Annotated in this window: 47 protein-coding genes (2 of these 47 cut by a window edge); 26 read left to right on the top strand and 21 right to left on the bottom strand. The window is 71.0% G+C overall.

The features are described 5' to 3' along the window. From ACWEVS_RS04955 to ACWEVS_RS04930, 6 genes are all read left to right on the top strand, one after another. Positions 1 to 150: the 3' portion of an FAD-dependent monooxygenase gene (locus ACWEVS_RS04955; protein WP_452549980.1), read on the top strand. Its footprint begins 1,032 nt before the window's first position; only the last 150 of its 1,182 coding nucleotides appear in the window; its start codon lies off the left edge, out of view; its stop codon occupies positions 148 to 150. A 62-nt stretch (positions 151 to 212) separates the two neighbouring features. Beyond that, a complete protein-coding gene (locus tag ACWEVS_RS04950) occupies positions 213 to 734 on the top strand; it encodes an RNA polymerase sigma factor (RefSeq protein WP_354920417.1) in 522 nt (173 codons plus the stop codon). Further along, on the top strand, positions 731 to 1,882 hold the full coding sequence (locus ACWEVS_RS04945; protein ID WP_452549978.1) for a CU044_5270 family protein: 1,152 nt from the start codon (positions 731 to 733) through the stop codon (positions 1,880 to 1,882). The genes ACWEVS_RS04950 and ACWEVS_RS04945 overlap by 4 nt, the downstream gene beginning before the upstream one ends. 180 nt (positions 1,883 to 2,062) lie before the next feature. After that, the gene (locus ACWEVS_RS04940; protein WP_449915632.1) at positions 2,063 to 2,518 is read left to right on the top strand and encodes a carboxymuconolactone decarboxylase family protein; all 456 of its coding nucleotides are present in this window, start codon (positions 2,063 to 2,065) and stop codon (positions 2,516 to 2,518) included. Positions 2,519 to 2,622: 104 nt separating this feature from the next. Continuing rightward, the gene (locus tag ACWEVS_RS04935) at positions 2,623 to 3,546 is read left to right on the top strand and encodes an alpha/beta fold hydrolase (protein ID WP_452549976.1); all 924 of its coding nucleotides are present in this window, start codon (positions 2,623 to 2,625) and stop codon (positions 3,544 to 3,546) included. 398 nt (positions 3,547 to 3,944) lie between these two features. After that, positions 3,945 to 4,970 carry a PrsW family intramembrane metalloprotease gene (locus ACWEVS_RS04930; protein ID WP_452413040.1) on the top strand — a complete coding sequence of 342 codons (1,026 nt, stop codon included), beginning with the start codon at positions 3,945 to 3,947 and terminating at the stop codon, positions 4,968 to 4,970. Between the two features lie 108 nt (positions 4,971 to 5,078). On the opposite strand, the gene ACWEVS_RS04925 is transcribed toward ACWEVS_RS04930, so the two are convergent. Continuing rightward, complete coding sequence (locus ACWEVS_RS04925; RefSeq protein ID WP_452413039.1) at positions 5,079 to 6,158, bottom strand: hypothetical protein; 1,080 nt, start codon at positions 6,156 to 6,158, stop codon at positions 5,079 to 5,081. A gap of 87 nt (positions 6,159 to 6,245) precedes the next feature. Between ACWEVS_RS04925 and ACWEVS_RS04920 the strand changes: the two genes are divergently transcribed. Both ACWEVS_RS04920 and ACWEVS_RS04915 read left to right on the top strand, forming a co-directional pair. Beyond that, on the top strand, positions 6,246 to 7,721 hold the full coding sequence (locus ACWEVS_RS04920; RefSeq protein ID WP_452549974.1) for a histidine kinase: 1,476 nt from the start codon (positions 6,246 to 6,248) through the stop codon (positions 7,719 to 7,721). Beyond that, positions 7,718 to 8,716, top strand: a complete 999-nt coding sequence (locus ACWEVS_RS04915) for a response regulator (protein ID WP_452549973.1) — start codon at positions 7,718 to 7,720, stop codon at positions 8,714 to 8,716. The genes ACWEVS_RS04920 and ACWEVS_RS04915 overlap by 4 nt, the downstream gene beginning before the upstream one ends. Here ACWEVS_RS04915 and ACWEVS_RS04910 read toward each other — a convergent pair. From ACWEVS_RS04910 to wecB, 3 genes are all read right to left on the bottom strand, one after another. Beyond that, positions 8,683 to 9,270: a hypothetical protein gene (locus tag ACWEVS_RS04910; protein WP_452549971.1), complete on the bottom strand. Its 588-nt coding sequence runs from the start codon at positions 9,268 to 9,270 to the stop codon at positions 8,683 to 8,685. The genes ACWEVS_RS04915 and ACWEVS_RS04910 overlap by 34 nt on opposite strands. A gap of 953 nt (positions 9,271 to 10,223) precedes the next feature. After that, positions 10,224 to 12,254 (bottom strand): glycosyltransferase family protein, encoded by a 2,031-nt coding sequence (locus tag ACWEVS_RS04905; protein WP_452413035.1) that lies wholly within the window; start codon positions 12,252 to 12,254, stop codon positions 10,224 to 10,226. A gap of 43 nt (positions 12,255 to 12,297) precedes the next feature. Then, positions 12,298 to 13,425, bottom strand: coding sequence for a non-hydrolyzing UDP-N-acetylglucosamine 2-epimerase (wecB, locus tag ACWEVS_RS04900; protein WP_354920387.1), 1,128 nt, complete (start codon positions 13,423 to 13,425; stop codon positions 12,298 to 12,300). A gap of 56 nt (positions 13,426 to 13,481) precedes the next feature. On the opposite strand from wecB, the gene ACWEVS_RS04895 reads away from it, so the two are divergent. The 6 genes from ACWEVS_RS04895 to hisC all read left to right on the top strand — a co-directional run bounded on the left by ACWEVS_RS04895 (position 13,482) and on the right by hisC (position 21,320). Then, positions 13,482 to 15,134: a glycosyltransferase family 4 protein gene (locus ACWEVS_RS04895; RefSeq protein ID WP_452549970.1), complete on the top strand. Its 1,653-nt coding sequence runs from the start codon at positions 13,482 to 13,484 to the stop codon at positions 15,132 to 15,134. Positions 15,135 to 15,237: 103 nt separating this feature from the next. Beyond that, complete coding sequence (locus ACWEVS_RS04890) at positions 15,238 to 16,500, top strand: nucleotide sugar dehydrogenase (RefSeq protein WP_449915610.1); 1,263 nt, start codon at positions 15,238 to 15,240, stop codon at positions 16,498 to 16,500. A gap of 19 nt (positions 16,501 to 16,519) precedes the next feature. Then, on the top strand, positions 16,520 to 17,608 hold the full coding sequence (locus ACWEVS_RS04885) for a glycosyltransferase (protein ID WP_449915609.1): 1,089 nt from the start codon (positions 16,520 to 16,522) through the stop codon (positions 17,606 to 17,608). 42 nt (positions 17,609 to 17,650) lie between these two features. After that, complete coding sequence (locus ACWEVS_RS04880; RefSeq protein ID WP_452549968.1) at positions 17,651 to 19,423, top strand: DUF4434 domain-containing protein; 1,773 nt, start codon at positions 17,651 to 17,653, stop codon at positions 19,421 to 19,423. Positions 19,424 to 19,433: 10 nt separating this feature from the next. Further along, the gene (locus ACWEVS_RS04875) at positions 19,434 to 20,099 is read left to right on the top strand and encodes an NUDIX hydrolase (RefSeq protein WP_354920373.1); all 666 of its coding nucleotides are present in this window, start codon (positions 19,434 to 19,436) and stop codon (positions 20,097 to 20,099) included. Positions 20,100 to 20,252: 153 nt separating this feature from the next. Beyond that, positions 20,253 to 21,320 (top strand): histidinol-phosphate transaminase, encoded by a 1,068-nt coding sequence (hisC, locus tag ACWEVS_RS04870; RefSeq protein WP_449915604.1) that lies wholly within the window; start codon positions 20,253 to 20,255, stop codon positions 21,318 to 21,320. A gap of 114 nt (positions 21,321 to 21,434) precedes the next feature. Here hisC and ACWEVS_RS04865 read toward each other — a convergent pair whose 3' ends face one another. The 5 genes from ACWEVS_RS04865 to purD form a co-directional block, all read right to left on the bottom strand. Beyond that, on the bottom strand, positions 21,435 to 22,403 hold the full coding sequence (locus ACWEVS_RS04865) for an EamA family transporter (protein WP_452549967.1): 969 nt from the start codon (positions 22,401 to 22,403) through the stop codon (positions 21,435 to 21,437). Positions 22,404 to 22,792: 389 nt separating this feature from the next. Further along, positions 22,793 to 24,082: a transcriptional regulator gene (locus tag ACWEVS_RS04860; RefSeq protein ID WP_354920364.1), complete on the bottom strand. Its 1,290-nt coding sequence runs from the start codon at positions 24,080 to 24,082 to the stop codon at positions 22,793 to 22,795. A gap of 164 nt (positions 24,083 to 24,246) precedes the next feature. Further along, a complete protein-coding gene (murA, locus tag ACWEVS_RS04855; protein ID WP_354920361.1) occupies positions 24,247 to 25,515 on the bottom strand; it encodes a UDP-N-acetylglucosamine 1-carboxyvinyltransferase in 1,269 nt (422 codons plus the stop codon). Between the two features lie 102 nt (positions 25,516 to 25,617). Further along, positions 25,618 to 26,454: a phosphoribosylaminoimidazolesuccinocarboxamide synthase gene (locus ACWEVS_RS04850; RefSeq protein WP_452549965.1), complete on the bottom strand. Its 837-nt coding sequence runs from the start codon at positions 26,452 to 26,454 to the stop codon at positions 25,618 to 25,620. After that, positions 26,451 to 27,671, bottom strand: a complete 1,221-nt coding sequence (purD, locus tag ACWEVS_RS04845) for a phosphoribosylamine--glycine ligase (RefSeq protein ID WP_452549963.1) — start codon at positions 27,669 to 27,671, stop codon at positions 26,451 to 26,453. Before purD ends, ACWEVS_RS04850 begins: the two co-directional genes overlap by 4 nt. A gap of 493 nt (positions 27,672 to 28,164) precedes the next feature. Here purD and corA point away from each other — a divergent pair, with 493 nt between their 5' ends. Continuing rightward, on the top strand, positions 28,165 to 29,232 hold the full coding sequence (gene corA, locus ACWEVS_RS04840; protein ID WP_449915598.1) for a magnesium/cobalt transporter CorA: 1,068 nt from the start codon (positions 28,165 to 28,167) through the stop codon (positions 29,230 to 29,232). A 56-nt stretch (positions 29,233 to 29,288) separates the two neighbouring features. Here the strand turns inward: corA and ACWEVS_RS04835 are convergent, their stop codons facing one another. From ACWEVS_RS04835 to ACWEVS_RS04820, 4 genes are all read right to left on the bottom strand, one after another. Beyond that, positions 29,289 to 30,194 carry a glycerophosphodiester phosphodiesterase family protein gene (locus ACWEVS_RS04835; RefSeq protein WP_449915596.1) on the bottom strand — a complete coding sequence of 302 codons (906 nt, stop codon included), beginning with the start codon at positions 30,192 to 30,194 and terminating at the stop codon, positions 29,289 to 29,291. A gap of 236 nt (positions 30,195 to 30,430) precedes the next feature. Beyond that, positions 30,431 to 31,714, bottom strand: a complete 1,284-nt coding sequence (locus ACWEVS_RS04830) for an adenylosuccinate synthase (protein WP_354920346.1) — start codon at positions 31,712 to 31,714, stop codon at positions 30,431 to 30,433. Positions 31,715 to 31,810: 96 nt separating this feature from the next. Next, entirely contained in the window at positions 31,811 to 32,221 is a 411-nt protein-coding gene (locus ACWEVS_RS04825) for a DUF3151 domain-containing protein (RefSeq protein ID WP_354920343.1), read from the bottom strand. Positions 32,222 to 32,342: 121 nt separating this feature from the next. Continuing rightward, positions 32,343 to 33,329, bottom strand: coding sequence for an aldo/keto reductase (locus tag ACWEVS_RS04820; protein ID WP_452549961.1), 987 nt, complete (start codon positions 33,327 to 33,329; stop codon positions 32,343 to 32,345). 169 nt (positions 33,330 to 33,498) lie between these two features. Here ACWEVS_RS04820 and ACWEVS_RS04815 point away from each other — a divergent pair, with 169 nt between their 5' ends. After that, entirely contained in the window at positions 33,499 to 33,900 is a 402-nt protein-coding gene (locus tag ACWEVS_RS04815) for an NUDIX hydrolase (RefSeq protein ID WP_452549959.1), read from the top strand. A gap of 232 nt (positions 33,901 to 34,132) precedes the next feature. Next, positions 34,133 to 35,299: a PheS-related mystery ligase SrmL gene (gene srmL / locus ACWEVS_RS04810; protein ID WP_452549956.1), complete on the top strand. Its 1,167-nt coding sequence runs from the start codon at positions 34,133 to 34,135 to the stop codon at positions 35,297 to 35,299. Positions 35,300 to 35,638: 339 nt separating this feature from the next. Here the strand turns inward: srmL and fbaA are convergent, their stop codons facing one another. Further along, positions 35,639 to 36,649 (bottom strand): class II fructose-bisphosphate aldolase, encoded by a 1,011-nt coding sequence (gene fbaA / locus ACWEVS_RS04805; protein WP_354920334.1) that lies wholly within the window; start codon positions 36,647 to 36,649, stop codon positions 35,639 to 35,641. Between the two features lie 115 nt (positions 36,650 to 36,764). Here fbaA and ACWEVS_RS04800 point away from each other — a divergent pair, with 115 nt between their 5' ends. Further along, positions 36,765 to 37,460 (top strand): DedA family protein, encoded by a 696-nt coding sequence (locus tag ACWEVS_RS04800; RefSeq protein WP_449915588.1) that lies wholly within the window; start codon positions 36,765 to 36,767, stop codon positions 37,458 to 37,460. Positions 37,461 to 37,503: 43 nt separating this feature from the next. Next, positions 37,504 to 37,944 (top strand): hypothetical protein, encoded by a 441-nt coding sequence (locus tag ACWEVS_RS04795; protein ID WP_452549954.1) that lies wholly within the window; start codon positions 37,504 to 37,506, stop codon positions 37,942 to 37,944. A 22-nt stretch (positions 37,945 to 37,966) separates the two neighbouring features. Here the strand turns inward: ACWEVS_RS04795 and ACWEVS_RS04790 are convergent, their stop codons facing one another. Together ACWEVS_RS04790 and ACWEVS_RS04785 are read right to left on the bottom strand one after the other, a co-directional pair. Continuing rightward, entirely contained in the window at positions 37,967 to 38,506 is a 540-nt protein-coding gene (locus ACWEVS_RS04790) for an orotate phosphoribosyltransferase (RefSeq protein ID WP_452549952.1), read from the bottom strand. After that, positions 38,503 to 39,132, bottom strand: a complete 630-nt coding sequence (locus ACWEVS_RS04785; protein ID WP_449915583.1) for a hypothetical protein — start codon at positions 39,130 to 39,132, stop codon at positions 38,503 to 38,505. Before ACWEVS_RS04785 ends, ACWEVS_RS04790 begins: the two co-directional genes overlap by 4 nt. Positions 39,133 to 39,304: 172 nt before the next feature. Here ACWEVS_RS04785 and ACWEVS_RS04780 point away from each other — a divergent pair, with 172 nt between their 5' ends. The 5 genes from ACWEVS_RS04780 to ACWEVS_RS04760 all read left to right on the top strand — a co-directional run bounded on the left by ACWEVS_RS04780 (position 39,305) and on the right by ACWEVS_RS04760 (position 45,868). Then, a complete protein-coding gene (locus tag ACWEVS_RS04780) occupies positions 39,305 to 41,647 on the top strand; it encodes a sigma-70 family RNA polymerase sigma factor (RefSeq protein ID WP_452549950.1) in 2,343 nt (780 codons plus the stop codon). A gap of 173 nt (positions 41,648 to 41,820) precedes the next feature. Further along, positions 41,821 to 43,161, top strand: a complete 1,341-nt coding sequence (locus tag ACWEVS_RS04775) for an NYN domain-containing protein (protein ID WP_452550213.1) — start codon at positions 41,821 to 41,823, stop codon at positions 43,159 to 43,161. A gap of 87 nt (positions 43,162 to 43,248) precedes the next feature. Continuing rightward, complete coding sequence (locus ACWEVS_RS04770; RefSeq protein WP_449915577.1) at positions 43,249 to 43,584, top strand: PadR family transcriptional regulator; 336 nt, start codon at positions 43,249 to 43,251, stop codon at positions 43,582 to 43,584. After that, on the top strand, positions 43,581 to 44,531 hold the full coding sequence (locus tag ACWEVS_RS04765) for a permease prefix domain 1-containing protein (protein ID WP_452549948.1): 951 nt from the start codon (positions 43,581 to 43,583) through the stop codon (positions 44,529 to 44,531). The genes ACWEVS_RS04770 and ACWEVS_RS04765 overlap by 4 nt, the downstream gene beginning before the upstream one ends. 371 nt (positions 44,532 to 44,902) lie before the next feature. Continuing rightward, complete coding sequence (locus ACWEVS_RS04760) at positions 44,903 to 45,868, top strand: NAD(P)-dependent alcohol dehydrogenase (RefSeq protein WP_452549946.1); 966 nt, start codon at positions 44,903 to 44,905, stop codon at positions 45,866 to 45,868. Positions 45,869 to 45,908: 40 nt separating this feature from the next. On the opposite strand, the gene ACWEVS_RS04755 is transcribed toward ACWEVS_RS04760, so the two are convergent. Both ACWEVS_RS04755 and ACWEVS_RS04750 read right to left on the bottom strand, forming a co-directional pair. Next, on the bottom strand, positions 45,909 to 46,541 hold the full coding sequence (locus ACWEVS_RS04755) for a response regulator (RefSeq protein WP_354920307.1): 633 nt from the start codon (positions 46,539 to 46,541) through the stop codon (positions 45,909 to 45,911). A gap of 3 nt (positions 46,542 to 46,544) precedes the next feature. Beyond that, a complete protein-coding gene (locus tag ACWEVS_RS04750) occupies positions 46,545 to 50,711 on the bottom strand; it encodes a HAMP domain-containing protein (protein ID WP_449915572.1) in 4,167 nt (1,388 codons plus the stop codon). A 120-nt stretch (positions 50,712 to 50,831) separates the two neighbouring features. On the opposite strand from ACWEVS_RS04750, the gene ACWEVS_RS04745 reads away from it, so the two are divergent. Next, complete coding sequence (locus ACWEVS_RS04745) at positions 50,832 to 52,364, top strand: PP2C family protein-serine/threonine phosphatase (protein ID WP_452413021.1); 1,533 nt, start codon at positions 50,832 to 50,834, stop codon at positions 52,362 to 52,364. On the opposite strand, the gene ACWEVS_RS04740 is transcribed toward ACWEVS_RS04745, so the two are convergent. The 3 genes from ACWEVS_RS04740 to ACWEVS_RS04730 form a co-directional block, all read right to left on the bottom strand. Beyond that, a complete protein-coding gene (locus ACWEVS_RS04740; protein ID WP_452413020.1) occupies positions 52,361 to 53,863 on the bottom strand; it encodes an APC family permease in 1,503 nt (500 codons plus the stop codon). The genes ACWEVS_RS04745 and ACWEVS_RS04740 overlap by 4 nt on opposite strands. Before the next feature lie 83 nt (positions 53,864 to 53,946). Then, positions 53,947 to 55,722: a prolyl oligopeptidase family serine peptidase gene (locus tag ACWEVS_RS04735; RefSeq protein ID WP_452413019.1), complete on the bottom strand. Its 1,776-nt coding sequence runs from the start codon at positions 55,720 to 55,722 to the stop codon at positions 53,947 to 53,949. A gap of 120 nt (positions 55,723 to 55,842) precedes the next feature. Continuing rightward, positions 55,843 to 56,967, bottom strand: coding sequence for a putative RNA methyltransferase (locus ACWEVS_RS04730; RefSeq protein ID WP_452549945.1), 1,125 nt, complete (start codon positions 56,965 to 56,967; stop codon positions 55,843 to 55,845). 90 nt (positions 56,968 to 57,057) lie between these two features. Here ACWEVS_RS04730 and ACWEVS_RS04725 point away from each other — a divergent pair, with 90 nt between their 5' ends. Continuing rightward, on the top strand, positions 57,058 to 57,671 hold the 5' portion of the coding sequence (locus tag ACWEVS_RS04725) for a hypothetical protein (protein ID WP_452549944.1). 805 nt of this gene lie beyond the right edge of the window; only the first 614 of its 1,419 coding nucleotides appear in the window; the start codon lies at positions 57,058 to 57,060; its stop codon lies beyond the right edge, outside the window.

Raw genomic sequence — 57,671 nt, 5'->3', positions numbered from 1 at the left:
GACGGGGCGGGCGGGTTCTTCGCGCCCAGGAACGTGCGCCGCCGCAACCGCGTCTACAAGATCCTGAGCTCGGGTCTCCTCGTCGGCCTCCTCGACCGGATGACCACCAAGGCCGCCAACTCCATCAGGCTCAAGGACTATGCCGTGTAACCATCGCGCCTCCCGGACCACTTCTCCGTGTCAGCACACCCGAGACATGAGGGAGTTGGGCGGTGACGGATGAGCGAGAACGGTTCACCACCATCTACGACGAATGCCGGCAGCGCGTGTGGGCCTACGTGGTCACCAGAGCGGGGCGGCAGGTCGCCGACGAGGTGGTGAGCGAGACCTTCGCCATCGCCTGGCGCAAGCTCGACCAGGTGCCGGGCAACGCGCTGCCGTACCTGCTGGGGATCGCCAAGAACGTCCTGCGCGACACCATCAGGGACGAGGCCAGGCGCGAAGGGCTCGCCCGCGAGCTGCGCGAATGGGTCGCGGGCGACGTGGCCGACCAGGTGGCCGAGCGGCTCGGAGTCCTCAGGGCCATGGCCGGGCTCACCCAGGAGGAGCGCGAACTGCTCATCCTGGTCGCCTGGCAGGGACTGTCCACCCGCGACGCCGCCAAGGTCGTCGGCTGCTCGGTGCCCGCCTTCAAGGTCCGTCTCCACCGCGCGCGCAGGCGCCTGCGACGCGAGCTGGAACAGCCCCCCGCACCCGCCGTGTCCCGGCTCGGCCTCAAGGAGGAGTGGTCATGAACCCGATCGAGGAACTGCGCGCCGCCCGGCCCGCCCACCTCGGCGACGTCCCCACCGACGAGCGGACCAGGCGGTCCGAACTCGCCTACGCCATGTCGCACGACCGGCCCACCAGACGCCGCCGCAAGCCCCGCCTGGCATGGGGGCTCGGCCTGGCGGGCGCCGCCGCGGGCGTCACCGCCGTCGCCGTCCTGGCCACGAGCACCGGGGCTGGTACGGCTCCGCGCCCGCCGTCGGCCGCCATCGGGTCCGGCACCCCGGCCTCCAGCACTCCCGCCTCCAGCGCCCCTGTGAGGCTGTCCGCCCAGCAGGTGCTCCTGGTCGCCGCCACCAGCGCCGAGCGGCGGCCGCCGGCCTCGGGCCGGTTCTGGCACACCGAGACGTTCGCCAGGGGCCTGGTCACGACCTCCGACGGCTACACGATGGCCTCGGAGCAGCGCAGCGAGATGTGGGTCGGCAAGAACGGTCAGTGGTCCCGTGACCAGTACCTCGGCGCCGAGCCCGCCACGCCTGACGACAGGGCGAAGTGGGAAGCCGCCGGATCCCCCGCCGAGGTCCGGATCTCCATGCCGGGCAAGGGCACGAGGGACAGGCGGTTCCCGCTCGCGGCCGGCAAGCCGTACAGCGGCCACCACTCCGGCAAGGAGGTGTTCTGGCTGGGACGCAACGTCACCCTCGACGACCTGGCCGGGCTCCCGGACGACGAGGCGGGGCTGAAGGCCTGGCTGCTGCGCAACTACGAGGGCAAGGACACCGAGTCCGACCGGCCCATGGCCGAGGACGCGTGGCTGTTCCAGGTCACCGCGGGGCTCATCACCGACATGCCGGTCAGCGCCAAGGTGCGCGGTGCCGCCTTCCGCATGCTCGCCGCGCTGCCGTCCGTGACCGCCGTCGGCCAGGTCACCGACGGGCAGGGCCGATCGGGTACGGCGATCGCCATCGAGACCGAGTCCCGGGTCAGCGCGCGGGACGCCGATCACGGGATCCTGCAGGACCGGCTGATCATCGACGAGGCGGCAGGGGTGGCGCTCGCCAGGGAGAGCGTCGTGGTGAAGCCGGGTGGCATGCAGGCCGGCCTGGCGCCCGGCACCGTCTGGAACACCGCCACGGTGGTGCGCGCCGAGTGGACGGACTCCCGCACGTCCTGACGCGGGACAGGATGGCGGCTTGCGGGCCACCGCGCCGTCAGCGTCGTCGCTCATCCGGAACCCGTCCCGTCCCGCTGTCACATTTCTCCGCCGGGGGTGGTCATGGAAGTGACGGCCCCCGCGCGGCCCCCGCACCGCGGACCGTCACCGATGACCATACGATGACGGAGGAGAACGATCATGGAAGCACGTATGAGCCACCCGGCGTCGACGGTTCCCGGCGCGATGAAGGCCCTGCTGAGCGTGGGCGCGACCCTTGATCAGACCGGCCTGTCGAAGCAGCTCGTCGAGCTCGTCAACCTGCGCGCCAGCCAGATCAACGGCTGCAGCGTCTGCGTCGACATGCACGCCCGCGCGTTGAAGAAGGCCGGCGAGAGCGACGAGCGGCTCTGGTCGGTGGCCGGGTGGCGGGACGCCCCCTACTTCACCGACGCCGAGCGGGCCGCCCTGGCGCTCGCCGAGGCCGTCACCCGGCTCAGCGACCGGCCGGAGGCGGTGTCCGACGAGATCTACGCCGATGCCGCCAAGCACTACGACGAGCCGCAGCTCGCGGCTCTCATCCTGGCGATCGCCACGGTCAACCTGTGGAACAGGCTCAACGCCGCCACCCGCCAGGTGGCGGGCGCCTGGGGCTGATCGTCCCGGCGACGGTCCATGGCGGGGCGTGCCGTACGGTGCCCTGTTCCTGTCGGTGGCCCGTTTCCGGCGGTGTCCCGTTCCTGTCGTTCTGTCGGTGGCCCGTGCGAGCATCTGGTGTGCTCGTCTCTCCCGCGTTCGTCACGGTCAGCGAGGGCCACCGGCTGGCCGTTCGGCGCAGCGGCCACGGTGGCGTGCCGCTGCTTCTCCTGCACGGTTTCCCCTGCACCAGCCTCATCTGGTCGCACACCATGGAGCCGCTGGCCGCGGCGGGGTTCGACGTCGCCGCGCCCGACCTGCGCGGCTACGGCGACTCCGACTTCGCCCCCGACGGCTTCTACGATTTCGCGGCGTTCAACGCCGACCTGGTCGGGCTGCTCGACGCGTTCGGCTGGGAGCGGGTCGTCGTCGCCGGCCACGATCTCGGTGCGATGGTGGCCATCGACCTGGCCAACCGGCATCCCGGCCGGGTCGACCGCCTGGTGGTGCTCGACGACTCCATGCCCGACCTGCCCGACGCGTTCGCCGCGGCGGGCATCCCGCCCGGCACACCGAAGCCGGCGATCTACGACTACCAGCGCCGGCAGGGCCTGCACGCCGACGAGCTCGTCGCCGAGCTGGACACCCCCGAACGCCGCCGGCGCTACATCGCCGAGTTCTTCGGGCACCGGATGTGGTGCCCGCCCGGCGCGTTCTCCGAGGCCGATCTGGCCGTGCTGACCGAGCCGTACGCCGACGCCGACCGGCTGCGCGCCGCCTTCGCCGACTACGAGGTGGTGATGGGCACCCGCGCCATGTCGGCCCCCGAGCTCATCGACCGGCCGGTCCAGCAGCAGACGCTGGTGCTCGTCGGTCCCGACCAGGTGACGCTCGGCGATCACGTCGCCGAGCGGTGCGCCATCGCCTTCCCGCAGGTCGTCGGCCCGTTCTGGGTGCCGGGGGCCGGTCACTTCATGCCCTGGGAGAAGCCCACCGTGGTCGCCCGCGCCATCCGCGCGTTCTGCGGGGACCTGCTGGCCGTTCGCTGAGGCGGTGGCGCGCCCTGGCAAGCCAGTTAAAAGGGATGTGCAACCACAAACCGCTAGAAAACGGATGAAACGCCCGACGGGGGGTGTGGCGCATCCCGTGCCTCGCCCCGCTCCCCGCCGGACCGACATCCGCAGGCGAGGCCACCACCATGACGACCCAGACCCGACAGCTGCCGAGGCCGCGGCCGGAGCCGCGCCCGGATCCCCGCCCGAAGCCGTGTCCGGATCTGTGCCTGGATCCGCGTTCGGAGCCCTGCCCGGATCAGTGTTCGGAGCCGTGCCTGGATCAGTGCCTGGATCAGTGCCTGGATCAGTGTCCGGAGCCGTGCCAGGATCCGTGTTCGGAGCCGCCGCCGTCTGGGCAGGGCAGGAGCCGGGACAGGAGCATGGTCGCCGTCATGGTGATCTCCGTGCTGTGCGCCGTCGGCTACCTCGGCTCGCTGGTCCCGTCGTACGGCGCGACCGTCGCCGACCTGGCCCTGGGGCTCGCGGCCGGGCTGGCACCGCTGCCCGTCCTGCTCGGCGTCGTGCTCGCGATCGACCAGCTGGCGCAGAAACCGCGGCTGCACCTGGCCTTCGCCTTCGCGTGGGGCGCGGGGACCGCGCTGGTGGCGAGCGTCGTCGTGACGGGATGGCTCGCCCCCGACGGCCGGGCGGTCCTGACCCCGGCGGTCGAGGAGGTGGCCAAGGGGGCCGTGCTCGGGTGGCTGCTGTGGCGGCGCAAGGGCGCGATCACCACGCTGACCGACGGCATCGTCTACGCCGCCATGGCCGGGCTGGGGTTCGCGACCGTGGAGAGCGCCGGCCACCACCTCGCCGTGTTCGCGCGGGGCGGGCAGGGCGACCTGCTGCACGCGTTCGTTCAGCACGGGCTCGGGTCGGGGATCGCCCACCCCCTGTGGAGCGCGCTGCTCGGGCTGGGCGTCGGCTACGCGGCCGTCTCGCGGAGCCGGACGAGCGTCCTGATCGTCCCCTTGTACGGCGCGGCCGCCGTCCTTCTCCACAGCCTGTGGAACCACGCGATCCTCTCCGCCCCGACCGGACACGCCCCCGTCGCCGGCGAGAGGGCGGTCTCCGTAGCGTGCGCCGCGGCCGTCATCGTCCTGGCCGGCGCGATCACCGCCGAGCACCGCGGGCTGGTCGCCGCGATCGGCCGCCACCTGCCCCGCTACCAGCCGACGGGCCTGGTCACGCCGCGCGACATCGCCATGCTCTCCTCCCCGCACGGCCGCTGGCAGGCCCTCCACCACGCCCGGCGGCTCGGCGCCGGGCCCGCGATGGCCGCCTACCAGCGGGCCGCCACCGAGCTGGTCCTCCTGAGCCGCCAGGCCGAGCGCGGCGCCGCGCCACCCGGTGACCAGGTGGCGGAACGGCTGGCGGCCATGTCCCAGGCCCGCGCCGCGCTGCGCGCAGCGGCACTGTGAGGGAGCGTTTGCGACCAGGGGTGCTGTGAGGAAGCGTTGCGCTGGGGTGTTCCGGATGGGTGGCTGCACTCCTGTTCCTGCGGTTGCCGGGGCGTATCGGGTGGGCGGCTATGCCGCTGCTCGGGTGGGGGCTGTGCCGGTGCTTGACCGGCGGCGCAGCCAGTAGGCGAGGACCGCGGCGCCCAGCAGCGCCCCCCACAGCGGGTACGGCCACAGCAGCAGCGCGAGCGGCTGCCCCCGCAGGACCGCGTCGATCACGAGGCCCGGCGAGGCAAGGAAGCAGACCCCCGTGATCAGGCCACCGGCGATGACGGGCAGCCGTACCGGAACCGGACGCCCGTGGTAGATCGGTACCCAGCGCGGGAACACCTCGCCCCACCTGCTGATCAGCCCCAGCGTCAGCACGGCGCCGATCAGTCCGGCGAAGGCGAGCAGCAGGCCCTGCATCCGGAGGGCCGCGTCCATGTTCGGCCCGGTGACGTCGGAGTCGGTCGCCCAGGGCGTCAGCCAGGTCAGCCGGTAGAGCGTGTACGGCAGCGGGCACAGCGCCGCCCCGATCGTGACGACGCGCCCCCACCGGGCGACCGACTCGGGCCTCGTCCACCGCGGCGGCTCCGCCGGCCGGAAGGACCTCACCGCGATCATCGCCCACACCGCCCACGCGGCGGCGTTGGCCAGCGTCCAGGCGAGCCGCCCGCCGTAGGAGGCGAAACTTCCGGCGACGTTGCCCAGGTAGGTCGCCACCGTGGTCATCGCGCCCGCCCCGGTGAGCACGTCGGCGACCACCAGGGCGGCCAGCGCGGCCAGGCCCGCCACGCCGTACGGCTTGCCGCGCAGGCCGGCCATGACCACGACGCCGAGCATGGCGACGGGCCCCAGCACCGCCAGGCTGTACGCGAAGAGGGACATGATGCCGGCGTCGGACATCACCACGCCGAAGAAGAGCAACTGCGCGACCGCCCCCACGCGCACCACCGGCCGCGGCCCGAAGATCGTCACCAGCCCCGCGAGCCCGGCGGCGACGGTCATCGGACCGGCCACCCCGTGCTCGATGAGGTGTGACAGCGACACCTTGACGCGGTCTCCGGCGCCGAACGGGTAGCTCGCCGGAGTCGTCCACCACAGAATCCCGACAGCGGTCACCGCCAGTGACAGCGCCGCGCCCAGGAGGCGATCCCTTCTCGTCATGCCGCTCACGCTAGGAACGCCCGTACCGGCACACCTCCCCCTGACGAGGGAGGCCACGCCACGCCGCGTCGGCTAGCGTCGCTCCACGTGAGAGGCCGTATCGCCCGCGCTGTCGGAGCGGGCACCTACCAGCTGCTGGGCGCCGCGCTGCTGACTCCCGTGGCCGTGGCGCTCGGCATAGTGATCATGACCGAGGTGACGCCGGGACGCGTCCTGGCGCTGTGGGCGGCGTGCCTGCCCGCCTCGGTGCTGCTCGCCGCGGTGCCGCTGACGCGGCGCATCGAGGTGGCCGCGCTGTCGGAACTGCTCGGCGTCGAGGTGCCCGAGCGGGCCGACCGCCTCTACCTCCTCGCCTTGACGAGCCTGCACCTGTACGGCGGCGCCACGCTCAGCGCGGGCGTCCTGCTGCTGGCACCCGGGCTGGTCAAGCTCGGCGACCTGGGGCTCTGGACCGCGGATCCCGGCGCGATGGCCCCGATACCCCTCCTGGCCGCCGCCACGCTGGCCGCGCTGGTCGCCGCCGGGTTCGCCCAGCGGTGGGCGGCGCGCCGCCTCCTGCACGCCGAGCCGTCCCGCACGATCGAGGAGCTCGGCCGGCGCGAGAGCCTCGCCCTGGAACTGCACGACTCGGTCGGCCACGCCCTCAGCGTCGTCCTGGTCCAGGCCATGGCCGCCCAGGCATCGCTGCAGCGCAGGCAGACGGACGTCGCCACCGCCGGCCAGTCGCTCGAGCACCTGATGGCCACCGCGCGCGACGCCCAGCAGGACCTCGACGTGCTGCTCGGGGTGCTCGACGACGGCGACGCCGGGCAGGGGCCCACGCTGGACGCGCTCGGCACGCTCACCCGTGGTGTGGACGTGCGGGCGAGCGTCGACCGTCTCGACCGGGTGCCGGGGGCGACCTCCCGCGCGGCCTACGCGATCACCAGGGAGGCGCTCACGAACGCCCTCCGCCACGGGTACGGGCCGATCACCCTCGACATCGCCGTCACCGACACCCTGGTGCTGACCGTGGAGAACGCGACATCGGCTCCTACGGCCGCCACGGCTTTCCGCGGCACTGCGACCCCTCCAGGCATCCTGGAGGTGCCAGGCATCCCGGATGTGCCAGGCATCCCGGATGTGCCAGGCATCCCGGATGTGCCAGGCATCCCGGATGTGCCAGGCATCCCGGAAGTGCCGGGTATCCCGGAGGCGCCGGGTATCCCGGAGGTACCGGGCACCCCTGACGCGCTGGGCATCCCTGACGTGGCGGTCATCCCGGAGGTGGCGGTCATCCCGGAGGTGGCGGTCATCCCGGAGGTGGCGGTCATCCCGGACGTCTCGGGCGTCTCCGGTGCGCCGGGCGCGCCTGGCGTGGTGGGTTCGCGGGGGGTGTCCGGTGCGTCGGGCGGGTTGGGGGCGTCGGATCCACCAGGTGCGCCGGAGGTGCCAGGGGCCTCCGGCAGGGCCGGGCGTGGCCTGACCGGTATGCGGATGCGGGCCCGCCTCGTCGGCGGCACCTGTACCCATCAGAAGGAGGTGGACGGCACGTGGCGCATCCAGGCGACGCTGCCGCTGTGATCAGGGTCGTCCTGGCCGACGACGAGAAGCTGATCCGCTCGGGATGGGCCGCGATGCTCTCCCTCCACGACGACATCGCGGTCGTCGGCGAGGCGTCCGACGGTCGCGAGGCCGTCGAGGCAGGTCTCGGCGCGGACGTCGTCCTCATGGACGTCCGCATGCCCCGCATGGACGGCCTCGCCGCCACCCAGGAGCTGGCCCGACGCTCGCCCGCGACCCGGGTCGTGGTGGTCACGACGTTCGAGAACGACCAGCTGGTCTGGGGCGCCCTGCGCGCCGGCGCGGCCGGCTACGTGCTCAAACGCGCCCCGGCGAGCGAGCTGGTGGACGCCGTCCGGCTGGTCCACTCCCGCGACGCGGTGCTCTTCCCCGACGCGCTGCGCCGCATCGCCGCCCACCATCTCGGTACGGCAGGCTCCCCTACACCCGGACGCGTTCCGGGCCAGGGGACCAGCGGCCCGGCCATGAGGGAGCCGGCGGGACCTGACCTGCGACCACCCGGCCAGACGGGACGCGACCTGGGGCGGGCCGGTCAGGCGGGGCGCGGCCAGGGACCGGCCGGTCACACGGGGCGCGATCTGGGGCGGGCCGTGGAGGCGGGACGTGACCTGGGGAGGGCTGGTGAGGCGGGGCGCGGTCGTGATGGGAATCGCCGGTCAGGACTGGGCGGGCGTGCGGGCGATCGGCTGCCGGGGCGTGGATGGTGGCGCGGTTCGGCGGGGAGCGCCGGGGCGACGTGGCGGGTGCCGGTGGAGCTGACCCCGCGCGAGCTGGACGTCCTGCGGCAGATCGCCCACGGCCAGAACAACGCCGAGATCGCGGCCGCGCTGTACGTGTCGAAGGAGACGGTCAAGACGCACGTCCGCAACGTCCTGGACAAGCTCGGCGCCCGCGACCGCACCCAGGCGGCGGTCCTCGCCTACGAGCTCGGTCTCGTCTTCGCGGGCGCCGAGGCGTGGGATCAGCCGAGCGGCCCCTTCTCCTCCAGGGTGTAGCCGCCCTTGATCACCGGTGAGTCGGGCGCCGGCGCCATGCACCTGGTCAGGAGCGGCTCTCCCTCCGCCGTCGCCCCGGCCAGCCCGATCATGCTGGGGCCCGCGCCCTTCGGGGCGACGTAGAAGCTCACCCCCATGCGCACGCGCCGTTTCAGCAGGTCCTCCCAGGGCCCGCCGGGAGTCACCCGGACGAGCGTGCCCGTCACGGTGGCGACGGGGCCGCCGGTGGTCAGGCAGTCGACCTTGACCTCACCCCAGTTGACCTGGCGCGGCTTTCCCGGCTCCTTGACCGCGTGGTAGATGCGGAACGTCCCCCACGCCCGGGTCGGGAAGGCGGGGCTGGCGGCGGTGAACTCACCGTGCGCGTCAACCGTGACCCGGATGTCGTTGCCGGGGGCGGGGAAGTGCATGCGCGCCCATCCCTTGATGCCGGCGGTGGTCGTGGCGACACGGATGCTCCCGGCTGATGCCGCCGCCGCGCTCGCCGTGCCGGTGGCGGTCGTCGTGGCGGCCAGCGCCACGACGGCGACGAGTCGAGCAGCCGTCTTGATCACGATGATCTCTCCGATCTGGTGGAGTGGACAGCATGGACTGACACCACGACTGTCGCGGACGGCGCCGCCTCGCACCTCCCTCGCCCGAGGGAGTCCACCGACGGGAGCCCGAGGGAGTCCCCAAGGTGAGCCCGAGGGAGATCGCCAAGGTGGGTCTGAGGGAGTCCCCAAGGTGAGTCTGAGGGAGTCCCCAAGGTGAGCCCGAGGGGGACCACCAAGGTGAGCCTGAGGGAGTCCACGCCACCGTTGGTCGAGATCGAGGTGGCAGTCCCACAGCACCAGCGGCGTCCCGTTGACGGTGCTGCCACGGTCGGCCGGCCCCACGCACCGTCCTGCCGATCGACGCGAGGGTGAGAACGCGAGTCTGACCCTCGCGGTCAGCCCGGGAGACGGCCGCCTGTCGTACGGTCGAGGAAGACGGGTGAGGGGAGATCGACGTGGTCCCAGGCTGCGGCAACTGCGATTGCTACGTGGAAGAACGAGTCCTGTTCAGGCCGCCGGACGAGCGCTGACCGATCGTGCTGGAGGGGCTCGCTCGGCGACGGGGCCCCTCTACCACCCGCTGATGCGACGTCAAGCGTGCGGTGCGCGCCCACGCCGAGCCGTACGATGCGCGTCCACGCCGAGTCGTACGATGCGCGTCCACGCCGAGTCGTACGATGCGCGTCCACGCCGAGTCGTACGGCCCGCGTCCACGCCGAGTCGTACGGCCCGCGTCCACGCCGAGTCGTACGGCCCGCGTCCACGGCCCGCGTCCACGCCGAGCCGTACAGCCCGCGTCCACGCCGAGCCGTACGATGCGCGCCCACGCCGAGCCGTACGATGCGCGCCCACGCCGAGCCGTACGCCCAGCGTGACGTCCCCGGACGTGCGTCGGCCGCGTGGAGCGGCCGAGGTCGACGGCGTGGGCGTTTCCCGACGTGGCGGCTCCTGCCGTCGGGCGCTCGTGCGGGTCAGAGCATGACGTGGGATTCCGGGTGGCCCACGAAGGAGAACTGGGCGACCCGGTTCAGCTTGATGTCGTCGGCCTGCCACGTGTGCATCGCCGAGTCGGCGCTGCGCCAGTACACGAAGTTGAACCGGTCGGCCGAGTAGATCTTGACCTTGTCCTCCTTCAGCCGCCGCACCAGGTGGGTGTCCTCGCCGCGGGTGATGTCCGCGAAACCGTACGAGCGGAACATGTCGGCCTTGCCGAGGAACGTGCCGCCCTGCACCAGCCACGTGTAGCGGTGTTCGAGGCCGGGCAGGCGCAGCATGGTCGTGTTGGTGCCCTCGAAGTAGGTGTAGTGGGCGCCCTTGCCGACGAGTTCGGCGTCGGAGTAGTCGAAGGCCCGCACCAGGTCGGACAGGTAGTGCTCGCCGTACAGGTTGTCGTCGTCCATCTTGGCGACGAGTTCGCCGTCGGCGGCGGCGATGCCCAGGTTCATGCACGCGCCCAGGGACATGTCGGCGGCGGCGGGCAGGACGACGACGTCGGAGATGCCCGCCATGCGGGCCTTGTCGGCGACGACGACGGGGTCGATGTCGAGGCCGTGCAGGACCATGACCAACTGGAGCGGCCGGTGGCGCTGCCGGGCGACGGAGCTGATGGCGTGTTCGATCTGCGCGGCGCGGTTGGTCGGCAGGACGACGGAGATGGCGCGCGAGCGCGACTCGACCGGGTGGCCCATGAGGCCGAGGATCTGGTCGACGCGGTGGGAGAACAGGTGCTTGTCGAAGACCTCGCGCATGGCGAGGTGGCCCATGCGGGCGCGCAGCTCGGGGCTGTTGATCAGGTGGAGCACCTGGTTGAAGGACTCGATGGGCTCGCGGGCGATGGGGATGAGCGGGCCGAAGGTCTCCTCGATGGCGCGGGACCAGCCGGAGACGACGGGGGTGGCGCACGCGGACAGTTCGAAGACGCGGCGCGCGCACATGGTGGGCGACTCGAGCACCGAGTTGACGTTGAGGAAGACCTTGTACATCCGGTAGGCCGCGAGCATCTGGTCGTAGGGGAGCTCGCCCACGATGTGCGGCCGGTACTTCTCGGGCCAGGCGTACTTGTCGTCGACGGAGCCGTTGCGCGCGAAGATGTGCAGGCCGAGCTCCCTGATCGGGTCGATCACGGTCTCCATCTGCTCGCGGCGCTCGGGGTGCTTGTCGCGGAAGTACATGCCCGCGAAGACCACGTCGTGCAGGCGTCCCTGCTTCTGCTGGATGGGGTTGTGCACGCGGGGCTGGGCGGCGAACTGCAGGACGTCCACCCGGTCATGTCCCAGAACTTCACGATATTTCGGGATCATGTCGCCGTCGCAGGTGAACACGTAGTCGAACAGCTTCGCCGTGTCGATGAAGAAGTCGAAGTTGGGCGGGTCCTCCTTGTTCCAGAAGACCGTGGGGATGCCCTCGGCGCGGCACCACGCGACCAGGTCCCGCAGCTCCTGCTTGGGCGCGTTGGTGCCGGTCATCTGGTACCGCCAGCGGCCCTGGTTGCCGTGCCAGGCCGACTCGCAGAACAGCAGGTCGGGCCGCTTCTCGGCGAAGATCTCCGGCCAGTCGCGCAGGCCGAACTCGATCTGGTCCCACTCGTAGCGGAAGGCCATCCTGGAGAAGTCGTCCAGGATGACGGCGACCTTCAGGTCGGGCCGGTTGATCGGCCCGGTGGGCCACTTGACCGTCGGCACCTCGACCAGCGGCGGGCGCTTGCCCGCCGCCTCGGTGACCGTCGAGACCGGTGTCGGCGCGGCGGGCGCCTTCTCGTTCGAGCGCACCGCCGCCACGACCTTGCCCGGGTTCTTGGACGTCAGCGCCTCGCCCAGCTTGAACGCGCGCTTGGTCTGCGTGGCCTGCAGCTTCCAGGTGGCGTACTCGGCGCGGGCCTCGGCGATCTCCAGCCGCCGCCGCAGCTCCTTGATCTCCTCTTCGTATCTCTCGACGAGCTTGCGCTCCTCAGGGAGCCAGTTGATCGGCCCGAGTCGCTGGAAGGTCGGCTCTTCTGAAGACATCCGCTCGTCCTCACTAAGTCAAAGGAGGTCTGTCATGGTACGGCTACTGCCGCCCGTTTCGTGAGGCCGGTGAGAGGTTCTCCCCCTTCAGCCACGACGCGATGACCCGCGCGATCCTCGGCCCCGCGGCGCCGTCCCACAGCACGGGCAGTTCCCCGGCCGGGGTCGTGGCCCCGTCGGACAGCGCCTTGGACGCGGCGGCGGCCAGCGCCGCGGGGGTGACGAGCCTGTTGGTGCCGTGGGTGACGGTGATCGGCCGCTCGGTGTTGGGCCTGACGGTGAGGCACGGCACGCCGAGCATCGTGGTCTCTTCCTGCACGCCGCCCGAGTCGGTCACGACCAGCGCGGCGCCCCGCACGAGCGAGAGGAAGTCGACGTATCCGAGCGGGTCGACGACCTTGACGTCGGGCCCGTCGACCAGGCCGACCGCGGCGAGCTGGGCGCGCCCGCGCGGGTGCATCGGCACGACCAGCGGGACCTGCGCGGCGACCTCGAGGACGGCGGAGACGAGCTCGCGGGCGGCCTCGGGCGTGTCCACGTTCGCCGGGCGGTGCAGCGTGGCCACGGCATAGCGAGAAGGTATACCGAGCCGTTCGACGACGGGCGCGGGGTCGAGCGAGGGGAGCGCGGCGAAGAGGCTGTCGATCATCGGGTTGCCGACCAGATGCGTCCTGGCGGCGGGCACGCCCTCGGCGGCCAGGTACGACAGCGCTTCGGGCGAGGTGGCGAACAGCAGGTCCGACAGCGAGTCGGTGACGATCCTGTTGACCTCCTCGGGCATCCCGCGGTCGAAGGAGCGCAGGCCCGCCTCGACGTGGGCGGTGGCGACGCCGAGCTTGGCGCAGACGAGGATGGCGGCCAGCGTGGAGTTGACGTCCCCGTAGACGATCACGAGGTCGGGCTCCTGCGCCAGGAAGACCTCCTCGAGGCCGACGAGGAGGGCCGCGGTCTGCTTGGCGTGCGTTCCCGATCCGACTCCGAGGTTCGCGACGGGTGCGGGGAGTCCGAGGTCGGCGAAGAAGACGTCCGACATCAGCGCGTCGTAGTGCTGACCGGTGTGGATGATGCCCTGCCGCACGCCCAGCTCGTCGAGTCCGCGGACCACGGGGGCGGCCTTCACGAAGTTGGGACGGGCGCCGAGGACATGGAGGACCAGGGGGTTCTCCCTCATCTACCTCGCCTTTCATAGCGGAAGGGGAAAAACGTTGCCTATGGTACGGTCACCGCGTGGTATCCGACGCCAGACCAAAGGTTTCCGCCAAGTCGGCCAGGGCCGGAGTCGGTGGACTTCTCAAGGGCTTCATCCAGCATCCGGTCATCGTTTCCCGCGTCGTCGTCGCGAAGGTGAAATCCGACCCCGTCCGGGTCGCCCAAGCCGCCGCCGACGCGCTCCCGCCGAGGCTGCGCCCCGTCGTGGGCCGGGTCGCCTGGCCGGCCGCCCGCAAGGTACGGCGTGCCGTCCGCAAGGTCGGCATGCGCGTGGTCAAGGCGCCGTGGAACGAGGCCAAGGCGCACTGGGACGCCGGACGCGTCACCGAGGCGGCCGAGGTCCTCGAGCCGCACGCCAAGTACCCCTTCGTGAAGCGCAGGGCCGCCTACTACCGGGGCGAGCTGGCCGCGATCAGCCCTGACCCGATCCCGCCGCGTCCCAAGGTGGCGATCACCGAGCGCGTGGCCGGTCGGGTGCTGCACATGGTCACCAACGCCCTGCCGTACACGCAGGCGGGTTACACGGTGCGCACGCACCGGATCGTGACCGCGCAGAAGGAGAAGGGCCTCGACCCGCACGTCGTGACCAGCTGGGGCTGGCCGATGCTGCAGGGCCACGCGGACGCCGCGCCGTTCGAGGAGCTCGACGGCATCCCGTACCACCGGCTGCTGCCTGACGGGCGGCAGGAGATGCCGTTCGAGACGCGGGGGCGCATCATCCTGGGCGCCGAGCGCGTCACCGAGCTGGTCGCCACGCTGCGGCCGCAGGTGCTGCACGCGGCCACCGACCACCGCAACGGGTCGATGGCGTACGCGGTCCGCGAGCGGACGGGCACGCCGTTCGTCTACGAGGTGCGCGGCTTCCTGGAGGAGACCTGGGCCTCGCGCGACCCGATCCGCATCGGCAGCGAGCGGCACGTCCTCCAGCGCGAGCGTGAGGCGTTCCTGATGCGCGAGGCGGACGCGGTGGTCACGCTGGCCGAGACCATGGCGCAGGAGATCGTGGAGCGCGGCGTGCCGCGCGAGAAGATCCGTTTGGCGCCCAACGCGGTGGACGACTCGCTGCTGACGGCCGACTACGACGGCGAGGCCTTCCGCCGGTCGATGGGCATCGGCGACGACGAGATCGTGGTCGGCTCGGTCTCCAGCATCGTGGCCTACGAGGGTTTCGCGACCCTGCTGCGGGCGGGCGCGCTGCTCAGGAAGGACGTCAGGGTCCTCATCGTCGGCGACGGCACCGAGCGGGACAACCTGCTCGCGCTCGTGGATGAGCTCGGCCTCGACAACGCCATCCTGCCGGGCCGGGTGGGCCCCGAGGAGGCGCTGCAGGCGCAGGCGGCGATCGACATCTTCGTCTGCCCCCGCGAGGACCTGAGGGTGTGCCGGCTCGTTACGCCATTGAAACCCGTCGAGGCGATGGCGCTCGGCAAGCCCGTCGTGCTGAGCGATCTGCCCGCGCTGTCCGAGCTCGTCGGCTCCGAGGGCGCGGGTCTGCTGGTCCCGCCCGGCGACCCGGAGGCGCTCGCCAAGGCGCTGTCCGACCTGCGACAGGACCCGGCCAGGCGAGCTGAGATGGGTGAGGCTGGAAAGGCGGAAGTGGCAGCAAAGCGGACATGGAGCCGCGTTGCCGAGACTTATCGTGACCTTTACCGAACGCTTGAAGAACGATGACCTACAAGTTCGCTGTCGGTTCTGACGGGTTCGGTCGCATTAGGCGTGAGCTAGGTGGACTTGAGATAACCTTTGCCACCATGAAGTGTTCTAAGGCGATGTCGTGACGGATTTCGACCTGGCAGTCATCGGCCTGGGTTACGTCGGCATGCCGCTGGCCAAGGAGGCCGTGGCGGCAGGCCTGCGGGTCGTCGGCGTGGACGTCGACCCCCGCAAGGTCGACGCGCTCAACGCCGGTCAGTCCTACATCGACGACCTGACCGACGCCGACCTCGAGCACATGCTGGCCAACGGCTTCAGCGCCACGCTCGACGAATCGGTGCTGGCAGCCAGCGACACGATCGTCATCTGCGTTCCCACGCCGCTGGACGAGGACCACCGTCCCGACCTGTCGGCGGTCGAGGGCGCGACCAAGGCGGTCGCGCGCAACCTCAGCCGCGGAACCCTCGTCGTCCTGGAGTCCACGACCTACCCCGGCACCACCGACGGTGTGGCCAGGCCGCTGCTCGAGACCTCGGGTCTCGTCGCCGGCGTCGACTTCCAGCTCGCCTTCTCTCCCGAGCGCATCGACCCCGGCAACCCCAAGTACGGCCTGCGCAACACCCCCAAGGTCGTCGGCGGCTACACCGACACCTGCCGTGACCGGGCCGCCGCCTTCTACGGCCAGTTCATCGAGCAGATCGTGCCGGTCAGCGGCACCCGCGAGGCCGAGATGGCCAAGCTGCTGGAGAACACCTACCGGCACGTCAACATCGCCCTCGTCAACGAGATGGCGATCTTCTGCGACGAGCTCGGCGTCGACCTGTGGGAGGCGATCGAGGCCGCGGCGACCAAGCCGTTCGGCTTCCAGAAGTTCCTTCCCGGACCCGGCGTCGGCGGCCACTGCATCCCCGTGGACCCCGGCTACCTGTCGTACACGGTCCGCAAGCTCGGCTACCCGTTCCGGTTCGTCGAGCTGGCGCAGGAGATCAACGAGCGGATGCCCGCGTACGTGGTCAACCGCGTCCAGCGCCTGCTCAACCGGCACCGCAAGGCCGTGAACGGCGCCAAGGTCGTGCTGCTCGGCGTCACCTACAAGCCGGACATCGCCGACGAGCGCGAGACCCCCGCCCTGCCCGTCGCCCGGGCGCTGCTGGAGCTGGGCGCGGAGCTCACGTTCGTGGACCCCTACGTCAAGGAGTGGTCGGTTGACGGCACCGCGGTGCCGCGTGAGGAGGACCTGGCCGAGGCCGTCGTGACCGCGGACGTGACGCTGCTGCTGCAGCAGCACGCCGCTTTCGACCTCGACATGGTCGAGGAGAACGCCAGGCTCGTGCTGGACACCCGCGGCGTGCTCGCCGAGGGTGAACGCGTCGAGCGGCTGTAGCGACAGGGGGCTGCGCGCAGTGCACGTGCTCGTCATGACGGTGGTGCATAACCCCGAGGACGCCCGGATCCTGCACCGGCAGATCCGCGCTCTCGTGGATGCCGGTCATGAGGTCACGTACGCGGCGTCCTTCTCCGCCCACGGCGTGGTCGCCAGACCGTGGGTGAACGCCATCGACCTGCCCAGGGCGGCCCAGCGCAAGCGCATCCGGGCCGTGTGGGAGGCGCGAAGGGCGTTCAAGCGCCTGCGTGACAAGGTCGACCTCGTCCTCATCCACGACCCCGAGTTGCTGTTCTCGGTCTGGGGCATGCGCCGCAGGCCGCCCGTGGTCTGGGACGTGCACGAGGACACCCCGGCCACGCTGTCGCTGAAGCCCTGGCTGCCGTCGTTCCTGCGTCCGCCGGTGCGCTTCCTGGCCCGCCTGCTGGAGGGCACCGCCGAGCGGGGACTGCACCTGCTGCTGGCGGAGACCGCCTACGCGGGCAGGTTCAAGCACGCCCACCTCATCGTCCCCAACGAGACGTGGGTGCCCGACGACGTGACGCCGCCCGGCGACGACAGGGTCGTCTACCTCGGCTGGCTGTCCAGGGCGCGCGGCGTCCAGGAGGCGATCGAGGTCGGCCGCCTGCTGCAGCCGTACAAGGTGGCGGTCGAACTGATCGGCTACGCCGACCCGCAGTCGCGGCCCGCGCTCAACCAGGCGGTGGCCGACGGCGTGCTGGAGTGGCGTGACTTCATGCCGAACGACGAGGCGCTGAAGCGGCTCGACGGCGCGCTGGCCGGGCTGTCGCTCCTGCACGACGAGCCCAACTACCGCCACTCCATGCCCACGAAGATCGTGGAGTACATGGCGCACGGGATCCCCGTGATAACGACTCCCTCGCCGCGCGCGGTGGAGCTGGTCGAGCGGTACTCCAGCGGCGTGGTCGTGCCGTGGGAGGACCCCAAGGCCGTGGCGCAGGCCGTCCTGTCACTCAGGGACGACCAGCGCGAACGGCACGCGATGGGGGCCCGCGGTTACGCCGCGGCCCGCGCCAACCACCACTGGCCGAACTCGGCACGCAGGTTCGTCGCCCAACTGGAGTCCTGGGCCGGCGTCAAGAAGTAGCGTTTATCCCCTGCTGATCACGAGGGCGGTAGGTTCCTGAACGTGCGCTGGCTCACTGTGCTTCTGGGTGCCGCGATCCTGGCCGCCATCGCGGCGGTGGTCATGGTCCTTCCCGACAAGGAGCCGACCGCGGTCGACACCCGGGCCTCGGCCGCGCCCTCCGCGTCCAAGAAGGCGTTGCCGCAGCCGACCGCCAAGCAGTTCAGGGACTCCTGCGGCACCTTCGACCTGCAGGACGTCAAGCCGTACGCGATCACCGGCTACTGGATCACCCCGTCGAGCAACCCGTGCACGTGGCGGCACCAGATGGAGGAGATCCACGCCGCCGGCGGCGACACCGTCATCAGGATCGGGTACGGCCTGCAGTACCGGCCGGTCAGGGACGGCCAGATCCTGACCAGGGACGGCGAGGTCGACCCGCGCTACACCGACTGCGAGGGGTGCTGGACCGAGGCGGAGGACGACCTCAGGCGGGCCAACCCCGGCAACAGGATCGGCCGCACCTTCGTGTACCGGACCGACGAGGCGTTCGGCCCGGGCCTGTTCCGCTGCCCCCAGATGGAACGCGCCATCGAGAGCCACAAGCGGGTCTACTACCGGCTCATCGCCGCGCCCGACGGCTCCGACGACGCCACCTGCGACTTCAGCAAGACGGGACGCTCCTACGACCTGATCCTGATCGCCGGCGCGAAGAAGGACAGCCTCGAGGAGCTGCTCGACCTCGGCGAGACGTTCGGCATCCAGGTCTTCCCCTCGCTGCCGATGGCGCCGCGCGACTCGGACGTGGCGACCAGGGCCAGCCAGAAGCACATGCCCGTGCTCGTCACGCTGACCCGCAGGATCCTGCAGGACTACGGCGACCGCTTCAAGGACAGGGCCTCGCTCGGCGGCTTCTACCAGCCCTTCGAGCTGCAGATGGGCGCCACCATGGCCACCAACCCGACCCTGCAGGTCTACTCCGAGCAGCACGTCATCATCGAACAGGAGCTGCCCGGCAAGCCGATCCTGGTCAGCCCCTACATGGACGCCCGCAAGCGGGTGGGGTTCGGCCAGACCCCGAAGCAGGTCGCCGAGGGCTTCAAGGCGCTGGCCAAGTCGGGCGTCGGCATCATCGCCCCCCAGGACAGCAGGGGCACCGGCAAGGTCGGCCTGTTCTGGCCCGACCAGCGGTACGAGGAGGTCGACCCGCGCCTGCGCCCGGTCGTCGGGGAGACCACCTACGACACCGCCTACCACGGCTCGACCCGCGACTACTACCGTGAGATGGCCCTCGCCCGCGAGCAACTCGTCGAGGAGGGCTTCGAGGTCGACCTGTGGGCGAACGTCGAGTCGTTCGAGCCCTCGGCCGTCACCCCGTGCCAGCCGCAGGGCACCCGCGGCGCGACCGACAAGAAGCGCCTCGACGCGGCGGTCGCGATGACCGGCAGGTACGTGCAGAAGGTCGTCTCCTACATGTGGAGCGACTTCTTCACCTGCGGCGACTCCCCGCTCAAGGAGCAGGTCACGGCCGACCACCGGCGGCCCATCGCGGTCGACGCGGTCAGGACCTCGCCGAACGAGGAGGACGGCATCGAGGTCCGCGGCTACAACCTGGAGCCGGGCGGCACCATCACGATGACCTGGCCGGGCGGGTCGGCCGAGCTGCTGATCTCCGCGACCGACGCGCCCAACGAGGCCATGGCCGACCGCATCGTGGTCGCCTGGGTGCCCTTCGACTGGTCGCAGGTGCCCCTCGGCGTCTGGGTCAAGGTCGGGGTGCGCTCACCGACGGGCCTGGAGGCCACCGAGCCGTTGCACGTGCGCGTCAGCGTGTAACGTGCCTGGCATGGTCCCCACCGTTCCGGTCAGCGTGGACCTCGTCGTCCTCACTGTCCGTTGTCAGGCGCTCTCGGCTCTGCTGTGGCGCCGTGACAACCCGCCGTTCCTGCGCCGATGGTCGCTGTCCGGCGGCTTCATCCAACTCGACGAGGACCTGCCCGACGCCGCCCGCCGCATCCTGGCCGAACGCGCGGGCCTGCCCGGCGCGCCCGTCCACCTGGAGCAGCTGCAGACCTACGGCTACCCCGACCGCGACCCGCGCCAGCGCGTCCTGTCCGTGGCCTACCTGGGGCTGGCTCCCGACCTGCCCGCCTCGGAGAAGGCGCACATGGCGTGGGTGCCCGTCTCCGAGCTGAACGTCATGGCCTTCGACCACCGGCGCATCATGCTCGACGGCATCGAGCGGGCGCGCGCCAAGCTGGAGTACACCTCGCTCGGCGCGGCCTTCTGCCCGCCCGAGTTCACGGTGGCCGACCTGCGGCGCGTCTACGAGATCGTCTGGGGGCGCCCGCTCGACCCGCGCAACTTCCACCGCAAGGTGACCAAGGCCGAGGGGTTCCTCGTCGAGACGGGCGGGACCACCACCCGCGACGGCGGCCGTCCCGCCAAGCTCTACCGCCGCGGGCCGGCCGAACTGCTCCACCCGCCGATGCTGCGCTCGCTCAAGGAGTAGTCGCGCCCCGGCGCGGACGTGAAGGCGGATCGGGGAATCGGCGGAGTACAGCGGAGTACAGGTGTACGTCCGTCGAAGACCTCCGTCACGATCGTCAAGTCGACCGGGTGGACCAGCGAGAAGCCTGCCGTTCCCGCCGACTAACATGAGGCCATGCCTCGATTCCGTGCGATTCTTGACACTATGCCCCCGTACAAGGCGGGCAGGGCCGTGGTGAGTGCCGACGGCAGGTCGTACAAGCTCTCCTCCAACGAGTCGCCCTACGATCCGCTGCCGTCGGTCGTCGAGGCGATCGCCGAGGGCGCGAGGCAGATCAACCGGTACCCCGATCCTGGCGCGGTCAAGCTCACCGAGATGATCGCGGCCAGGTACGGGGTGCCGGCCGAGCATGTGGCGCTCGGCGCGGGCTCGGTCACCGTGGCCCAGCAGCTGTTCGAGACGTTCGGCGAGCCGGGCGTCGAGGTGATCTACGCCTGGCGCTCCTTCGAGGCGTACCCGCTGCTGGCGGACCTGGCCGGGGTGACCTCCGTCCGGGTGCCGCTGGCCGGCGAGGACCACGACCTGGACGCCATGGCGGCGGCCGTCACCGACCGCACCTCCATGATCTTCGTCTGCAACCCGAACAACCCGACCGGCACCTCCATCCGGCGCGCCGAGCTCGAGGCGTTCCTCGACAAGGTCCCCTCCGACGTGCTGGTGGTGCTGGACGAGGCCTACCGTGAGTACGTCCGCGACGCCGACGTCCCCGACGGGCTCACCCTCTACCGCGACCGGCCCAACGTGTGCGTCCTGCGTACCTTCTCCAAGGCGTACGGCCTGGCGGGGCTGCGCGTGGGCTACCTGATCGGGCACGAGCCCGTGGCCGCGGCCGTCCGCAAGACGATCGTCCCGTTCGCGGTCAACCACCTGGCGCAGCTGGCCGCCATCGCCTCGCTGGAGACGCAGGCCGAGAAGGAACTGCTGGACCGGGTCGACTTCGTGGTCAAGGAGCGCACCAGGGTCCGCGAGGCGCTCGTCGCGCAGGGCTGGACGGTGCCGCCGACGGAGGCCAACTTCGTGTGGCTGCGCCTCGGCGAGCGCACGACGGACTTCGCGGCGGCGTGCGCGGTCGAGGGTGTGGCGGTGCGGCCGTTCCCCGGTGAGGGGGCGCGCGTGTCGATCGGCACCCCCGAGGCCAACGACGCCTTCCTGCGGGCGGCGGCCGACTTCCGCCAGTCCTGACGGGACCGTCCGGGCCGTCCCGCCGGGAGGCGGCCCGGGTTCGCGTGGTCACTCCAGGCGGAGGGTCTCGTGCCGCGTGGCAGGCAGCTCATGGAGGGTCTGGTGCCGCGTGGCCTATGGTTCCTGGCCACCGCTCACACCGAGGCGGACGTCGGCCCCATCGTCGACGCGTTCGCCGACGCTCTGCGGTCGCTTCCGCTCGGTTGTGATCACCAGCGCGACGCCGATCAGGATGACGAGACCGCCGCCGAGGATCCGCGGCGTCACCGGCTCGCCCAGCACCAGCGCGCCGAGCGCGACGGCCACCGCGGGATTGACGTACGCGTAGGTCGCCACCAGCGAGATGGGCGCGTTCCCCAGCAGCCAGACGAACGAGGTGAACCCGACCAGCGACCCCACCAGGATCAGGTACGCCAGCCCCACCCACGACCGGCCGGAGATCGCCGCCAGGTCCGTCCGCTCACCGAGCCCGGTGCCGAGCACCGCGAGTCCGAGGCCGCCGACGATCATCTCGACCGTGCTGGCGGCGAACGGGTTGGCCGGCATCGAGATGCGGCTCGACAGGAACGACCCCACCGCCCACGACAGTGATCCGATCAGCACGATGATGGTGCCGGTCGTCGAGTTCGCGCCGTGCCCGCCGGTGAGCGACAGCGCCGCCACGCCGACGAGGCCGATCAGCACGCCCGTCAGGGTGAGCACCTGTGGCCGGTCCCTGACCAGGAACCGGAACATCACCAGCCACAGCGGCACGGAGGCCACGAGCAGCGCCGCCAGGCCGGTGGAGATGTGCTGTTCGGCGACGGCGAGCAGGCCGTTGCCGAGTGTCAGCAGCAGCAACCCCGCCAGCGCCGCGCCGGCCAACTCCCTGCGGGTCATCCTGAACGCCGCGGTCCCGTTCTTGGCCAGCAGGAACCCGCCCAGCAGGATGCCTGCCGTGATGAACCGCATGGCCCCGCTGAGCATGGGCGGGATTGTCTCGACGGCGACGGCGATGCCGAGGTAGGTAGACCCCCACACCACGTAGACGATGCCCAGGGCCACCCAGATGAGCAGCCGCTTGTCAGTGGTGTTCTGTGTCATAGCTACTGACAATAACGAGTGGCCATGTGACGGTGTACGGCACCCCCACCGGGGGGACGACCGCCGGACCAGGCGATCAGCGCCGCCCACGCAAGCCCGGGGGATGCGCCGCCGGAGCAGGCGATCCCGGCCCTCCGCGCAAGCCCTGGGGAGGCGTAGGGGAGCGGGCGATCACGGCTGCCCGGGGGATGCGCTGTCGGATCAGACGATTATGGCCGTCCGTTGGAAACCCCGGCCCCGCACTCCCGGTGACGCGTATCCCTTGGACAGACGGCGGCCCCGCGCCAGGGGTGGCGCGGGGCCGGGCGTGCCGTACGAAACCCAGAAAAGGTAGGGGTCCGCCGCCCCGAGAAGGGGAAGGGGGGCGGCGGACCGGACTGGTGGTGACGTCAGCGCGGGCCGAGCTTCTCCACGATCAACCGGTACAGCTGGCGCGGACGGCCCGGCTGGGGCGTGCGGTTCGGCGGAAGCGGCCACGCGAGTCCCTCGTCAACCAGCGTGCGCAGCAACCGCCGAGCGGTGCGCGGAGTGACTCCGAGCATCTTCCCCGCCCCTTCGGCGTCCACCACGGTGTCGCCCCCCTCCAGTTTCGCCGCCAGCCTGGCGAGCACCTCGACGCCTTTCGGCTTGAGCGGCGTCGAACCCTGAGGGGGCATCCTCGGCGCGGGGATCAGTGCTCTCCCCTCGCGATCGACCGCGAACCCCTGTGCCTGCTTGCCCGCCTGCGAGCGCGCGAGCGCCGCACGGGCGTGGGATTCCGCGTCATGTGTCGTACGGCCCATGCCCACGCCCACCTCGACCGCCAGGCCGAGTTCGTCGCGCACTCTGGCGGCGAACGGCAGCACACGGAAGCCGTCGGTCGCGGACGCGATCGAGCCACGGGTGGCGATGATCAGGTAGCTGTGGTCGTCGATGGGCCAGACGGTGGCGTTGATCCTGTTGGCCTCCTGGACCAGTAGGCGGTGCAGTGACAGGCGCAGTTCGTCGCGCCAGTAGCGGGGCGCCGCGCGGCGCACGGGCTCCCGCAGTGTCGGTACCTCGACGAGTACGACGGTGAGTTGTGACTCCTCCAATCTGTGGTGGGCGCCGAGCAGCGCCGCGGTATGCAGCGCGGACCGCACGGCCGCCGATGTGGGTCTGATCCTGATCACGGGCACGCCCGCGGTGTGCAGCCGGTCCGCGACCGCGGGAAGGCATGTCAGCGCTCCCGTCGTCGCGCCCTGCCGGGCCAGCCGTTCGTGGTAGGCCGCGATCGTGCCGGTGGCGCCCGGCTCGTCGCGGCTGTGCACGTCCGTCGCCGGGATGCCCAGATCGGTGTAGGCCTCCTCGACGTCGGCGCGTGACACCACGTCGATGCTCACCCGTTGCGGGTCGAGCCGCGGGTCGATCGCCGCCTTCGCCAGCGCGGCGACCAGCGCGGCGCCGCCGAGCTGGACATACGTCGCGGGCATCGTCAGCACCCCTGACCGCCTTGCCAGGTCATAGGGAACCGGGCTGGCGAACAGACACGCGTCCACCCCCGGTCCAAGCCTGGTGACCTTGTCCGCCGCCTCCTGCTCGTCGCGGTAGGCGGCGGCCACGAGGCGGCAGGGAAGGGGTGCCGCGGCATGACCCATCAGCATCACGCGCTCGACCAGATCGTGAGGTCCGACCACACCGATAGTGAGGTCCGGTGTCATGGCGCCCGGGCGTGATACTCGGTGAGGCTCTTCGGTCCGCTCGACCAATGTTCGTCCCATCCTGCCGTCCATTGCAGTGCTCTCTTTTGGAACGATCGCTCGCGAGGGCCATAATGTCACGCCCAAATTTTCCAGAAAGCGACTCTGGAATGAGTTTCAGCAGCTCAGGCCGGAGAAACTTCGCGGATAATATCCGCGCCCAAGGCCCGCATTCGCTCGGCCAGATGCGCATGGCCACGGTCGATCAGATAGCCCGACTCGATGACCGTCTCGCCTTCGGCGGCGAGCCCGGCCAGAACGAGCGCGATTCCCGAGCGGAGATCGTGGGCCGTCACCCGCGTGCCGGTGAGTGGAGTGTGGCCGTGGACGGTGGCGGCGTTGTCCTTGACCCTGACGTCGGCGCCCATCTTGTTGAGCTCGCCGGCCAGCGCGAACCGGCCGTCGAAGATGCGCTCGTGGATGTAGCTGATGCCGTCGGCGAAGCAGGCCACGGTCATCATCGGCGACTGCAGGTCGGTGGCGAAGCCGGGGTAGGTGTCGGTGATGACGTTGATCGGCTTCAGCGGGCTGTGGTGGCAGCGGACGCTGAGCACCGCGCCCTGGGTGGCGAACTCCACACCCATCTGCTCGAGCTTGTAGCGGACCACGCCGAGGTCGAGGCCGGTGCCGACGAGGTTGAGCTCGCCACCGGTGATGACCGCCGCCATGGCGAACACGCCCGCGTCGAGCCGGTCGGGCATCACGGTGTGCTCGACCGCGCGCAGCTCGCTGACGCCCTCGACGGTGATGAACCCGGTGCCGCCGCCGCTGATCTTCGCGCCCATCTTGGTGAGCATGTCGATCACGTCGAGCACCTCGGGCTCGAGCGCGGCGTTCTCGATCACGGTCGTGCCGCTGGCCAGCGCGGCGGCCATGATGAGGTTCTCGGTGCCGGTGTGGGAGGGGGTGTCGAGGTACAGGGTCGCGCCCGTCAGCCCGGAGGACTTGACGTGGATGACGGTCTCGCTCTCGTCGACGATCGCGCCCAGGCGCTTGTAGCCGAGGTAGTGGAAGTCGAGGTTGCGGCTGCCGAGGTTGCAGCCGCCGACGCCCTCGACCACGGCCTCACCCAGCCGGTGCAGCAGCGCGGGCGTGAACAGGACCGAACCGCGGAAGCGCCTGGCGATCTCGGCGGGCAGGATCGGGCTGGTCAGCTTGGAGGCGTCGATGACCAGCGTGCGCTCGGCCTCGTGGAGCTCCACGTGCGCGCCGACGGCCTGGGCGAGCTCGACCGCCCGGCGCACGTCCTCGATGATCGGGACGTTGCGCAGGACCGTACGGCCCTCGGCCGCGAGCAGGGCGGCGCCGATCATGGGCAGCACGGCGTTCTTCGCGCCCTGGATGAACGCGGTTCCACGCAGTGCGTTGCCACCGCGCACGCGGTAACGGACCATTCGCTTCCGCTCTCCCTCGGTAAAAGTGATCTGGGTAAAAGTGATTCGACCGCGCCCACAGTAGCCGCTGTGGACGCGTGACCCGGCCGATTCGCCCCGTGACTACCCGGTAAAGGAGAGTCCTGTGAGGCGTTCGTACGCCTCGACATAGCGCCGGCGCGTCCGCTCGACCACTTCGGCGGGAAGAGGCGGCGGCGCTTCAGTGGATGATTTGTCCCATCCAGATTCCGGCGAAGTTAGCCAATCACGGACATATTGCTTGTCAAATGAGGGCTGCGCGCGGCCCGGCTGCCACTCGTCGAGCGGCCAGAAGCGGGAGGAGTCGGGCGTGAGGACCTCGTCGCCCAGCGTCAGCACCCCGTCGGCGTCCCAGCCGAGCTCGATCTTGGTGTCGGCGAGGATGATGCCGCGCTCGCGGGCGATCTCCGCGCCCCTCTCGTAGACGGCGAGCGTGATCCTGCGGATCTCGTGCGCGGTCTCCTCCCCGACCTGCGCCACCACCTCGTCGAAGGAGATCGGCTCGTCGTGCTCGCCGACCGGGGCCTTGGTGGACGGGGTGAAGATCGGCTCGGGCAGCCGCGAGCCGTCCTCCAGGCCCTGCGGCAGCCGTACGCCGGAGACGGCGCCGTCGCGGCGGTAGTCGGCCAGGCCCCCGCCCGCCAGATACCCGCGCGCCACGCACTCGACCGGCACCATGCGCAGCGGCTTGCACACCATGCTGCGCGTGTCGGGCGCGGGACCGGCCAGGTGGTGGGGGACGATGTCCTTGAGCTGCTCGAACCACCACAGCGACAGCTGCGTGAGGATCGCCCCCTTGTCGGGGATGTCGGGGCGCAGCACGTGGTCGAAGGCCGAGATCCGGTCGGAGGCGACCATCAGCAGCAGGCCCTCGTCGGTCTCGTAGAGGTCGCGAACCTTGCCGGAGTGCAGGTGTTTCATCGGGCGATGTCCGTCCTGTGGTGGGAGCCGCGCAGCCTGACCCTGCCGACCAGCTCGTAGGCGTTGTTCCTGGCGCTCTGCTGGTCGGGACCCGTGCCGACCACGGCCAGCACCCTGCCGCCCGCGGAGACCGTCCGGCCGTCCTTGACCGCCGTGCCGGCGTGCAGGACGTAGGCGTGCTCCGTCGGCTCCAGGCCGGTGATCACGTCGCCCTTCACCGGGTCGGCCGGGTAGTTCTCCGCCGCGACGACGACGGCCACCGCCGAGCCGGCGCGGTAGGCCAGCGGCGGCTGCTCGGCCAGCGTGCCCGTCGCGCACGCCATGAGCACCCCGGCCAGCGGCGTCTCCAGGCGGTCGAGCACGACCTGCGTCTCGGGGTCGCCGAAGCGCGCGTTGAACTCGACGACCTTCGGCCCCTTCGACGTCAGCGCCAGCCCGACGTAGAGCACCCCGTTGTACGGCAGGCCCCGCCGCGCCAGCTCGCTCACGGTCGGGTGCACGACCTCGCGCATCACCTGCTCCGCCAGGCCCTCGGGCGCCCACGGCAGCGGCGTGTAGGCGCCCATGCCGCCGGTGTTCGGGCCCTGGTCGCCGTCGTAGGCGCGCTTGAAGTCCTGGGCCGGCTGCAGCGCCACGGCAGTCGCGCCGTCGCACAGCGCGAACAGCGACACCTCGGGGCCGTCGAGGAACTCCTCGATCACCACCCGCTCGCACGCCTCCGCGTGCTCCAGCGCCGCGGCGTGGTCGTCGGTGACGACCACGCCCTTGCCGGCCGCCAACCCGTCGTCCTTGACCACGTACGGCGCGCCGAACTCCGCGAGCGCCGCCTCGGCCTCCTCCCGCGTCGCGCAGGTGCGCGACCGCGCCGTGGGAACGCCCGCGGCCTGCATGATCTCCTTGGCGAACGCCTTGGAGCCCTCGATCATCGCCGCCTCGCGTCCGGGGCCGAAGCAGGGGATCCCGCTCGAGCGGACCGCGTCGGCCACGCCCGCCACCAGCGGCGCCTCGGGCCCGACGACGACCAGGTCGGCGCCGAGCTTCTCGGCCAGCCCGGCGACCTGTTGGGGGTCGGTGGGGACGATGTCGTGCAGGGTCGCGATCTCCGCGATGCCGGCGTTGCCCGGCGCACAGTGGAGCTCGGAAACCTGGGGGTCGAGTTTGAGCGAGCGGCACAGGGCGTGTTCCCGCCCGCCGGATCCAATCACAAGAACGCGCACCCGCTCATTCTCCCAGCTCGCACCGCGCCCCTCACACTCGCGTGGCCTTCTCGCCGCCGCGGGGACACCGCTCCCGCAACCGTCGAGAAGCGCCCCCGGGGCGGTCCGCGCCACGGGACGGACGAAGGCGTGGCCACGTGGTCGAGGAGCGGATGTGCGGGAATCGGGACGAATCTTTGTGACGTTCTACGCGATCAGCCGGTCTGACCCGAGTAAGGTGTGGGGGGTTACCGGCCTGTGGTAGTTTGGGTCGGCTTTGCGGCGTCTTGTGTGATTGGAGGTGGTCCGGGATGAATCCTGGTGATCCGAGCAGTACTCGCCCGCGCACGATCATCGTGCGCACCCCCGACCACTCCAATTCGGCAGCCTGATCGTGCCTCCACGCATCTCCAGATTGAGGTGATCTTTCGTCCTGCGTGGACCGTGCCAGGTCGGGCGGGAAGGGACTGCCATGCGCTCGTCCACCATTTTCCGTCGCATCAACCGTCACCCCGTGCCCGTGCACACCGCGCGCCAGCTGGCCAAGCCGCTGGGTGCTTCCTGCGTTCCCCCCGTTGACTCCATCGTCGAGTACGGCGCCTACGTCAACGGCAAGAAGATCGACGCTGACGGCATCGTCGAGTCGCTCAAGCTCGTCCGGCAGCACAACCTCGACAGCGACGGACCCAAGGCGTTCGTCTGGGTCGGCCTCCACGAGCCAGAGGCGCCCGAGGTCGAGTGGCTGGCCGAGGTGTTCGGCCTGCACCCCCTCTCGGTGGAGGACGCGGTCAAGGCCCACCAGCGGCCCAAGATCGAGCGCTACGGCGACTCCCTGTTCATGGTGCTGAAGACGATCGCCTACCTCGACCACGACGAGCTGACCGCGACCAGCGAGATCATCGCCACCGGCGAGATCATGGTCTTCCTCGGCGCCGACTTCGTCGTGACCGTGCGCCACGGCCACCACTGCCCGCTGTCGGAGGTGCGCGAGAAGCTCGAGGACAAGCCCAAGCTGATCAACCGCGGCCCCACCGGCGTCCTGCACGCCATCTCCGACCACGTGGTCGACCGCTACCTCCAGGTCGCCGACCTGATGCAGCTCGAGCTCGAAGAGGTCGAGGCCACCGTCTTCGCCGACGTCAGCTCCCGCGACATCAACCGCATCTACCAGCTCAAGCGCGAGATGCTGGAGATGAAGCGCGCCGTCACCCCGCTGCAGGCCCCGATGGCCACCCTGCCCCAGCGCCGCGTCATCCCGAGCGAGATGCGCGAGTACTTCCGCGACGTCAGCGACCACCTGGCCAGGGTGTGCGAGCAGGTCGAGTCGAGCAACGAGCTCGCCAACTCGATCCTGCAGGCGGCGCTCGCCCGCTCCAACACCCTCGCCAACGAGGACATGCGCAAGATCTCGTCCTGGGTGGCGATCATCAGCGTGCCCACGATGATCGCGGGCATCTACGGGATGAACTTCGACGTCATGCCGGAGCTCCGGCAGACGTGGGGGTACCCCGTGGTGATCGGCGTCATGGTCATGGCCTGCACGCTGCTGTACCGCGGCTTCCGCCGTAACGGCTGGCTCTGACCGCCGCGCGTGCCCTCCGCTGTAACGGCCGGAGGGCATCGCGCCCGAGCCGAAGATCAGACGCCCACCGGCTTGAGGGGGCCGACGGGGCGGGGGAGGGGGAGCCCGCGCTCCTCCCACAACGCGCGCATCCGGTCCGGGTAGTCGGTGACGACGCCCGCCACGTTCAGGTCGAGCAGGCGCGCGGCCGTCCTGGCGTCGTTCACCGTCCACACCACGACGGGCAGCCCGGCGGCCGCCGCCTGGCTCATCAGCGTCTCGTCCACCATCACGTGCTCGGGCGACAGCGCCGTGCCACCGGCGGCGCGCGCCGCGGCGGGGATGTCATCGCCCAGGTCGTCGTGCCAGTGCAGGGTGTCGGGCTCGATCAGCGCGAACCGCGGGGTCTCGGGCGCGAGCCGGGCCGCGTGCCCGATGATCCGCCAGTCGAAGCTGAGGACGGCCGCGTTGCCGAGCCTGCCGTGCCGGTCGAGCTCGGCCACCACCAGCTCGGTGAACTCCAGCGGGTCCGGCGTCAGCTCGGGCCTGGTCGGATCCGACTTCAGCTCGACGTGCAGCCGCACCGTGGCGGCGTCGTAGGCGTTCACCAGCCCGAGCACCGCGCCGAACGTCGGCATGCGCGTGTCCGGCATGGACTTCTGGGTGAGCGCGAACGGGTCGTCGGGGTGCCGGGGCAGCCGCACGCCGACGTCCAGCATGCGCAGCTGGGCGTGGGTGAGGGTGTTGATCGGCTTGCCCACGTAGGGGAACAGCGGGTCCTGCGCGGTCAGCGGCCGCGTGTCCGCGCTCGTCACCGCGGAGACGGTGAGGTCGTGTGTGAGCACCAGGCGCCGGTCGGCGGTGAGCGCGACATCGAGCTCGAGCGCGTGGACGCCCAGCTCCATGGCATGGCTCAACCCGGGCAGGGTGTTCTCGGGCCAGAGACCTCTCGCACCCCGGTGACCGTGAATTTCGGCATGCACACCGGGACCCTACCGCCCGTCCGGCACCTTGGCGCGACAGCCACGCCGGTAGCTGTTTGTCCCGCTCTCTCGGCTTCTTTCTATCTTGTACGGCTATCGCATAGTTAGGCCCACCGTGGTCACCGGCCGGCGCCCGTCCATCACGCCGCTCCAGCGCCGCCGCCGCCCCGCCGTCACGCCGGGATCGTCGGCCGCCCCCTTCGGGACGGCGTGACGGCGGGGACCGGAGGCCGGGATCAGACCAGGGAGTGCAGCTCGATCGTCTGGTCGCGGCCGGGGCCGACACCGATCGCCGAGATGCGCGACTCGCTCAGCTCCTCCAGCGTCCGCACGTACGCCTGGGCGTTCGGCGGCAGGTCCTCGAACGACCTGGCCTTGGAGATGTCCTCCTGCCAGCCGGGGAACTCCTCGTAGATCGGCTTGGCGTGGTGGAAGTCCGTCTGCGTCATCGGGATCTCGTCGTGGCGCACCCCGTCGACGTCGTAGGCCACGCACACCGGGATCCGCTCCAGGCCCGACAGCACGTCCAGCTTGGTGAGGAAGAAGTCGGTGACGCCGTTGATCCGGGTGGCGTAACGGGCGATGACCGCGTCGAACCAGCCGCAGCGGCGGTTGCGCCCCGTCGTCACGCCGTACTCGCCGCCCGTCGTGCGCAGCCAGTCGCCCACCTCGTCGGTCAGCTCCGTCGGGAACGGGCCCGAGCCGACGCGGGTCGTGTACGCCTTCAGGATGCCGATCACCCGCGTGAGACGGTTCGGCGGGATGCCCGCGCCGGCGCACGCCCCGCCGCTGGTCGGCGACGACGACGTGACGAACGGGTAGGTGCCGTGGTCGATGTCGAGCAGCGTGCCCTGGCCGCCCTCCAGCAGCACGAACTTGTCCTCGTCCAGGGCCTTCTTCAGCACCAGCGAGGTGTCGGCGATGTGCGGCTTGAGCCGCTCCGCGTAGCCGAGGTACTCCTCCAGCACCTGCTGCGCGTCGATGCCGCGCCGGTTGTAGACCTTGGTCAGCACCTGGTTCTTCTCGCCGAGGACCACCTCGATCTTCTTGGCGAGGATGCCCGGGTCGAGCAGGTCCTGCACGCGGATGCCCATCCGGTAGATCTTGTCGCCGTAGGCGGGGCCGATGCCGCGGCCGGTCGTGCCGATCCTTGCCTTGCCGAGGTAGCGCTCGGTCACCTTGTCGAGCGCCTTGTGGTGGGGCATGATCAGGTGCGCGTTCGCCGAGATCAGCAGGCGCTCGGCGGAGATGCCGCGCGCGGCCAGGGCGTCCAGCTCGGACAGCAGCACGCCGGGATCGATCACCACGCCGTTGCCGATCACGGGGATCACGTCAGGCGACAGGATGCCGGTGGGCACCAGATGCAGCGCGTACTTCTGGTCGCCGATGACGATCGTGTGCCCCGCGTTGTTACCGCCCTGGTAGCGGACCACGTAGTCGACGGCACCGCCGAGGAGGTCGGTGGCCTTTCCCTTGCCCTCATCGCCCCACTGGGCGCCCAAGACAACGACAGCCGGCATGGTATCTCTCCCGAGCAAAACGAAAACCCCTGGCGCAAGCGCGACAGGGGCTCTTGCGTGGAGAGACTACCCGAGTATGCCCAAACGTCCCAAGCGCTAACTCTTGGTGAGCGCGTCGTAGGCCTCGGCGCTGCTGTCCTTCAGGAACTGCGAGCAGCGCTCCGCCTCGTCCTTCTCGCCGATCGCCTGGGCGGCCCTGGACAGGGCATACAGGCAGCGCAGGAAGCCGCGGTTGGGCTCGTGCTCCCACGGGATCGGCCCGTGCCCCTTCCACCCGTGGCGGCGCAGCTGGTCGAGCCCACGGTGGTAGCCGGTGCGGGCGAAGGCGTAGGAGGTGACGGCGTGACCGTTGGCGAAGTACTCGTCCGCGAGCGCGGCCCATGCCGCCGGGTAGGCGGGGTAGCGCGCCGCCACGTCGGACGCCTTAGCGCCGGATTCCAGCGCCTCTCGGGCCTCGGGCACGTCCGGCAGGTGAGTCGGGGGCGGCCCGGCGAGAAGGTTATCCATAGGACAAGTCATACCCGTCGGGCGGCGGAAGTGGCTAGGAGATCTTTGTCGCAGTACACGGACCTTCACCGGCGCGGGACCGGCCGGACCTGTGACGGTCGCGCCCGCCCGCCCTCCACGTCTAGTGGACCGCGTCCAGCCGTACGCGCTGGTCCTCGGTCAGCTCGAGGTCGACCGCGGCCAGGCTCTCGTCCAGCTGGGCCACCGACGACCCCCCCACCAGCGGGATCACCGGGAAGCCACCGCCGATCTGCCAGGCCAGCACCACCTGGTTCACCGTCGCCCCGGTCTCCTCGGCGACCTCGCGCAGGACGGCGAGCCGGGCGGGCGTCCCCGGGTGGTCGTAGTCGCGCGGCAGCGGCTTGTCCTGCCTGACGTAGGCGCCGCCGAGCAGCGGCGAGTAGGCGACCAGGGTCAGGCCGGGCTCGGCCCGCAGGTAGCTCAGCAGCTCGGCTCCCGCGTGGCCCAGGCTGCCGTCCTCGAAGATCGACTCGGGTACGTCGAAGCGCGGGCGCAGGTGGCTGTGCTGGTACTGCAGGACCTCGTAGCCGGGCAGTCCCGCCGCCGCCGCGATGGCGCGGGCCCGCTCCACCCGCCAGATCGCGTGGTTGCTGACGCCGAGCAGGCCCACGGTGCCCTCCGCCACCAGCTCGGCGAAGCCCTCGACCGTCTCGCGCAGCGGGACCGCGCGGTCCTCGATGTGCGCGTAGAGCAGGTCGAGCCGGTCCACGCCGAGGCGTTCCCTGCTGCGCTCGGCCGACTCCCTGATGACCTTCGCCGACAGCCCCTCGGCGTTGTCGACGTAGCTGGTGCCGGGCGCGAGGGGCCGCGCTCCGAGCTTCGTGGCGATGACGATCTCGTCGCCGATGCCGCGGCTGCGCCGCCACCGGCCCAGCAGCTCCTCGCTCTGCCCGCCCTGCCCGCCGTCGACCCAGAAGGCGTAGTTGTCGGAGGTGTCGATGAACGTCCCGCCGGCCTCGACGTAGCGGTCCAGGACGGCGAAGGAGGTCTGCTCGTCGGTCACCGAGCCGAAGAGCATCGCGCCGAGGGCGAGGACGCTCACCTCGCGACGGGTCGTCGGGTCGGTGCCGATGGTGCGGTACTTCATGGTCTTCCTCCGGTACGGCCCGCTCGTCCGGGCTCCTGTACGGGAGTCTGGGACGTGGAGTGCGCTCCAGGTCAAGCTCGGATAGGGCCGATCTGTCCGGCTTCGCCCCTGCGACGATCATCGGTCGATAAGGTGCGGTGAAGCGGCTCAGGGCACGGGAGGGAGCACGATGTCGACGGTCATCGACAAGGTGGCGTGGGTACGGCTGGAAGGCGGCAGGATCCTCAGCACACGCTCCCGGGGCAAGGACGTCTACTACATTCCCGGCGGCAAGCGCGAAGAGGGCGAGAGCGACACCGAGACGCTCCTGCGGGAGATCGAGGAGGAGCTCACCGTCGAGATCCAGCCCGACACCATCGCGGGCCTGGGCGTCTACGAGGCCCAGGCGCATGGACATCCCGACGGCGTGCTGGTCCGCATGACCTGCTACAGCGGCGACTACCGCGGCACGCTCGCGCCCGGCAGCGAGATCGAGGAGGTCGTCTGGCTGACGTACGCCGACCGCGACCGGATCGCGCCCGTCGACCAGCTGATCTTCGACGACCTCAGGGCGGCAAGTCTGCTCGACTGAGTCCGTGCGGTCACGACGCGCGGAGATCTTGACTGCTAGGGTGCGAGGCATGTCGAGAGTGCGGCGATTTATCCGCCCCCGGCCGGCGATGCCGGCCGCCGGGGCGCATCGGCGTGCTCTCCCTGACAGGACACGTGCTCTGACCTGACAGGACGAAGGCGGCCGCAGCGGTGCCCGGCGGCGGGCCGGCCGGGGGAGAACTCCCGTCCGCTGCGAACCGATCGGAGTCCCCGTGTCCACTGCCGTCTCTCCCCGCCTCCTCCACGCCGACGAGCTCGCCCGCGCGTTGACCGTCCGGGATCTGAGCGACCCCGCCCAGGGGCCGCACGCCGTCCAGCTCGTCGTCGACACCCTCGTCCGGGCCCTCGCGGCCGCCTGGCGCGACGACGTCCGGGTGGTGCGGGCCCACCCCCTCGTGCCCGTCGAGGACAACTACGAACGGCTCGGCTACCCGCCGGACGCCGTCACCCGTGACGCCCGCTACACCCGCTACGCCAGCCAGACCTGCATGCTGCGCAGCCACACCAGCGCCGTCATCCCGCCCACCCTCCGCGAGCTGGCCCGGCAGACCACCTCCACCGGCCGGTACGGCTGGCACGACGTCCTGCTGGCCTGTCCGGGTCTGGTCTACCGGCGCGACGTCGTCGACCGCCTCCACACCGGCACCCCGCACCAGCTCGACCTCTGGCGCGTCGTCACGGGGCGGCCGATGGACACCGGCGACCTCGACGAGATGATCGCCGCCGTCGTGACCGCGGCGCTTCCCGGCCTGCCGTATCGGGCTGTCCCGGCATCGCACCCCTACACCTCGAACGGCCGGCAGGTCGACGTCCAGGTCGGCGGGGAGTGGATCGAGATCGCCGAGTGCGGCCTGGCCGCGCGCCGGGTCCTGACGGACGCGGGGCTGGACCACACGGTCAGCGGGCTCGCCATGGGCCTCGGACTGGACCGGCTGCTGATGCTGCGCAAGGGGATCCCCGACATCCGCCTGCTGACCTCCGCCGACGCCCACATCGCCGACCAGATGCTGGACCTGGCGCCCTACCGGGCGGTGTCCAAGCATCCGCCGATCTCCCGCGACCTGTCGGTGGCCGTGCCGGCCGACGCCGACGCCGAGACGCTGGGCGGAGCGGTCCGCGACGCGCTGGGCGCGCACGCCGACGCCATCGAGGAGATCAGGGTCGTCGCCGAGACCCCGGTCGAGGAACTGCCGCGCGCGGCGGTGGAACGCCTGGGGGCGCTGCCCGGCCAGAAGAACGTGCTGCTCCGCATCGTGTTGCGCGACCCGGCCCGGACGATGTCCGACCAGGAGGCGAACGCGCTGCGCGACCGGGTCTACGCCGCCGTCCACCGGGGAGGCGCCCACCAGTGGGCCGGCCCGCCGCCCCGGCAGGCGTGACGATCCGACCCTGCAAGCCGGATGAAAGGGATAAGTAACCCGATACCTCTACAAATGACTCGGGTCGTGCGACGCGGACATCGCACGCGGAGAACGGCACATCCGGGCAGCCGCACGACCCGCCGACCAGCTCGGACCCGCCGAGGCGCGCACCGGCGGGCCGGCCGCACATATCGGGGATCACCTGCCCGCAACGAGACCGTCCTGGTCCGCGCCTGACCGAGGACCCGCAGGCGCCCGGCGTCACGCGCCGGGCGCCTCGCACGCCCGCGGTCCGCCCGCGGATCAGCGGGTCACCGCACCGGTCCGCCCGCGGACCGGTGCGTCACCGCCCGGCCGTCAGAGCTTGGTGCCCGCCGACTTCAGGTCCTGGCAGGCCTGCACGATCCTGGCCGCCATGCCGGCCTCCGCCGTCTTGCCGTACGAGCGGGGGTCGTAGGCCTTCTTGTTGCCGACGTCCCCGTCGACCTTCAGCACCCCGTCGTAGTTGCGGAACATGTGGTCGGCGATCGGCCGGGTGAAGGCGTACTGCGTGTCGGTGTCGATGTTCATCTTCACCACGCCGTAGGAGATCGCCTCGTGGATCTCCTCCAGCAGCGAGCCGGAGCCGCCGTGGAAGACCAGGTCGAACGGCTTCTCCTTGCCGTACTTGGCGCCGACGGCCTCCTGGATCTCCTTCAGCACCGTCGGGCGCAGCTTCACGTGGCCCGGCTTGTAGACGCCGTGCACGTTGCCGAACGTCGCGGCGAGCATGTAGCGGCCGTTCTCGCCGATGCCGACGGCCTCGGCGGTGGCCAGCGCGTCCTCGGCGGTCGTGTAGAGCTTCTCGTTGATCTCGCCGACGACGCCGTCCTCCTCGCCGCCGACGACGCCGATCTCCATCTCCATGACGATGTTCGCCCGGTGGCACTTGTCGAGCAGCTCGCGCGCGATCGACAGGTTCTCCTCCAGCGGTACGGCGGAGCCGTCCCACATGTGGGAGTTGAAGATCGGGTCGCCACCCCGCTCAAGGGACAGCTCGATCAACGGCCGCATGAAGCCGTCGAGCTTGTCCTTGGGGCAGTGGTCGGTGTGCAGCGCCACGGTGACGGGGTAGTTCTTGGCCACCACTTTGGCGTACTCGGCCAGGGCCACGGCTCCGGACACCATGTCCTTCACCGTGGCGCCCGAGAGGAACTCGGCGCCACCGGTGGACACCTGGATGATCCCGTCGCTCTCGGCCTCGGCGAATCCGCGCAGGGCGGCGTTCAAGGTCTGCGACGAGGTCACGTTGATCGCCGGGTAGGCGAACCCGCCCGCTTTGGCCCGGTCGAGCATCTCGGCGTAGACCTCTGGAGTCGCGATAGGCATGGTTCAGCTCCCTGGAATGTATTCGGCCTGCGTGCCCAGTATTCCCAACTCCTTACCCGCTGGGGTAGTGACAACGCACGCCCGATGAAGGCCACCCTCCAGGTAGGCTCACCCCGTGGAATCGATCCTGGACCTCGTGGACCCGCAGTGGTGGCTCACCATGCTCGGCGCGTTCGCGACCATCGGCGTGCTCGCCATCATCTTCGCGGAGACGGGTCTGCTGATCGGCTTCTTCCTGCCGGGTGATTCGCTGCTGGTGGCCGCGGGCATCTTCAGCTCCGCCGCGGCGGCCAAGGGCATCGGCATCGAGCCGCTGTCGTTTCCCGTGCTGGTCATCGGCACCCCGCTGTGCGCGGTGGCGGGCGCGCAGCTGGGCCATCTGATAGGCGCGAAGGTCGGGCGCAAGCTGTTCGACAAGCCCGACTCGCGGTTGTTCAAGCGCGAGTACGTCGACAAGGCCGAGTACTACTTCGACAAGTTCGGTCCCGCCAAGGCCGTGGTGATCGCCAGGTTCGTGCCCATCGTCCGCACGTTCATGAACCCGGTCGCGGGCGTGCTGGAGATGCCGGCGCGCACGTTCTTCGTGTGGAACGTGGTCGGCGGCCTGCTGTGGGTCGAGAGCATGCTGTTCATCGGCCACTTCCTCGGCAACCAGGTCGACCCGGAGCAGATCGACAAGTACATCCTGCCCGGCGTCTTCCTCATCGTGCTGATCTCGGTGATCCCGATCATCGTCGAGGTCGTGAAGAGCCGCAGGGCCGGCGGCCGTTCGGTTCCCGAGCCGCAGGGCAAACACCACCGCATTCCGTGATGCCGCTCGGAGGGCGGCCACCTCGTTGGCTACCCTCCCCCTTGTGGGACGGCATCGAACCGATCCGATGGGGACGGCCCGCCTGGCGCTGATCGGCGTGGGGGCCGTCCTGCTGGTGGCTCTGGTGTTCCTCGGCATCCGCTCGCTCATGGCCGTGCTGTCGGTCGCCGACCCCGCGCCGCGGCCGTCGGCGACGCCGCGGCAGACGGTCACGACCGCGGGCCGGGTGCCGACGCTCTCCATCGTGTGCGCGGCGCAGACCTGCCCGCCGGTGCTGGTCAGGGTGCCCGGCGGTGACGTGCTCAACGACCGTGACCTGACCAGCGGCGAGGAGATCTCGTTCTTCGAGGCCGAGCTCGACGTCGCCCTCGAGGACGCCGGCACGGTGAAGGTCACCGTGAACGGCGAGCCCCGCCCGCCGGGCAGGGCGGGTCAGCGCGAGACGTTCTCCGTCACGCGCTCGGCCCAGGACCCCACGGGATGAGGCCCGCGGGAGAGGGGCTCCCTCAGCCGTTCAGCCCCAGGTCCTGCAAGGTGAAGGCGCTGCGGTACTCGATGCCCTCCTCGGCCATCCTGCCCGCCGCGCCGCGCTCGACGATGGTGGCGACGGCGACCACGTGGGCGCCCGCCTCGCGGGCCGCGGCGACCGCGGTCAGCGGGGAGCCGCCGGTGGTGGAGGTGTCCTCGACGACGAGGACCCTGCGGCCCTCGATGTCGGGGCCCTCGATCCGGCGCTGCATGCCGTGCGTCTTCTGCGTCTTGCGCACCACGAAGGCGTCGAGGGCACGGCCCCGCGCGGCGGCCGCGTGCATCATGGCACCGGCGACCGGGTCGGCGCCCAGCGTGAGACCGCCGACAGCGTCGTAGTCGAGGTCGGTCGTGAGGTCGAGCATGACCCCGCCGACGAGCGGCGCGGCCGTGCCGTCGAGCGTGATGCGCCGCAGGTCGAGGTAGAAGTCGGCCTCCATGCCCGAGGAGAGCACGACCTTGCCGTGCACGACGGCCTTCTTCAGGATCTCGGCCAGCAGGTTCTCGCGGTCACTCATGCCCACAAGCTTAGGGTCGCCAGCGCGTCACCATAGCGGTCGGGGAGGGTCAGGACGTCGACGGCGCCGGCCTGCCGCAGCCGCCGGGTCGCCGGCCTGGTGGTCAGCGCGCCCGCTCGGGCGGGGCCGAGCCGTACGAGGGTCTCGCCACGGGGGAAGACCTCCCGCAGCAGGGCGGCCAGGCGCAGCATGGCGGCGATGCGGTCCCACGCGTCGGTGACGGTCAGGGTGACGACGACGAGGCGGTGGCGGCGGGCGACGCCCTCGCGGTAGACCTCGGCCAGCCGGGTGCGCAGGTAGGCGAGGCCGACCAGGCCGGTCAGCGGGTCCTCGCAGCGCAGGTCCGCCATGGGTGCCAGTTCGGCCTCCACCCATCCGCTGGCGAAGGAACGCAGGGCGGCCAGCGGCGGCCCTGCCTCGCCGCGGGCGTGGAACAGCGCGGCGAGGTCCGTCATGCCCTCGGCGATGCCGACGCCTGCGCGGGCGCGGGCGTCACCGAGGGCCATGCAGGCGCGGGCCAGGCCCTGCCCTCCGGTCACGGCCCTGATCGTCTGCTCGACGGCAGGCGTCCACCAGTCGCCGGGTACGGCCCAGCCGGCGGCCATGCTGGCCGCGCGCCACAGCACGGACTGTCTCTGCGGATCCCTCTCACCCATCTGATGCGCGGCGCTCGGCCGACGGAAGCGCCACTCCTCCTCTCCGGCAGACCTCTCGCAGTCAAAGACGGTCTTAGGGGTTAGTCATGACGCGGAATGCGGAATGATGCGTTCGGCAACTCCAGGTAATCGTGAGGTCACTATGAGTGTCGAATCACCGCGAAGTGATGCGGATCTCCTTGGCACCGCGCGTGCGGGCAACGCGGCCGCGTTCGGCGAGCTCTGGCAGCGACACGTCGGCGCCGCGCGCTCGCTGGCCCGCCAGCTGGTCAGGGGCGAGGACGCGGTCGAGGACGTCGTCGCGGAGTCCTTCACCAAGATCATCGATTTGGTCGGGCGCGGCGGCGGGCCCGAGGCGGCCTTCCGGCCGTACCTGCTCACGGTCGTGCGCCGCACGGTCTACGACAGGGGCCGCGTGGAGAGCCGCCAGGTGACCACGGGGGAGATCGAGGCGTTCGACCCCGGCGTGCCCTTCGTCGATCCCGCGCTGGCCGGGCTGGAGAGGTCACTGGTCGCCAGGGCGTTCCAGTCGCTGCCCGAACGCTGGCGGCTCGTGCTCTGGCACACCGAGGTCGAGGGCGCCAAGCCCGCCGAGATCGCCCCGATGCTCGGCCTGTCGGCCAACGGAGTGGCGGCGCTGGCCTACCGGGCGAGGGAGGGGCTGCGCCAGGCGTACGTGCAGCTGCATCTGGCGGGGACACCGCGCCAGCCGTGCCGGCCCGTGCTCGGCAGGCTGGACGTCCATGTGCGGGGCGGGCTGTCCAAGCGGGAGAGCAGGAGCGTCGACCACCACGTCGACGACTGCGCGGAATGCCGGGAGATCCTGCTCGACCTGGCCGACATCGACCAGTGCCTGCGCACCGTCGTCGGCCCCCTGGTCGCCGGACCCGCCTACGCCGCCTACGTCGCGGGCCTGACCAGGACGGGGGCCACGGACAGCGGTCTGCTGTCCACGCTCGGGTGGATCAGGCGGGTGCCCAAGGGCCGCCAGGCCGCGGTGGCGGGTGGCGCCACCGTGGCGGTGGCGGCGGCGGCCGTCCTGGTCCTGGCCGCCGACGACAAGCCGCTGCCGGCCGCCCACATGCAGCCGGCGGCCGCCGTCAGGTCCTCGCCGGCGCCACCCCCGACCGCGCCACCCGCGCCCAGGCCCAGACTCCGGCCGCGGCTGGTGCCGCCGCCCGCCGACGCGCCCGTCACCGCCAAGCGGCAGGGCGCGCCCTGGCTCCGGGCCTCGATCCATCCGCTCGGCGCGCTGATCAAGTCCGAGCCCGGCATCGTCGCGGTACGGCTGCGCAACACCGGCGGCTCCGCCAGCGACGAGCTCGTCGCACTGGTCGACCTGCCGCCAGGCGTGACGCTGGTCCCCGCCCAGGCGAGGGGCAGCGCGGCCGGTGTCGTCGAGCCCGTCGGCACGGTCGACGGCTGGTCGTGCGCCCCGGCGGGCGGCGGCGCCAGGTGCGTGCGGGGCCCGCTGGCCGCGGGCCGGTCGACGGCCGTCTTCCTGCGGGTCCAGGTGTCCGCCAATGCTCCCGAGGGGACGGGGCCGGCCATACGGATCTCCTCGGGCGGCGTCAACGTCGACGCGCGCGCGAGCGCGGGGGTGAAGGCTGAGGGGGCGGCGGCGCGGTTCGCCACGGACGGCAAGGTCGTCGTCAAGGCGGTCGGCAACACGCTGCTGACCTGCCCGCCCGAGCGCGAGGGATGCGGGGAGGCGCGGCTGGCACGGGAGAGCGGCAGGCGCGACAACGACCTGTGGCCGATGCGGTCCGTCGACGCCGACGACGTGCCGTCGACGGACTCCTCCAGCGGCGCCTGGCTGGAGCTGCCGGACGGCGGGCGGGTCGTCTGGGCGGGGCTCTACTGGTCGGCCAGCGTGCGGCAGGCGGGCCCGATCAAGTTCAGGGCGGCGGGGTCCAGGCGCTACCGGACGGTCCTCCCCGACCGGGTGACGGAACGGGAGCTGCCCACGGGCTCGGCCTACCAGGCCTTCGCCGACGTGACGGAGCTGGTCAGCGACGGCAGGAGCGCCGGGGCGTGGTGGGCGGCCGACGCGCCGATGCGGGAGGGGGTCTCCGAGCACGCGGGGTGGAGCCTCGTGGTGATCGCCACCGACCCGCGCCGGCCGTACAGTCAGGCGGTGGTCCTCGACACCGCCACGGTCGTCGGCGGTGCGCAGCCGCGACTGGAGCTGCCGCTCGGCGGGCTGTTCCCGGCGGCGAGCCCGGCCGACATCGAGCTGGTGACCTGGGAGGGCGATGCCGACCTCCACGGCGACCGGGTGTCGGCCGGCGCCTCCACCGGTGGTGACCGCGACGCGGACAACGTCTTCGACAGCTCCGCCAACGGCGCGGCGGGGATGACGTTCGGCGTCGACGTCGACTCCTTCAGCGCCGAGCTGCCGGACCGCCCGGCGCTGACGATCTCGACGAAACGCGACGTCGTCCTGTTCGGCGTGGCGGCCGTCAGCGTGCCTGCCAGGTCGTGACCGCGAACTGGACAAACTGGTACGGTCTGCGGGAATCCGCTGGCGTCACGCCGATTCGCCGGGATTCACCCTCGAACGATCAGATGCTTCATTACCCTGAGAGTGGGCCGCCGAGCCCGGCTCTGGCGGTGCAGAGCCGGTAGGGGTCGGGCCAGAAGAAAGGGGCGGTGTCAGTGGATCGCTGCGCGCTGTTCGTGGACGCCGGCTATCTGCTGGCCGACGGCGCGATGGCCGTGCATGGGACCCGCCATCGCGAGGCCGTCTCGTGGGACTACCCGGGCCTGCTGCAGCTGATGACCAACCTGTCGCGCGAGCGCACGGGCCTGCCGCTGCTGCGGTGCTACTGGTACGAGGCCACGGTCGAGGGCAGGCGGACGCCCGAGCACGACGTGCTCGCCGACATCCCCGGGTTGAAGCTCCGCCTCTCCCGCATCAGGCCGGGCCGCCGCGAGGGCGTCGACGCCCAGGTGCACCGCGACCTGATGACGCTGGCCCGCAACAGCGCGATCTGCGACGCGGTCGTGGTCAGCGGCGACGAGGACCTGGCCCAGGTGGTCTGCGACGCCCAGGATCTCGGCATCCGGGTCACCGTCGTCCACATCGCCGCCGACGGCGGCTGGGCGGTGTCGCGGTCGCTGCGCCAGGAGAGCGACGACCTCATCGAGATCGGTGGCGTCCACCTGCGGCCCTACGTCAACCTCGTCTCCGGCACCACCGATGCCGTCAACGGCGCCCAACCCGTCAGCAACGGCCAGGCCGCCCACGCGCTTCCGCCGAGTACGCAGGCACCGCAGGCCCAGTCGCCGGCGCCGTCCGTGCAGTCCGCCAACCAGGCCGCGCACCTGCCCGGCGCGCCCGCACAGAGCCAGCAGCTGCCCCCGGCCACGCCGTCCGTGCCGACGCCGTCCGCGCCGAGCCTGGCGCAGACGCCGCCGCCCGCGCTGCCCGCCTACCCGAGCTATCAGGCGGAGCCGCCGTCCGCGCCGCAGCCGCAGCCCGCGCCCGCGCAGCCTGTACAGCCTGTACAGCCTGTACAGCCCGCGCCGGCCGCACCCGCCGCGCCGGCCGTCTCGCACAGTCCGACGGTGTCGCACACTCCGCTCGTCTCGCACACTCCTCCGGTCTCGCACGGCCCGACCGGCCCGATGCAGACCACGGGCCAGTACTCCTCGCCGCCCGGCGCCTACCAGCCGTCGCAGCTCGGCCCGTACACCGGGCCACAGCCCGCCCCCGTCGCCGCCGCGGCCGCCCCCGCCGCCGGCGGGGCGACCACCCTGGCCGACGCGGTGAAGGCGGCGCACAAGGAGGGGCACGACTTCGGCGAGTCCGTGGCCCGCGACGCGCCCGCGCTGTGGCTGGAGGCCGTGCTGGCCCGCAAGCCGCGCATGCCGTCCGACCTGGAGGCGCGGTTGTTGCAGGGCTCCTCGCTGCCGATCGACTTCCTGCTGCACGACGAGGTCCGCCACGCGCTGCGCCGCGGCTTCTGGGACGCGCTGGAGCGCGCCCGCCGGTAGACCACCACCCCTGGGACGGGGCCCGTTGCGCCCCCTCCGAGGGGTCGTGCGTTGCAATAGTGTGTGCCACACACTATTGTGAGTCGCATGCTAGACGATGAGCTGCTCTCCGTGCACCTGCAGGAGCTTCGGCGCGGCACCGTCGTGCTCGCGTGCCTGCTCATCCTCAAGCGACCCAACTACGGGTACGCGCTGCTCGACCTGCTCGACCGGCAAGGCTTCACCGTCGACGCCAACACCCTCTACCCGCTCCTGCGCCGGCTCGAGAAGCAGGGGCTGCTGACCAGCGACTGGAACACCGAGGAGTCGCGGCCGCGCAAGTTCTACCGCACGAGCGACGCCGGCACCGCGCTCGCCGACACCCTGAGCCGTGACTGGGACGAGCTCGACACCGCGCTGCGCACCCTGAAAGGCGAGTCATGACCATCGCGAGCAGCCTCACCGACCGCTACGTCGAGGCGGCCCTGAGCCGCCTGCCCGCCCGGCAGCGCCCCGACATCGAGAAGGAACTGCGCGCCTCGATCGCCGACGCCGTCGACGACCACCTGGAGACCGGAGCCGATCCCGCCCAGGCCGAGCGCGCGGTGCTGGCCGAGCTCGGCGATCCGGTACGGCTGGCCGCCGGCTACGCCGACCGCCCGCTCCAGCTCATCGGCCCCGCGCTCTTCCTCGACTACACGCGGCTGCTGACCGCGCTGCTCGCCACCATCGTGCCCGTCGTCGCCGCGACCGTCGGGCTCGTGCGCGGACTCAACGGCGGCACCCCTCTCACCGTGCTCGGCGACACCCTCGGCGCGGCGCTCACCACCGGCGTCCACATCGCCTTCTGGACGACGCTGGTCTTCGCGATCCTCGAACGCACGCCCGCCCTCCGCCGGGCGGCGACCCGGCGATGGACCCCCGCAGCCCTCCCCGAACCGCCCAGCCGCCGCGCCCGCTACGGCGAGCTGGTGACCGAGACCGTGCTCACGGTCCTCTGTACGACGCTCATCCTGCTCTCGCCGGTGGTCAGCCCCGAGACCGACGCCAACGGCCACCCCGTCGGCGTGCTGTCGCCCTGGCTGTGGGAGACCGGCCTCGTCCACCTCTTCATCGCCCTCGTGATCGCGAGCCTCGGCTTCTCCTTCGCGGGGTACTACCTGAAATGGAGCGTTCCCGTCGCCGTCGTGGGGTCGCTCGTCGGCGTCCCGTCGGCCGTCATGCTGATCTGGCTCGCGGCGACCCACCGGGTGCTCAACCCGGCCTTCGTGACGGCGGCGGGATGGCCGTCGAGCGTCCCCGGCTGGATCGACACCGGACTCATCGTGATCTCCGTCGGCACGATCATCCACACCGTCGTCGAAGGGCTCACCCGAGCGCTCCGCCGCTGAGCGACCACCCCGCCCGCCCCGCCACCGCCTCCCCGACCCCGCCCTACCGCCCGGACCCTGACCCCGACCCGCGACCTGACCCGGCCCGCGCCCTGACCCGACCCCGCGTCCTGACACCCCCAGCCGCGCCCGACACCCGACCCGCGCCACGCCGGAAGACCTGCCAGCGTGACCGCCCCTGCGCCGATTCCCCCCACGCCGGGCGAACCCGCCGGCGCGACCACTTGTCCTGACCCGTGCCACGCCGGAAGACCCACCGGCGTGACCACCCCTACCCCGACTCCCGCCACGCCGGGTGAACCCGCCGGCGCGATCACCCCTGCCCGGAAACCGTCCCGTCCTGAGAGCTGATCCCGACAAGAGGAGCCTCCGTGAAAGCGATCGTCTACGAGAAGTACGGCCCGGCCGACGTCCTGCGCCACACCGACGTCGACCGGCCAGTCATCGGCGACGACCAGGTGCTCGTGCGGGTCCGCGCAGCCTCGGTCAACGCCGCCGACCGGCTGGTCATGCGCGGCTCGCCGTACATCGCCCGCGCCTGGTTCGGGTTGCGCCGCCCCAGGGAGACCGTGCTGGGCCGCGACATCGCCGGCACCGTGGAGCAGGTCGGCGCCAAGGTGACCGGCTTCCAGGTCGGCGACGAGGTGTGCGGCGAGATGGACCAGCGGGGTTTCGCCGAGTACGTGGCGGCGCCGGAAGCGCACCTGGCGCGCAAGCCCGCCGGGGTGACGTTCGAGCAGGCGGCCAGCCTGCCGGTCGCGGGCACGACCGCCCTCCAGGCGGTACGCCTCGGCCAGGTGGGACCCGGCACGACGGTGCTGGTCAACGGGGCCTCCGGCGGGGTCGGCAGCTTCGCCGTCCAGCTGGCCAGGACGCTCGGCGCGCAGGTCACCGGCGTCTGCGGCACCCGCAACGTGGACCTGGTGCGCTCGATCGGCGCCCACCACGTCATCGACCACACCCGCGAGGACGTCACGCGGGGCTCGACCCGCTTCGACACGATCATCGACCTGGCGGCCGACCACTCGCTGTCGGCCTTCCGCCGGGTGCTCGCCCCTGAGGGGGTCTACATCTCTTCCAACGGCACCCGGGGCGCGGTGCTCGGCCCGCTGCCGCGGCTGCTCGCCGTGGCCGTCACCTCGCCGTTCCTGCGCCAGAAGCTGCGCGGGCTGATCGTCAGGCGCAGCGTCGAGGACTTGGACCACCTGGCCGGACTCGTCGCGGCGGGGAAGATCGCCCCGGCGATCACGCGGACGCTTCCGCTGGCCGAGGCCGCCGACGCGCTACGCCTCCTCGAGGGGAGGAACGCCGGCGGCAAGATCGTGCTCACGGTGTGATCCGGCGGGACCGGCCGCGCGACCACGGCCGGTGCTGCCCTCAGCTGAGGGCGTCGAAGCCCGCGCGCAGGTGCGCCACCCGTTCGGACAGGTCCGACAGCGGCGCGGAGAGCGACGGGTCGGCCGACTTGCGGGCCAGCTCCCGCACCCGCTCCAACTCGTCCTCCACGGCCGTCAGGCGCCTCGACAGCTCGGGCAGCACGGCGGGCTGGGCGGTGCCGTTGCCCGGCGGCAGCTCGCCCGCCAGCCGTTCGCGCAGCAGCGCCGCCTGCTCGGTCAGCCGCTTGTGCATGTTGTAGAGCTCGACGAACACCGACACCTTCGCCCTGAGCACCCACGGGTCGAACGGCTTGGTGAGGTAGTCGACCGCGCCCGCCGCGTAGCCGCGGAAGGCGTAGTCGGGGGCGCTGTCGACGACGGTCAGGAAGATGATCGGAATGTTGCGGGTACGCTCGCGCCGCTTGATGTGCGCCGCCGTCTCGAACCCGTCCATGCCCGGCATCCGCACGTCGAGCAGGATCAGCGCGAACTCGGTGCCGAGCAGCGCCTTGAGCGCCTCCTCGCCCGACTTGGCGCGCACCGGCGTCAGGTCGAGCGAGCTGAGAATCGCCTCGAGGGCGATGAGGTTCTCCTCGCGGTCGTCGACCAGGAGGATCTTGGCCCGTTCTGCCATCTGTTACGCCTCTTCCGCCGTGTCGGACACCCGCCCTCGGCTGAGCCAACCGCGCAGCCGTTCGAGCAGCTGGTCGACGTCGACCGGTTTCGGCACGTAGTCGGAGGCGCCGGACGCGATGCTCTTCTCCCTGTCACCCCGCATGACCTTGGCGGTCAGCGCGATGATCGGCAGATCGGCGAACTGCGGCATGCGCCGGATGGCCGACGTCGTGGCCCAACCGTCCATCTCCGGCATCATGATGTCCATGAGGACGAGCGCCACGTCCTCGTTGCGCTCGAGCTGCTCGATCCCCTCGCGGCCGTTCTCCGCGTAGACGACCGTGGAGCCGTGCCGCTCCAGCACGCTGGTCAGCGCGAACACGTTGCGGATGTCGTCGTCGACGATGAGGATCTTGGCGCCGTCGAGCGGGTCGTCGCCCTGCCACTGCTGCCTGCTCGCCGGCTGGACGACCTCGGGCAGCGGCAGGTCGAGCGGCATCGGCGGCTCGGGCACGACCATCGGGCTCTGCTGCTCGACCTGCATGGTCAGCACCTGCCTGCGGGCCGCCCCGCCGTCGCGCGCGACCAGCGGGCCCGCGTAGTCGGTCGGCAGGTAGAGGGTGAACGTGCTGCCGGCGCCGAGCTCGCTGTCGACGTGGATCTCGCCGCCGAGCAGCCTGGCGATCTCCCGGCAGATCGACAGGCCGAGACCCGTGCCGCCGTACTTGCGGCTGGTGGTGCCGTCCGCCTGGCGGAACGCCTCGAAGATGATCTCCAGCTTGTCCGGCGCGATGCCGATGCCGGTGTCGACCACCTGGAAGGCGATCAGGCCGTCGGCCAGGCGCAGGGTGTCGTCGTCGTAGTCGACCTCGCGTGGCGCGGGCACCACGCGCAGCCGTACCTCGCCCTTGGGGGTGAACTTGACCGCGTTGGACAGCAGGTTGCGCAGCACCTGTTGCAGGCGTTGCTCGTCGGTGCGCAGCTCCTGCGGCACCCGGGGATCCACCTCGACGATGAAGGCGAGCCCCTTGTCCTGCGCCAGCGGCGCGAAGGCGGCCTCGACGTAGTCGACCAGCTTCGGCAGCGACAGTTGGGCGGGATGGATGTCCATGCGCCCGGCCTCGACCTTGGACAGGTCGAGCATGTCGTTGATGAGCTGCAGCAGCGCCGAGCCCGCCCCGTGGATCGTGCGGGCGAACTCGACCTGCTGGGAGGTGAGGTTGCCCTCGGCGTTCTCGGTCAGCAGCTTGGCCAGCACGAGCAGGCTGTTGAGCGGGGTGCGCAGCTCGTGCGACATGTTGGCGAGGAACTCGGACTTGTAGCGCGAGGAGACGGCCAGCTGCTCGGCGCGCTCCTCCAGCGTGCGCCGGGCCTGCTCGATCTGGAAGTTCTGGATCTCGATGGCGCGGTTCTGCTTGGCCAGCAGCCCCGCCTTCTCCTCCAGCTCGGAGTTGGACCGGCGCAGCTCCTCCTGCTGGCGCTGCAGTTCGTCGGAGCGCTCCTGCAGCTCGGTGGTCAGGCGCTGCGACTCCTTCAGCAGGTCCTCGGTGCGGGAGTTGGCGATGATGGTGTTCATCGTGACGCCGATGGTCTCGACGAGCTGGGTCAGGAAGTCGAGGTGGACCTCGCCGAACTTGGTGAAGGAGGCCAGCTCCAACACGCCGAGCACGCGGCTCTCGAACAGGATCGGCAGCACGACGATCTGCGCGGGCGTGGACTGGCTGAGCCCGCTGTCGATGGTGATGAACCCGGCCGGCACGTCGTCGAGGACTATCGGCCGCCCCTCCACCGCGGCCTGGCCGACGATGCCCTCGCCGAGGGCGAACCGCTGGCGTGGCGAGCGGTCGGGCCGCACGCCGTAGCCGCCGATGAGGATGAGGTCGTGCTCCGCGACGCTGTTGTCGACGCCGTAGAAGGCGCCGAAGCGGGCCGAGACGAGCGGCGTCAGCTCGCTCATGATCAGCTTGGCGACCTCCATGAGGTCGCGGTGACCCTGCATGAGGCGCGAGATGCGGGCCAGGTTGGACTTCAGCCAGTCCTGTTCCTGGTTGGCCTGGGTCGTCTCGCGGAGGTTGGCCACCATGAAGTTGACGTTGTCCTTGAGCTCGGCCAGCTCGCCCTGCGCCTCCACGGCGATCGAGCGGGTCAGGTCGCCCTGGGCGACGGCGCTCGTCACGGTGGCGATGGCGCGCACCTGCGTCGTCAGGTTGCCGGCCAGCTCGTTCACGCTCTCGGTCAGGCGCTTCCAGGTGCCTTCGAGGCCCTCGACCCTGGCCTGGCCGCCGAGCTGTCCCTCGGTGCCGACCTCGCGGGCGACGCGGGTGACCTCGTCGGCGAAGGACGACAGCTGGTCGACCATCTTGTTGATGGTGGTCTTCAGCGCCAGGATCTCGCCCTGGGCGTCGACGTCGATCTTGCGGGTCAGGTCGCCGTTGGCGACGGCCGTGGTGACCTCGGCGATGTTGCGCACCTGGTAGGTCAGGTTGTTGGCCATGAAGTTGACGTTGTCGGTGAGGTCCTTCCACACCCCGGACACGCCCTGCACCCGGGCCTGGCCGCCGAGCTGTCCCTCGGTGCCGACCTCGCGGGCCACGCGGGTGACCTCGTCGGCGAAGGACGACAGCTGGTCGACCATCGTGTTGAGGGTGTCCTTGAGCTGGAGGATCTCGCCCTGGGCGTCGACGGTGATCTTCTTGGTGAGGTTGCCCTGGGCGACGGCGGTGGAGACGGCGGCGATCTGGCGTACCTGGTTGGTCAGGTTGTTGGCCATGAAGTTGACGTTGTCGGTGAGGTCCTTCCACACACCGGACACGCCGCGCACCTGCGCCTGGCCGCCGAGCTGTCCTTCGGTGCCGACCTCGCGGGCGACACGGGTCACCTCGGAGGCGAACGACGACAGCTGGTCGACCATCGTGTTCATCGTCGACTTGAGCTCGAGGATCTCGCCCTGGGCGTCGACGTCGATCTTGCGGGTCAGGTCGCCGTTGGCGACGGCCGTGGTGACCTGCGCGATGTTGCGCACCTGGTAGGTCAGGTTGTTGGCCATCGAGTTGACGTTGTCGGTGAGGTCCTTCCAGACGCCGGAGACGCCCTTCACCTCGGCGCGACCGCCCAGCTTGCCCTCGGTGCCCACCTCGCGGGCGACGCGGGTGACCTCGTCGGCGAAGCTCGACAGCTGGTCGACCATCGTGTTGAGGGTGTCCTTGAGCTGGAGGATCTCGCCCTGGGCGTCGACGGTGATCTTTTTGGTGAGGTTTCCCTGGGCGACGGCGGTGGAGACGGCGGCGATCTGGCGTACCTGGTTGGTCAGGTTGTTGGCCATGAAGTTGACGTTGTCGGTGAGGTCCTTCCACACCCCGGACACGCCGCTGACCTGCGCCTGGCCGCCGAGCTGTCCTTCGGTGCCGACCTCGCGGGCGACACGGGTGACCTCCTCGGCGAAGGCCGACAGCTGGTCGACCATCGTGTTGACGGTGTTCTTCAGCTCGAACATCTCGCCGACCGCGTCGACGGTCACCTTGCGGCTCAGGTCGCCCTTCGCGACGGCGGTCGTCACCTCGGCGATGTCGCGCACCTGGGCCGAGACGCGCGACGACATCGTGTTGACGGCCTCGGTCAGGTCGCGCCAGCTGCCGGACATGCCCTTGACGTTGGCGGCGCCGCCCAGCCTGCCCTCGGTGCCCGCCTCGCGGGCCACCCTGGTCACCTCGCTGTTGAACAGCGACAGCTGCTCGACCATGCCGTTGATGGCCTTGCCGAGCCGCCTGACCTCACCTCTGGCCGAGCGGTCGAGGTCTATCCTGCGGGTCAGATCGCCCTTGGCCACGGCGTCGATCACGTCGGCCGCTCCGGTCACGGGGCTGACCAGCGCGTCGATGAGGGCGTTGACGGACTCGACGCTCTCCGCCCACGACCCCACACCGGGGCCGGGGGTCAGCCGCTCGCCGAAACGCCCCTCCTTGACCACTTCCTTGCGCACACGCGTCAGCTCGTTGCTGAGGTGCTCCCTGCGGTCCGCCACTTCGTTGAGCAGCAGCCGGATCTCGCTCAGTATCCCGGGAGGGGCATGCGGGACCCGGCGGCGGAAGTCACCGTCGCGCCATGCGAAAAGCGTCTCGAGGACGGGGACGAGGTCGGACTCTGAGTACGTCCTCTCTTCCGCAGCAGGCGCGGTCTTGGCCGTCGTCATGGGGTCTCCTCCACTCCCGGGGTGCCGCCGTGAGTGATGCAAGTCTGTCACGATGAGTCGCTCGTAGTCCTGTCCTTGGATTTACCCCAAGTCAATGGGAAGTGTGGTAGGCACGGAACGATGACTGCTTCTTCCCGCGCGGTTCTCGCGGCCACCTTCGCGCCAGGCGAGACCGCCGTCCCCTCCGCGAGAAGGTTCACCCGTGAGGTGATGACCGCCTGGGCCGCCTCTCCCGTGCTGCCTGCGGCCGAGCACCTGGCAGAGGAGCTGGCCGCGCAGGTCGCCGACGCTCCCTTCGAGATCGTCTGGAAGCACTGCGGCGACGCCGTGCAGGTGGAGTTCAGGCAGCGGACCGCTCCCAACGGGGACCCGAAAGGCCCCTCCGTGGATGTCGAGGAATGGGGCATCACCTTCGCGGGCGATTCCCGTGTCCATTGGGCAAGGCTCACGCTACCCGGCTCGGCGGACCGGGTGGCAGCCGAATGGGCGGAGGAGACCTCCAGGGGCCCCCACTGGCTCGGTTTCCTCGCCGACGCCAGCGACCTTCTCGCCGGCACCCTCGATCCTGACATGGTGCCCGCGATCATCGCGCAGATCGTCGTGCCGAGGCTGTCGGCCTGGTGCGCCGTCTACACCGCCGACACCACGGGGCCGCGCCGCCTGGCCTACCTGTGGCACGCCGACGAGGCGCGCATCGACGGCCTGCGCGAGCGGCTGAGCGAGCTCACCGTCCCCGACAGCACCTCCGCCAGCCTCCAGCTGGCCGACTCGCAGGTGCTGGCCGTACCGCTGACCGCGCGGGGGCGCTCGCTGGGGGCCATGTGCCTGGGCCGTCCCGACCGTTTCACCGACGAGAGCATCCAGCTCGCCGAGGACATCGCCCGGCGCGCGGCGCTGGCCATGGACAACGCCCGCCTGTACGCCCAGCAGGCCGCCGCCAACCGGGCGCTGCAGCGCAGCCTGCTGCCGCCGAACGAGCCGGAGGTGCCCGGGCTCGACTACGGCGTCGTCTACGAGCCCGCCGGCGAGGCCAACGAGGTCGGCGGCGACTTCTACGACCTGTTCAAGGCGGGCGACGAGTCGTGGCGGTTCGCCATCGGCGACGTCTGCGGCACCGGCCCCGAGGCCGCAGCGGTCACCGGCCTGGCCCGCCACACCCTGCGCCTGCTCGCCAGGGAGGGGTACGGCGTGGCCGCCGTCCTCGGCCGGCTCAACCAGGCCATCCTCGAGGAGGGCGAGCGCGCCAGGTTCCTCACGCTGCTCCACGGCGACATCACTCCTGTCGAGAGCGGCCTTGAGGTGCGCCTGGTCTCGGCCGGCCACCCCGAGGCGCTACGGCTGAGGCCGAGCGGCGTCGTCGACACGGTGACCACCCCGCAGTCGCTGCTCGGCGTCTTCCCCGAGGTGGTGTTCGAGGCGGACACCATCCACCTCGACCACGGCGACGTGCTGCTGGCGGTGACCGACGGCGTCACCGAGCGGCGCTGCGGCGGGCGCCTGCTCGATGACGACGGTGGCCTGGCCAAGCTGCTGGCCGAGTGCGCGGGCCTGTCGGCCAGGGCGGTCGCCGAACGCATCCGCAGAGCGGCGGCCGACTTCGCGCCCGAGCCGAGCGCCGACGACCTGGCGATCCTGGTGCTGCGTGCCCGCTAGTCGCGCTCGACCGTGTCCTCCAGCACGATCCTGCCGATGACCTCGTACTTCTCCGGGTCGCGCGCCTTCAGGTACAGGGCGGTCGCGACACCGAGGACGGCGACGCCCACCACGATCCACGGGATCGCGGTGAAGAACCCGCTCTTGGCCGCCTCGCCCGCCGCCGCCTCCTGGTTCTGGAACAGCAGCAGCACCACGTACGCCATGGCGAGCCCGCCGGCCAGCGGGGCGATCAGGGTGCGCCAGACGTTGGCAGTCTCCGGGTGCTTCTTCTTGACGTGGAAGTAGCCGATCACCGAGAACGAGCAGAGGGTCTGCACGATGAGGATGGCCAGCGTGCCCAGCACGGCCAGCAGTGTGTAGATGTGGACGTAGGGGTCCATGCCGGCGAAGTGGAAGGCCAGGACCAGCACCACGGAGATCGCCGACTGCACGAATCCGGCGATGTGCGGCGAGCCGTGGACGGGGTGGGTGGCCCCGAGGGTACGGCCGGTGCCGGGGATGAGGTTCTCCCTGCCCAGCGCGTAGAGGTAGCGGGCGGCGCAGTTGTGGAAGGCCATCGCGCAGGCGAACGACCCGGTCAGGATGAGGATCTTGAACAGGCCGACGGCCCACGGGCCGAGCAGCTGCTCGGTGGGGTTGAAGAAGATGCCGGCGAACTCCTTGGCGGCGATCTCCGGCGCCTTCACGCCGTTGGCCGCGACCGTCATCCACGAGACGAACGTGTAGAACAGGCCGATGCCGACCACCGAGACCAGCGTCGCGATCGGGATGATCTTCTTGGGTTCGCGTGACTCCTCGCCGTACATCGCGGTCGACTCGAAGCCGACCCACGACCAGAAGCACATGAACAGCCCGAGACCGACCGCGCCCGCCTGCAGGCCGGTGGTCCGGAAGGCGTTGGCGGGGTTGAGCGTGGCGGCCATGAGGCCGTCGGGGCCGCCGCCGTTCAGCAGTGTGACGATCGCCACCAGGCCGAGCATGAAGATCTCGGTGATCAGGAAGACGCCCAGGACCTTGGCCGTCAGGTTGATGTCGAAGTAGGTGAGGATCATGTTCAGCGCCAGGCCGAGGAAGGCGAACCACAGCCAGTGGATGTCCACCCCGGCCAGCGACTTGAAGGTGTCGTTGGCCGAGTAGGCGAAGAAACCGATGATCGAGGCCTCGAAGACCACGTAGGCCATGGTGGCCAGCAGGCCCGAGACCATGCCGACGACCTGGCCGAGGCCGTGGGAGATGTAGCCGTAGAAGGCGCCGGCCGCGGTGATGTGCTTCGACATCGCCGTGTAGCCCACGGAGAAGATCGTGAGCACGGCGGTGGCGAACAGGTAGCCGGCGGGGACGCCCAGACCGTTGCCGAAGCCGACGACGATGGGCACGTTGCCGGTCATGGCGGTGATGGGGGCCGCGGTCGCCACGGCCATGAAGATGACGCCGACGAGGCCGACGGCGTCCTTTTTCAGACGGTTGACGCCGTGGGTCTCAGTGGAGGTACTCACAGATTCGTGCCCTTCGGCTGGGGGGTGGCGTGATGCTGGCAGCGGCCGAGGGCGACATTCAAGGCGAAGAAAGAGGCAACCTATTACGCTGTGTCAGTTGTGAGTCCGTGTTTGCGGATGAAATTGAGCATTATCGCCATCTGGTCGATACGTTCGGCGACGACGAGCCCGCCGCGACCGGCGTCGTAGTAGTGGACCTCGTGCTCGCGGCCGAGTTCGGCCAGGCGGCTCACGTACTCCTCGAGCTGCCGCAGCGGCGAGCGGGAGTCGTTGACCCCGGCGAGGATCAGCAGCGGGCGCTCGACCTTCTCGACGTAGGTGATCGGCGAGCTGTCGTGGTAGCGCTCCGGCTGCTCGTCGGGGGAGCCGCCGAGCAGCGACCGCTGCAGGGCACGCAGGCCCTCGACGTGGTCCTCGTAGGCGGTGACGTGGCTGGCGATGGGGGCGACCGCGATGCCCGCCGCCCACAGCCTGGGCTGGACGCCGAGACCGAGCAGGGTGAGGAAACCGCCCCACGAGGTGCCCGCGAGCACCGTCCTGTCCGGGTCGACGACGCCCTGGGAGACCACCCACTCCCTGACCGCCGCCACGTCGGCCAGCTCGATGTGGCCGACGTCGCCGCGCAGCGCGTCGCGCCAGGCCGAGCCGTACCCTGTCGAGCCGCGGTAGTTGACGCGCACGACCGCGAAGCCGGCGTCGACCCACGCGGCGACCTCGGGGGAGAAGGTGTCGGCGTCGTGCAGGTGCGGGCCGCTGTGCAGCAGGAAGACGGCGGGGAAGGGGGCCGAGCCCATCTCGGGCCTGGAGACCAGCGCGTGGATGCGCCCGCCTGGACCGGAGACGTCGATGTCCTCGACGGGGACGCTGGTGGGGGCGGCGGGGCCGATCGCGTTCATGACCACGTGGCCGCTGCTCGACCGGATCACCGGCGGGCGGGAGGCGCTCGACCACGCGTACTCCACGTGGCCGCCCGGCCTGGGCCTGGCCGCGCCGATCACGCCGTGAGGCGTGTCGATCAGGGACATGCCGCCGCCGCCGAGGTCGTAGCGGTGCAGATGGGTGCGGCCCCGGTCGTCCCTGACGATCAGCAGGGCGCGGCCGTCGTCGTACCACTCGGCGGTCAGCTCGCCGGGGTCCTTCAGCCAGATCTCGCGCTGCTCGCCGGTCTTCGGGTCCCAGACCAGCGGCTCGTGGCGCTGGCGGCGTTCGTGCAGGGTGAGCAGGCGGCGGTCGCCGGGGAGGGGGCCGAAGCGCAGGCCGATCACGCCCCTGCCGGGACCGTCGGCCAGCTCGCCGACCACGTCGCCGTTCTGCTTGAGCACGCGCAGCGCAGGGTGCCGGAAGTCGCCGTGCTCGCTGTGGTTGAGGGCGACCAGCTCGCCGTCGAGCGACATGTCGGTGACCCAGGAGGCCTCGGAATGCTCGTAGAGCAGGCGGGCGGACTCCCCTGGCCGGACCAGGTAGGTGCTGAACGTGCCGGCGCGGGCCAGGCTGACGGCCGCGAGGCCGGTGGCGGACAGCGCGATGCCGCCGGGCTCGCTGGGCGGCAGGTCGGGGGCGATGACCTCGTGGACGCCGCCGGCGAAGCGCTGGCGCATCCAGACGCCGAGCTCGTCGCGGTCGCTGCCGGCGAACCAGTAGATCCAGTGGCCCGTCGGGTCGAGGGCGGCGTGGCTGGTGCCGTACGGCTGGTTGGTGACCTGGCGGGTGATGCCGGTCGTACGGTCCCACGCGTAGATCTCCCACACGCCCGAGGCGTTCGAGCGGTAGAGGGAGCGGTTCGGCGCCTGGCGTGCCCACTCGGGCAGCGTCATGCTGGGCGCCCGGAACCTGGCCTGCCAGCGTTCCTCCGCCTTCATCCGCTGCCTCCCCCTCCTCAGTTGCCGTCCAGTATTGCGTCTGGGTGGATGAAATACCTGAGGAATGTGAGGGAATTTCGGACTAAATGCCCCATCAGTAACATGAGTCCCGGAGGTGCGTCAAGGAATGGGCCTTGATTGCGTGGGCGCGGTGAAGATAGACAGGCGAAAACTCGCAATTGCTGAGGTCCATTCCGGAAATTTCCGGATTTGGTGGTGGAGGTGGTCGGGGTCCTTGTGCCACGCGCTCGGACCCATGCCCACCACCAAGCCGACATCTTCCCGCGTCAGCGACATCTCGAACCTCACCTCCCGCCTGCCCGTCTCCTCGAAGCCCCGCAGGCTCTCGGCGACCCGATGCTCCTTCGCCTCGTCCACCGACAGCAGGCCCAACTCTCGCACCAGCGGGCTGAGGTGGTCGCCTGCCGGGATGACCACGATCAGGTGGCCGCCCGGTCGCAGGACTCTGGCGAACTCGGTGCCGTTGCGCGGAGCGAACACGTTCATCACCACGTCGGCGACCGCGTCCCCGAGCGGCAGCGGCCGCCACGCGTCCGCCACGAACGCGCCCGCGCGCTCGTGCGCCCTGGCCGCCCGTTTGACCGCGTGCTTGGAGATGTCGAACGCGATGCCGGTGGCACGGGGCACGGCGTCGAGCACCGCCCCGAGGTAGTAGCCGGTCCCCGCCCCCGCGTCCACGATCACCGGCGCGCCCGTCCCCGGCCCGCCGGCGGCATAAGGGCCGAGCTCGGCCGCTCCCGCCGGACTGGCGGACTCCCGGCCCGTGTCGGGGTAAGGGTCGAGCGCGGTCGCGCCTGCCGGATCGGCGGATTCCCGGCCCGTGTCGGGGTAAGGGTCGAGCGCGGTCGCGCCTGCCGGACCGGCGGATTCCCGGCCCGTGTCGGGGTAAGGGTCGAGCGCGGTCGCGCCTGCCGGACCGGCGGACTCGCGGCCCGCGCCGGCGTTGCGGGACGGCGCGGCGGGCGTGAGACAGGCCGCCGCCGTCTCGGCGAGCGCCCGGGCCAGCGGCGCGTAGTGCCCCCTGCCCAGGAAGTCGGCCCTGGCCGCCACCATGGCGGAGCTGTCGGCCGTGCCGGGCGCCTGCGACCCGGTCAGCAGGCTCACGTATCCCTGCCTGGCCACGTCGAAGGCGTGCCCATGCCCGCACCGCACGGCCCCCGCGTCGAGCCGCACCCCTTCACGGCAGACGGGGCAGCGCAGGTGTTCGACGATGTCAGCCAGCATCCCCCCATCATCGCGGGTCAGCCGGCATGCCCGTGATGATCGGTGATGCCGGTGATGCCGGTGATGATCGTCCGTGCCTAGACTCTCCCGATGCCCCGACGATTAATTGTCCTGCTGTGGACGTGCGCCGTCCTGTCCGCCGCGATCGCCTGCGCCGTCCAGCTGCTGGCCGTCCCCGACTCCTTCGCATGGGGCGGATTCACCTACGGCGTCTGCACCGGCTCCGAGCTGTCGGGCACGATCATCAGCTACACCTACCCGGTCTCCTGGGTGCCGCTGTACTGGTACGGCCTGCTGCCCTGCGTGGCCGTGGGCCTGGCGGTGTGGGCCGCGTGCGTGCGGTGGCGCAGGGAGCGGCTGGGCAGGTGGGCCGTCAGGGTGCTCTCGTGGTCCGCGCTGCTGCTGGTCGCCGCCTTGGAACCCCTCCTGTTCGCGATGGACATGCTGCTCGAGCCGGGCTGCCTCGACCGGTGGGGCGGCTGGCGGATCGTCTGGTGGACGGTGGGGCAGCGGGCGCTCCAGATCCCGGCGCCGGTGCTCATGCTCCTGGCCGTGCGCCCGCGCGCGCCGCGCCTGCCCCGCCCGGTGATCGTGGCGTCGCTTGCACTTGCCGTGGCGCTGGCGCCGGTGGCCGACGCGGCGGCTCCGAGCAGGGTGACGGTCCCGGACGAGGAAGCGTGTGGGAGGACCGCGCCGCCCGGCTC

The sequence above is a fragment of the Nonomuraea sp. NPDC003754 genome (assembly GCF_053605785.1).
This window is presented reverse-complemented; position numbering and strand designations above follow the sequence as displayed.

Bases quoted from the DNA above. Each gene is read 5' to 3' on its own strand.
- ACWEVS_RS04945 (WP_452549978.1), top strand. From the start codon at position 731: ATGAACCCGATCGAGGAACTGCGCGCCGCCCGGCCCGCCCACCTCGGC.
- ACWEVS_RS04940 (WP_449915632.1), top strand. From the start codon at position 2,063: ATGGAAGCACGTATGAGCCACCCGGCGTCGACGGTTCCCGGCGCGATG.
- ACWEVS_RS04930 (WP_452413040.1), top strand. From the start codon at position 3,945: ATGGTGATCTCCGTGCTGTGCGCCGTCGGCTACCTCGGCTCGCTGGTC.
- ACWEVS_RS04925 (WP_452413039.1), bottom strand. From the start codon at position 6,158: ATGACGAGAAGGGATCGCCTCCTGGGCGCGGCGCTGTCACTGGCGGTG.
- ACWEVS_RS04905 (WP_452413035.1), bottom strand. From the start codon at position 12,254: ATGTCTTCAGAAGAGCCGACCTTCCAGCGACTCGGGCCGATCAACTGG.
- wecB (WP_354920387.1), bottom strand. From the start codon at position 13,425: ATGAGGGAGAACCCCCTGGTCCTCCATGTCCTCGGCGCCCGTCCCAAC.
- ACWEVS_RS04875 (WP_354920373.1), top strand. From the start codon at position 19,434: ATGGTCCCCACCGTTCCGGTCAGCGTGGACCTCGTCGTCCTCACTGTC.
- hisC (WP_449915604.1), top strand. From the start codon at position 20,253: ATGCCTCGATTCCGTGCGATTCTTGACACTATGCCCCCGTACAAGGCG.
- ACWEVS_RS04865 (WP_452549967.1), bottom strand. From the start codon at position 22,403: ATGACACAGAACACCACTGACAAGCGGCTGCTCATCTGGGTGGCCCTG.
- ACWEVS_RS04860 (WP_354920364.1), bottom strand. From the start codon at position 24,082: ATGACACCGGACCTCACTATCGGTGTGGTCGGACCTCACGATCTGGTC.
- murA (WP_354920361.1), bottom strand. From the start codon at position 25,515: ATGGTCCGTTACCGCGTGCGCGGTGGCAACGCACTGCGTGGAACCGCG.
- ACWEVS_RS04850 (WP_452549965.1), bottom strand. From the start codon at position 26,454: ATGAAACACCTGCACTCCGGCAAGGTTCGCGACCTCTACGAGACCGAC.
- ACWEVS_RS04830 (WP_354920346.1), bottom strand. From the start codon at position 31,714: ATGCCGGCTGTCGTTGTCTTGGGCGCCCAGTGGGGCGATGAGGGCAAG.
- ACWEVS_RS04825 (WP_354920343.1), bottom strand. From the start codon at position 32,221: ATGGATAACCTTCTCGCCGGGCCGCCCCCGACTCACCTGCCGGACGTG.
- ACWEVS_RS04820 (WP_452549961.1), bottom strand. From the start codon at position 33,329: ATGAAGTACCGCACCATCGGCACCGACCCGACGACCCGTCGCGAGGTG.
- ACWEVS_RS04815 (WP_452549959.1), top strand. From the start codon at position 33,499: ATGTCGACGGTCATCGACAAGGTGGCGTGGGTACGGCTGGAAGGCGGC.
- fbaA (WP_354920334.1), bottom strand. From the start codon at position 36,649: ATGCCTATCGCGACTCCAGAGGTCTACGCCGAGATGCTCGACCGGGCC.
- ACWEVS_RS04790 (WP_452549952.1), bottom strand. From the start codon at position 38,506: ATGAGTGACCGCGAGAACCTGCTGGCCGAGATCCTGAAGAAGGCCGTC.
- ACWEVS_RS04780 (WP_452549950.1), top strand. From the start codon at position 39,305: ATGAGTGTCGAATCACCGCGAAGTGATGCGGATCTCCTTGGCACCGCG.
- ACWEVS_RS04770 (WP_449915577.1), top strand. From the start codon at position 43,249: ATGCTAGACGATGAGCTGCTCTCCGTGCACCTGCAGGAGCTTCGGCGC.
- ACWEVS_RS04765 (WP_452549948.1), top strand. From the start codon at position 43,581: ATGACCATCGCGAGCAGCCTCACCGACCGCTACGTCGAGGCGGCCCTG.
- ACWEVS_RS04755 (WP_354920307.1), bottom strand. From the start codon at position 46,541: ATGGCAGAACGGGCCAAGATCCTCCTGGTCGACGACCGCGAGGAGAAC.
- ACWEVS_RS04750 (WP_449915572.1), bottom strand. From the start codon at position 50,711: ATGACGACGGCCAAGACCGCGCCTGCTGCGGAAGAGAGGACGTACTCA.
- ACWEVS_RS04745 (WP_452413021.1), top strand. From the start codon at position 50,832: ATGACTGCTTCTTCCCGCGCGGTTCTCGCGGCCACCTTCGCGCCAGGC.
- ACWEVS_RS04735 (WP_452413019.1), bottom strand. From the start codon at position 55,722: ATGAAGGCGGAGGAACGCTGGCAGGCCAGGTTCCGGGCGCCCAGCATG.
- ACWEVS_RS04730 (WP_452549945.1), bottom strand. From the start codon at position 56,967: ATGCTGGCTGACATCGTCGAACACCTGCGCTGCCCCGTCTGCCGTGAA.